50 protein-coding genes (2 of these 50 cut by a window edge) are annotated in these 57,671 nt (G+C 50.6%); 27 read left to right on the forward strand and 23 right to left on the reverse strand.

Annotated elements, in window-relative coordinates:
* From A7E78_RS03455 to A7E78_RS03465, 3 genes are all read right to left on the reverse strand, one after another.
* Positions 1–637 carry the 5' portion of a GTPase gene (locus A7E78_RS03455; protein WP_072282925.1) on the reverse strand. 710 nt of this gene lie to the left of the window's left edge, so the window shows 637 of its 1,347 coding nt (coding positions 1–637); it begins with the start codon at positions 635–637; its stop codon lies beyond the left edge, outside the window.
* Positions 637–2,133 (reverse strand): aldehyde dehydrogenase family protein, encoded by a 1,497-nt coding sequence (locus A7E78_RS03460; protein ID WP_072282926.1) that lies wholly within the window; start codon positions 2,131–2,133, stop codon positions 637–639. Before A7E78_RS03460 ends, A7E78_RS03455 begins: the two co-directional genes overlap by 1 nt.
* A gap of 140 nt (positions 2,134–2,273) precedes the next feature.
* Positions 2,274–2,741, reverse strand: coding sequence for a GtrA family protein (locus tag A7E78_RS03465; protein ID WP_072282927.1), 468 nt, complete (start codon positions 2,739–2,741; stop codon positions 2,274–2,276).
* A gap of 365 nt (positions 2,742–3,106) precedes the next feature.
* Between A7E78_RS03465 and A7E78_RS03470 the strand changes: the two genes are divergently transcribed.
* The 13 genes from A7E78_RS03470 (at position 3,107) to A7E78_RS03530 (ending at position 15,716) form a co-directional block, all read left to right on the forward strand.
* Positions 3,107–3,286: a Flp family type IVb pilin gene (locus A7E78_RS03470; protein WP_201258028.1), complete on the forward strand. Its 180-nt coding sequence runs from the start codon at positions 3,107–3,109 to the stop codon at positions 3,284–3,286.
* A 64-nt stretch (positions 3,287–3,350) separates the two neighbouring features.
* Positions 3,351–3,965 (forward strand): A24 family peptidase, encoded by a 615-nt coding sequence (locus A7E78_RS03475; protein WP_072282928.1) that lies wholly within the window; start codon positions 3,351–3,353, stop codon positions 3,963–3,965.
* A 135-nt stretch (positions 3,966–4,100) separates the two neighbouring features.
* Positions 4,101–4,907 carry a Flp pilus assembly protein CpaB gene (gene cpaB, locus A7E78_RS03480; protein WP_072282929.1) on the forward strand — a complete coding sequence of 269 codons (807 nt, stop codon included), beginning with the start codon at positions 4,101–4,103 and terminating at the stop codon, positions 4,905–4,907.
* A 45-nt stretch (positions 4,908–4,952) separates the two neighbouring features.
* Positions 4,953–6,470, forward strand: a complete 1,518-nt coding sequence (locus tag A7E78_RS03485) for a type II and III secretion system protein family protein (protein ID WP_072282930.1) — start codon at positions 4,953–4,955, stop codon at positions 6,468–6,470.
* A gap of 16 nt (positions 6,471–6,486) precedes the next feature.
* Positions 6,487–6,777, forward strand: a complete 291-nt coding sequence (locus tag A7E78_RS03490) for a hypothetical protein (RefSeq protein WP_072282931.1) — start codon at positions 6,487–6,489, stop codon at positions 6,775–6,777.
* A gap of 65 nt (positions 6,778–6,842) precedes the next feature.
* Entirely contained in the window at positions 6,843–7,301 is a 459-nt protein-coding gene (locus tag A7E78_RS03495) for a TadE/TadG family type IV pilus assembly protein (RefSeq protein WP_072282932.1), read from the forward strand.
* A 21-nt stretch (positions 7,302–7,322) separates the two neighbouring features.
* Entirely contained in the window at positions 7,323–8,582 is a 1,260-nt protein-coding gene (locus A7E78_RS03500) for a TadG family pilus assembly protein (protein WP_072282933.1), read from the forward strand.
* Positions 8,583–8,646: 64 nt separating this feature from the next.
* A complete protein-coding gene (locus A7E78_RS03505) occupies positions 8,647–9,825 on the forward strand; it encodes a CpaE/TadZ family protein (RefSeq protein ID WP_072282934.1) in 1,179 nt (392 codons plus the stop codon).
* Between the two features lie 10 nt (positions 9,826–9,835).
* On the forward strand, positions 9,836–11,191 hold the full coding sequence (locus tag A7E78_RS03510) for a CpaF family protein (RefSeq protein ID WP_072282935.1): 1,356 nt from the start codon (positions 9,836–9,838) through the stop codon (positions 11,189–11,191).
* Positions 11,192–11,202: 11 nt separating this feature from the next.
* On the forward strand, positions 11,203–12,180 hold the full coding sequence (locus A7E78_RS03515) for a type II secretion system F family protein (RefSeq protein WP_072282936.1): 978 nt from the start codon (positions 11,203–11,205) through the stop codon (positions 12,178–12,180).
* A 9-nt stretch (positions 12,181–12,189) separates the two neighbouring features.
* Complete coding sequence (locus A7E78_RS03520) at positions 12,190–13,170, forward strand: type II secretion system F family protein (RefSeq protein ID WP_083552629.1); 981 nt, start codon at positions 12,190–12,192, stop codon at positions 13,168–13,170.
* A gap of 60 nt (positions 13,171–13,230) precedes the next feature.
* Complete coding sequence (locus tag A7E78_RS03525; protein ID WP_072282937.1) at positions 13,231–14,181, forward strand: tetratricopeptide repeat protein; 951 nt, start codon at positions 13,231–13,233, stop codon at positions 14,179–14,181.
* Positions 14,178–15,716 (forward strand): hypothetical protein, encoded by a 1,539-nt coding sequence (locus tag A7E78_RS03530; RefSeq protein ID WP_072282938.1) that lies wholly within the window; start codon positions 14,178–14,180, stop codon positions 15,714–15,716. The genes A7E78_RS03525 and A7E78_RS03530 overlap by 4 nt, the downstream gene beginning before the upstream one ends.
* Here A7E78_RS03530 and A7E78_RS03535 read toward each other — a convergent pair.
* Positions 15,665–16,444, reverse strand: a complete 780-nt coding sequence (locus tag A7E78_RS03535; protein WP_072282939.1) for a dolichyl-phosphate beta-glucosyltransferase — start codon at positions 16,442–16,444, stop codon at positions 15,665–15,667. The two genes, A7E78_RS03530 and A7E78_RS03535, sit on opposite strands and share 52 nt — an antisense overlap.
* Positions 16,445–16,530: 86 nt before the next feature.
* Here A7E78_RS03535 and A7E78_RS03540 point away from each other — a divergent pair, with 86 nt between their 5' ends.
* The 6 genes from A7E78_RS03540 (at position 16,531) to A7E78_RS03565 (ending at position 22,637) form a co-directional block, all read left to right on the forward strand.
* Complete coding sequence (locus tag A7E78_RS03540; protein ID WP_072282940.1) at positions 16,531–16,965, forward strand: SH3 domain-containing protein; 435 nt, start codon at positions 16,531–16,533, stop codon at positions 16,963–16,965.
* 42 nt (positions 16,966–17,007) lie between these two features.
* Positions 17,008–18,729 (forward strand): glycosyltransferase family 39 protein, encoded by a 1,722-nt coding sequence (locus A7E78_RS03545; RefSeq protein WP_072282941.1) that lies wholly within the window; start codon positions 17,008–17,010, stop codon positions 18,727–18,729.
* Positions 18,730–18,745: 16 nt separating this feature from the next.
* Positions 18,746–19,681: a glycosyltransferase family 2 protein gene (locus A7E78_RS03550; protein ID WP_072282942.1), complete on the forward strand. Its 936-nt coding sequence runs from the start codon at positions 18,746–18,748 to the stop codon at positions 19,679–19,681.
* Positions 19,682–19,754: 73 nt separating this feature from the next.
* Positions 19,755–20,903, forward strand: a complete 1,149-nt coding sequence (locus A7E78_RS03555; protein ID WP_072282943.1) for a glycosyltransferase — start codon at positions 19,755–19,757, stop codon at positions 20,901–20,903.
* Positions 20,904–20,989: 86 nt separating this feature from the next.
* Positions 20,990–21,700, forward strand: coding sequence for a class I SAM-dependent methyltransferase (locus tag A7E78_RS03560; protein WP_158516062.1), 711 nt, complete (start codon positions 20,990–20,992; stop codon positions 21,698–21,700).
* A complete protein-coding gene (locus A7E78_RS03565) occupies positions 21,690–22,637 on the forward strand; it encodes a lysylphosphatidylglycerol synthase domain-containing protein (RefSeq protein WP_072282945.1) in 948 nt (315 codons plus the stop codon). Before A7E78_RS03560 ends, A7E78_RS03565 begins: the two co-directional genes overlap by 11 nt.
* Before the next feature lie 102 nt (positions 22,638–22,739).
* Here the strand turns inward: A7E78_RS03565 and A7E78_RS03570 are convergent, their stop codons facing one another.
* From A7E78_RS03570 to A7E78_RS03600, 8 genes are all read right to left on the reverse strand, one after another.
* Entirely contained in the window at positions 22,740–23,012 is a 273-nt protein-coding gene (locus tag A7E78_RS03570; RefSeq protein WP_145924836.1) for a hypothetical protein, read from the reverse strand.
* A gap of 38 nt (positions 23,013–23,050) precedes the next feature.
* Complete coding sequence (locus tag A7E78_RS03575) at positions 23,051–23,317, reverse strand: hypothetical protein (protein WP_072282947.1); 267 nt, start codon at positions 23,315–23,317, stop codon at positions 23,051–23,053.
* A gap of 48 nt (positions 23,318–23,365) precedes the next feature.
* Positions 23,366–23,599 carry a hypothetical protein gene (locus A7E78_RS03580; RefSeq protein WP_072282948.1) on the reverse strand — a complete coding sequence of 78 codons (234 nt, stop codon included), beginning with the start codon at positions 23,597–23,599 and terminating at the stop codon, positions 23,366–23,368.
* Between the two features lie 45 nt (positions 23,600–23,644).
* A complete protein-coding gene (locus A7E78_RS15005) occupies positions 23,645–23,788 on the reverse strand; it encodes a hypothetical protein (protein ID WP_158516063.1) in 144 nt (47 codons plus the stop codon).
* Between the two features lie 258 nt (positions 23,789–24,046).
* On the reverse strand, positions 24,047–24,322 hold the full coding sequence (locus tag A7E78_RS03585; protein WP_072282949.1) for a DUF4242 domain-containing protein: 276 nt from the start codon (positions 24,320–24,322) through the stop codon (positions 24,047–24,049).
* A gap of 267 nt (positions 24,323–24,589) precedes the next feature.
* The gene (locus A7E78_RS03590; protein ID WP_083552634.1) at positions 24,590–27,952 is read right to left on the reverse strand and encodes a UvrD-helicase domain-containing protein; all 3,363 of its coding nucleotides are present in this window, start codon (positions 27,950–27,952) and stop codon (positions 24,590–24,592) included.
* Complete coding sequence (locus tag A7E78_RS03595; protein WP_072282950.1) at positions 27,949–30,630, reverse strand: PD-(D/E)XK nuclease family protein; 2,682 nt, start codon at positions 30,628–30,630, stop codon at positions 27,949–27,951. Before A7E78_RS03595 ends, A7E78_RS03590 begins: the two co-directional genes overlap by 4 nt.
* A gap of 2 nt (positions 30,631–30,632) precedes the next feature.
* Positions 30,633–31,028 carry a VanZ family protein gene (locus A7E78_RS03600; RefSeq protein WP_083553187.1) on the reverse strand — a complete coding sequence of 132 codons (396 nt, stop codon included), beginning with the start codon at positions 31,026–31,028 and terminating at the stop codon, positions 30,633–30,635.
* A 245-nt stretch (positions 31,029–31,273) separates the two neighbouring features.
* On the opposite strand from A7E78_RS03600, the gene A7E78_RS03605 reads away from it, so the two are divergent.
* Positions 31,274–31,735 carry a periplasmic heavy metal sensor gene (locus A7E78_RS03605; protein WP_072282952.1) on the forward strand — a complete coding sequence of 154 codons (462 nt, stop codon included), beginning with the start codon at positions 31,274–31,276 and terminating at the stop codon, positions 31,733–31,735.
* A gap of 77 nt (positions 31,736–31,812) precedes the next feature.
* Here the strand turns inward: A7E78_RS03605 and A7E78_RS03610 are convergent, their stop codons facing one another.
* The 9 genes from A7E78_RS03610 to A7E78_RS03650 all read right to left on the reverse strand — a co-directional run bounded on the left by A7E78_RS03610 (position 31,813) and on the right by A7E78_RS03650 (position 45,543).
* Positions 31,813–34,116 (reverse strand): heavy metal translocating P-type ATPase, encoded by a 2,304-nt coding sequence (locus tag A7E78_RS03610; protein WP_072282953.1) that lies wholly within the window; start codon positions 34,114–34,116, stop codon positions 31,813–31,815.
* A 13-nt stretch (positions 34,117–34,129) separates the two neighbouring features.
* On the reverse strand, positions 34,130–34,648 hold the full coding sequence (locus A7E78_RS03615) for a hypothetical protein (protein WP_083552640.1): 519 nt from the start codon (positions 34,646–34,648) through the stop codon (positions 34,130–34,132).
* Positions 34,649–34,702: 54 nt separating this feature from the next.
* Entirely contained in the window at positions 34,703–37,927 is a 3,225-nt protein-coding gene (locus A7E78_RS03620) for an efflux RND transporter permease subunit (protein WP_072282954.1), read from the reverse strand.
* A 219-nt stretch (positions 37,928–38,146) separates the two neighbouring features.
* Complete coding sequence (locus tag A7E78_RS03625) at positions 38,147–39,622, reverse strand: efflux RND transporter periplasmic adaptor subunit (protein ID WP_072282955.1); 1,476 nt, start codon at positions 39,620–39,622, stop codon at positions 38,147–38,149.
* Between the two features lie 206 nt (positions 39,623–39,828).
* The gene (locus A7E78_RS03630; RefSeq protein WP_072282956.1) at positions 39,829–41,157 is read right to left on the reverse strand and encodes a TolC family protein; all 1,329 of its coding nucleotides are present in this window, start codon (positions 41,155–41,157) and stop codon (positions 39,829–39,831) included.
* Positions 41,158–42,010: 853 nt separating this feature from the next.
* A complete protein-coding gene (gene cysK / locus A7E78_RS03635; RefSeq protein WP_072282957.1) occupies positions 42,011–42,931 on the reverse strand; it encodes a cysteine synthase A in 921 nt (306 codons plus the stop codon).
* A gap of 192 nt (positions 42,932–43,123) precedes the next feature.
* Positions 43,124–44,413 (reverse strand): O-acetylhomoserine aminocarboxypropyltransferase/cysteine synthase family protein, encoded by a 1,290-nt coding sequence (locus A7E78_RS03640; protein ID WP_072282958.1) that lies wholly within the window; start codon positions 44,411–44,413, stop codon positions 43,124–43,126.
* Between the two features lie 85 nt (positions 44,414–44,498).
* On the reverse strand, positions 44,499–45,317 hold the full coding sequence (locus A7E78_RS03645) for a HesA/MoeB/ThiF family protein (RefSeq protein ID WP_083552645.1): 819 nt from the start codon (positions 45,315–45,317) through the stop codon (positions 44,499–44,501).
* Between the two features lies 1 nt (position 45,318).
* Positions 45,319–45,543, reverse strand: coding sequence for a MoaD/ThiS family protein (locus tag A7E78_RS03650; protein WP_072282959.1), 225 nt, complete (start codon positions 45,541–45,543; stop codon positions 45,319–45,321).
* Positions 45,544–45,878: 335 nt separating this feature from the next.
* On the opposite strand from A7E78_RS03650, the gene hydE reads away from it, so the two are divergent.
* The 7 genes from hydE (at position 45,879) to metF (ending at position 54,819) form a co-directional block, all read left to right on the forward strand.
* Positions 45,879–46,955: a [FeFe] hydrogenase H-cluster radical SAM maturase HydE gene (gene hydE, locus A7E78_RS03655; protein WP_418361399.1), complete on the forward strand. Its 1,077-nt coding sequence runs from the start codon at positions 45,879–45,881 to the stop codon at positions 46,953–46,955.
* A 229-nt stretch (positions 46,956–47,184) separates the two neighbouring features.
* A complete protein-coding gene (locus A7E78_RS03660) occupies positions 47,185–47,649 on the forward strand; it encodes an RrF2 family transcriptional regulator (protein ID WP_072282961.1) in 465 nt (154 codons plus the stop codon).
* 386 nt (positions 47,650–48,035) lie between these two features.
* Complete coding sequence (gene glgP, locus A7E78_RS03665; RefSeq protein ID WP_072282962.1) at positions 48,036–49,748, forward strand: alpha-glucan family phosphorylase; 1,713 nt, start codon at positions 48,036–48,038, stop codon at positions 49,746–49,748.
* Between the two features lie 208 nt (positions 49,749–49,956).
* Positions 49,957–50,964 (forward strand): extracellular solute-binding protein, encoded by a 1,008-nt coding sequence (locus A7E78_RS03670; RefSeq protein WP_072282963.1) that lies wholly within the window; start codon positions 49,957–49,959, stop codon positions 50,962–50,964.
* Positions 50,965–50,994: 30 nt separating this feature from the next.
* Positions 50,995–52,662 carry an ABC transporter permease gene (locus tag A7E78_RS03675; RefSeq protein WP_083552647.1) on the forward strand — a complete coding sequence of 556 codons (1,668 nt, stop codon included), beginning with the start codon at positions 50,995–50,997 and terminating at the stop codon, positions 52,660–52,662.
* Between the two features lie 61 nt (positions 52,663–52,723).
* Entirely contained in the window at positions 52,724–53,770 is a 1,047-nt protein-coding gene (locus A7E78_RS03680; RefSeq protein WP_072282964.1) for an ABC transporter ATP-binding protein, read from the forward strand.
* Positions 53,771–53,904: 134 nt separating this feature from the next.
* The gene (gene metF / locus A7E78_RS03685; protein WP_072282965.1) at positions 53,905–54,819 is read left to right on the forward strand and encodes a methylenetetrahydrofolate reductase [NAD(P)H]; all 915 of its coding nucleotides are present in this window, start codon (positions 53,905–53,907) and stop codon (positions 54,817–54,819) included.
* A 291-nt stretch (positions 54,820–55,110) separates the two neighbouring features.
* Here metF and A7E78_RS03690 read toward each other — a convergent pair whose 3' ends face one another.
* Both A7E78_RS03690 and A7E78_RS03695 read right to left on the reverse strand, forming a co-directional pair.
* Positions 55,111–57,516: a mechanosensitive ion channel family protein gene (locus A7E78_RS03690; RefSeq protein WP_158516064.1), complete on the reverse strand. Its 2,406-nt coding sequence runs from the start codon at positions 57,514–57,516 to the stop codon at positions 55,111–55,113.
* 33 nt (positions 57,517–57,549) lie between these two features.
* A protein-coding gene (locus A7E78_RS03695; RefSeq protein ID WP_072282967.1) for a mechanosensitive ion channel family protein crosses the window boundary here: on the reverse strand, positions 57,550–57,671 show its final stretch. It continues 1,003 nt past the right edge of the window; only the last 122 of its 1,125 coding nucleotides appear in the window; its start codon lies off the right edge, out of view — the gene reads right to left on this strand; it ends in the stop codon at positions 57,550–57,552.

The raw sequence follows: 57,671 nt of genomic DNA on the forward strand, positions 1-57,671 counted from the left end.
GATAATCGACTCCACAGTACACGCTAACCCCTAAATTCAATAGAGGTTCGAACTCTTCCCGCTCTTCAAGGGTCCAAAGTGATTCTTGAAGGTCCACTTCGGCAGAAATTCGCTGCACCGCCCTGCCCTCTAAATCGCCATACGCCATGGGATGCCGTACTACAACCGGCCGCTGGCCTTCAGCAATCAGAAGCTTGCATAAAAAACGTACCAGCGGACTTTTCCCGCAACCGGTACGTACGGCGCAAACAGACAAGACCGGCACACTAGCTGACAACATGGTTTGTTCAATAGACGGCAAGATAAACTGACTGCCAAGGGCTAATACGTCAGACGCGATGGTCATCAACTGCTGATGGGATATATCGCTGTAGGAAAATACCACTTCTACATCTTTAGTTGCCAAAAGCGATGGCAATTCCTTTTCATCGACGATGGGAATTCCCCGGGGATAGTTTGGCCCTGATAATTCGGGTGGATAGCACCGATTCTGCTGGAAAGGAATTTGGGCGGCCGTGAAGGCAACAACCTCGATCTCCGGTCGATGTCGATATAGAACGTTAAAATTATGGAAATCACGTCCACCAGCTCCAAGAATAACCACTTTACGGCGCTGGTGGACATCTACTGGGAACATTATGTTGACTCCTGAGAGATCTGGGCCTTTTGCAGGCGGCCACTAAAATCTCGATAGATCACCTTAATTCGGGAATAGAAGTCAATCCCACCCATCCTCCCGCCGGCCTCAGGGTGTCCCGAACCGGAATGCTTAAAGCCGCCGAAAGGCAGTTGGATTTCTGCGCCGATGGTGCTGGCATTTATATAAACCAGCCCACTATCCAGGTCACCTTCGGCGCGGGCGGCATGATTGACATTATTCGTGTAGATCGACGTAGACAAACCGTAACGGCTCTGGTTGACCAGTCTGATCCCTTCTTCATAGTCGGCACAGGACATGACCGCCACTACCGGGCCGAAAATTTCTTCCTCAACAATACGCATTCCGGGCCGGGCATTAGCGAAGACAGCCGGCTTCATAAAATAGCCTTCTTGCAGACTTCCCCCGTCTGCCCGCTCACCGCCACACATCAATTCAGCCCCCTCTTCCTGGCCTATTCGGATATATTCCATAACTTTATCCAAAGCTGGGGCATTGATCAGCGGCCCGACGTCGGTCTCTGGCAACAATCCGTCTCCTAAGCGCAGAGCATTGGCCGCATCAATCAGTCGGGTCAAGAACCGATCATAAATCGTTTGTTCCAGGATTATTCGGCTGGCTGCGGTGCAACGCTGGCCGGTGGTCCCGAAAGCCCCCCACAACACCCCGTGCAGGGCAAGATCCAGATCGGCATCCTTAAGAATGAGAATGGCATTTTTACCACCCATTTCCATCGCGATGGGTCGGTGCAAAACCGCCGCATGCTGGGCCAGTGTTTCACCTACGGCACAAGAACCGGTAAAAGAAATTCCATCTACATCGGGATGAGTCGCCAGATATTCCCCGACTTTCTTACCCTGCCCCATAACCAGGTTCAACACCCCTGGAGGCAGCCCGGCTTCTTCAAGAATCTCCACCAGAAGAGCCGCGCAATAGGGACTATCCGAAGAAGGTTTGAATACGGCCGTATTGCCGCAAATCAAAGAAGCGAAGATCTTCCAGACAGGGATGGCGACAGGAAAGTTCCAGGGGGTGATCAGCGCAAAAACCCCGTGAGGTACCCGTATCGACTTGCCATCCTTATGGGGCAGCTCGCAAGGCACAGTCTCCCCGACCAGCCTCCTACCTTCACCGGCCATATAATAGGCCATATCGATGGCTTCCTGAATATCACCCAGACCTTCAGAAGATACCTTTCCCATCTCCCTGGTCACGCTTTTACCTAATTCCGGTTTGGCTCGCTGTAACATTTCAGCGGCTTTATACAATATCTCAGCCCTTCTAGGAGCAGGAAAGTCCCGCCATGCGGGATAAGCCTCCCTTGCAGCTGCGACCGCCCTATCGACATCAATTTTGGCGGAAAGTGGATAACGGGTAACAATATCTGAGATACGCGCCGGATTTACACTTTGGGCAAATTCACCGCTGCTCGGCAAAACCCATTCACCGCCGATATAATTATTGATTCGGGTCATGATATACCTCCCGCTAAAGGATGGTTTGGCCGGTTGCATGAGAACTTTTGCAAAGCATACCAAAGCGAAAGGTCACCGCAATACAAAGATACGGAGGACGAATTGTTACCTGCTGCAAAACAGGTTGAAGCGAGGATAAATTATTGAGGGCTTGTCGGTACTTTGACCGTGGCTACAGCTGGGGACTGGGAGCGTGCAGAGGATTTAGCGTCGAATACCCAATATCGGTAACTAAAGAAATTCCAGACCAGACTGGCAAAAGTCGCAGCGATTTTAGCCAAGTTGACCCAGATCGCCGGTGACAAAGCCACAGGAGACGCGCCGGGAAGAGTCAAAAGATAAACTATCGTACAATTAATGAGGAGACCGATAGTGGTCAGTAGAAAAAAGAGTCCCACATGGGGCAACGTTGAGGGCCGGCGGTCACCGAAAGTCCAATATTTATTAAATAAATAGCTGTTCCCGCTGGCAACAGTGAAAGCCAGTGCATTGTAGGCGAACAGCTTCCATCCAACGGGATAACCATCCATCCACAACAAACCGTTAAGTACCCCGAAATCGATCAAGGTGTTTAACAATCCAACTATGGCGAACCGCATGAACTGCATTTAAAACAAAACCCTTCCCATCATACGCCCTGTCAACCGTTATATGATAACAGCCCATTGAGTTTTTCGCCAGTCGTTATATATACCTGATTACATTGAAAGGTTCCGCCTAATGTTTTCTCGCTAACTATTATTAAATTCCCTACTCGACTTGCTTGACACATTAAATATCCCCGTTACTCTTAAATCAAATGAGGGGTTTACCGAGTACCCAATGCATTACACGACGAACCCCATTTGATATTTTCCACGATCTTTCCAATTATAAAACTTAACGTTCATTACCGGGCAGATAAACCAACCATCCGCCGTATGGCTACCTGCAAAGTCCAAGGGCGGGAGATATCAACCAAAGGAGGCAAAGAATGAAAATGATGCTGCAAAAAGCCAAAGAATTATGGGTAAGCGAAGAAGGGGCTACGGCAACTGAATATGCCGTCATGCTCGCACTGATTATCATCGTATCGATTGTCGCCATTACCGTCCTTGGTAACAAGGTCAATAACACGTTCCAGAACATTGCTGATCGTCTGCCAAACGGCTAAATGTTTATTTGCTGAACTTTCTAGTTTTCCATGTGAATTATTTGAGACGAAGGAGGCAGCCAACATGACCTACCGTGGCAGCCAGGACATTCCAAGATATGCTACAGGAACCGTCGCCATGGGATTCGCTCTGTTTTTCATTTATCAGCAACGAGCGGACTGGGTCGTACTAGCTGCCTCCTCTTTTCTCTTCTTGATTTGCGCTAGCGACACTCTTTTTTCAAAGATTCCCAACCTCTTTAATTTAGTGTGGGTGCTTTTTGCCTTTGGCTACCACATTTACAACACAGGCCTGGCTGGTTTCAGCTTGGCCTTTTTGGGCTTATTCGCCGGGCTGGCTCTATTCCTTATCCCCTTTTTAATGGGCGGCATGGGAGCTGGAGACGTTAAAGCCCTAGCGGCACTGGGCGCCTTGTTGGGGCCTGCGACCATATTCCAGGTATTTATTTACACCGCCCTTTGGGGAGGTATCATGGGGCTGTTGCAATGCCTGTTTGTACCCCAGTTACGACAGGCTTGCATGGAGTGGATGCGCGCCCTTCGGTCAGGTCTTTTACCGGCTAATAGCATCACGGATATCCCGCGCCAAACACTTCGTTTTCCTTATGCGGCCGCGATTGCATTTGGTTATTACGCCTACATCAGTTGGGGCGGCCTGCTTAAACTGTTAGCGACATAACATTGTAAGTAATTCGCACCAGCCTGCTAAGGGTGTTGCGATCAACCATATAAGCAAATGGGTGAATTGCTGAAATTGTGGAGATCCAAAGATCTGATTCGGCACCCTTAAAAAATAAGCGTGGAGGAGGTTTTCATGAAAAAGTACGGAACCATTATCGCTTTAGGGCTGGCCATCCTGTTCGGCGTAGTGGCCGTGATTCTGGTTAACAAATGGTTGTCTGCCCAGAATCCGACAGTCACTGTAGAACGCAGCAGCGAGAGCGTCCCCATGGCCCAAATCGTGGTCGCGTCAAACGACTTGACTATTGGCTCGCGTCTGACCAGCGAGAATTTGTCCCTGGCCAAATGGCCAAGAACCAGTATTCCCAAAGGAGCCTTTGAAAAGATTGAGGATGTCGAGGGACGAGTCAATATCTCCAAGATGGTCGCAGGAACTCCTGTCCTCGGCGCTGAACTGGCCGCTCCAGGATCCGGAGCCGGTCTCGTAGCGGTTATCAAACCCGGCATGAGAGCCATGGCCATCAAGGTTAATGAAGTGACCGGCGTCGGCGGCTTCATCCTGCCCAATACCTTTGTCGATGTCATTTCCATACAGAAAAAGGGCAAGACAAGGACAGCAAAAACTCTGCTGCAAAAAATTGAGGTTCTGGCTATCGCCCAGGAAACCTTCATTGAAGAAGGCAAGCCTAAAGTAGTTCGCACCGTTACCCTTGAGCTAACACCTGATCAAGCACGCAAACTAGCGTTGCAGACCAATGAAGGCCCAATTCGGTTAGTGCTGCGAAATCCTTTGGATGAAGACATACCTAAACCGAAAGTGGTCCGCCGGGTTCGCCGGGTGCGTCCCCGGGTTTACACCCCACCCCCTCCGACCTTCGAGGTAGAGATTATCCGCGGGGAAAAAGCACCGGAAAAATATCAGTTCAAACAGCAACCTTAAGCTGCTGCCGTTACAGATCGCGGTTTAACCAATCAGGAGGTCACTATGAGAAAATTTCGTTTAATTGCTAAGCCGATGAGACTGGCAGCGGGATTGGCACTGTTGCTGTTTGCCGCCCCACTCTTCGCGGCAGAAATCGAGCATCTGACTCTCGATGTCAACGTCGGGGGCTCAGAACTGGTTAAAATAGCCGAACCGAGCCGCAGAATGAAAATACTGATTTCCAATCAGGACATCATTGGTGCCCGGCCACTTAAAGCCGACCTGATCAACGTCTATAATCTCGGGAAAAAAGTCGGATACTCGCGAGTTACCGTCTGGGACGATTATAAGCGGGAAGTCCGGGCCATCATAGACGTCAACGTCTCTCTCGACGTCACCCCGCTTAAACAGAAATTGCATCAGCTCTATCCGAACCAAGACATCAAGGTCTATTCCTCCGAATCAGGCATCGTCCTGTCCGGCAGCGTTTCAGGCCCCGAGGTAATGGAACAAACACTTCGCCTCGCAAGGACTTTTCTGCCACCCAAGGCCGAAGGGGATCGCAGCGAAGAAGATACTGGCAAGTCCGGTGACGGCATCACCAACTTGATGAGAGTGAGCGGCATTCAACAAGTCATGCTCGAGGTCAAGTTTGCCGAAGTCACCCGTTCTTCCAGTCGCGACCTGAGAGCCGCCTTCGGCTGGGACGGCCTCATTGGGGATGACATTGCCGTGGGTGGAATTGGGGGCCTGGCGACCAATTCGAACGGCACCCTGAGCGGCGCCACGCCTGGAAGCCTGCTCCTGAATTTCGCTAATTTTGGAGGTGATATCCCAGCTAACATCTTTGTCGAGATCGGCGATTTTTCAGCCGCCCTGCGCTTTCTGGAAGAAGAAGGCCTTGCCAGACTGCTCGCCGAACCTCGTTTGGTCACCCAGAGCGGTCAAGAAGCTAGCTTCCTGGCCGGTGGTGAATTCCCGATTCCTGTTCCAGATGATGACGGCATCACTATAGAATACAAGGAATTCGGTGTCGCCCTACGATTTACCCCGGTCGTCCTCAGCAACGGAAAGATCAGCCTGCGCGTGGCTCCAAGCGTCAGTGACATTGCCTCCAGTAGCACAATTCCAACAGGGACTATCACAGACTTTGTTGTGCCTAACCTGATCACCCGCAAACTAGAAAGCACGGTCCAGTTGTACGACGGGCAGACCCTGGCTCTAGCTGGCTTATTACAGGATTCCTTGCGAGAAAGTGTCAGCAAAATACCTGGGCTTGGAGACATCCCAATCATCGGTACCTTATTCCGCAGTACCAGCTACCAACAAGAGAGAACTGATTTGATGATCTCAGTGACGCCGCACCTGGTCACGGCAAACAAAGAAGGCACCATCAAGTACCCAGGTCAAGACATGAAGATCCCTAATCGTTACGAATTTTATCTGGAAGGCCGTCTGGAGGGACGCAGGTCTGGCGATATGGATACCCTGGGTGTGCATTCTTTCGGCCAAGAAGTCCCAGAGAGCGAACAAGGCGGACTTGAAGGATCCTTTGGACATGAACCTGTAACGGCCGAATAAAGATAAGGAGCGAGCTATGAAAACAATGATCCTTTTGCTGGCAAGTTCAATACTGCTGGTAGGCTGCGCCTCCTTTGAAGAGGCCTACTATGTCGATCGCGAATTCGGGAAACAAAGCCAGGAAACCTGGGATATGCAGGTAGCCTACCCCGATTACCGTTACGCAGCAGACCAGACCACCGGCGAGTTTAACAACCCGGAAGATCTTGAAGGCCTGCCTGCTGAAAATGTTATGGAAGTTTACACCGATACCTTTGCCGACAAACCGACCACAGGTAACGTCCTTAACTTTAATGTGACGGATTAAACAGCTTGACCGCTCAATAATTCAACGGTGGTATTAATTACCGAAACAGTGAGCGGGAGGTGCAAATGAAATTAAGATCCGAACAAGGTACAGCGGTTGTAGAGTTTGCAGTGATCTTACCGTTTCTACTGGTTGTTATTTTTGGCATCGTGGAATTCGGGTTTATTTTCTACAATAAAGCGATGCTCACCAATGCAAGTCGTGAGGGAGCTCGCAGGGCAATTGTTTACCAGGTTGACAGCGATGGCAACCGAATTGTCCCAGGCGCTGAAGTTGAGAACGCCGTAACAAGGCAACTCTACAGCGACTTTCCTACAAACAATGAACTGAGGCTGGTTACTTTTGGCACCGATGCCCTAACTATTGATCCAGATAGTTCAGATGGCGATATCGCTACAACGCAAGGGGCATATGTGACTGTACGAGTCGACTTTGACTACAACTTTCTTCTCATCCCCTCTTTTATCCCTGGTATTCCAGGCAATATAACACTGAGTGGGATAACTACAATGAGGGCAGAATAGTGTAAAGAAGGGAAATCGACTATGACTTCACATGGCAAGTTGTCACTTCTTAGACAAAATGAAAGAGGAGCAGTTATAGCCCTTATTGCTATTTTACTTGTGTTCTTTATCGGAATTGTTGCTATTGCTGTTGATGTTTATCACCTCTATGTCGTCCGTAACGAATTGCAAAATGGCGCAGATAGTGGAGCATTAGCTGGAGCTCGTGAACTATATCTGGACGATGGAACAGCAGTTGACCCTAATTCGAACACCATCGCTGCCAATACTGCAATTCAGAATGCTAGTGAAAAAATTCCTGTCGAAGTAGATTACAATGCTGGGGCAAACTCTGGTGATGTCCAACGGGGACATTGGAGTTTCTCTACTCGACAATTTACACCCAATGATTCATTAACGGCAATAGATATTGGCATATATACAGAGGCAGAATTAGACGCAAATTTAGATTATATAAATGCCATCAGAGTTGCAACTCGCAGGCAAGGCACCCCTGCTGCATCCTTTTTTGCACGAATCTTCGGCTATGAAGATTTTGCAGTTAGTGCAGAGGCCGTAGCATATCTTGGATATTCTGGATCACTCCTCCCCTCTGATGTTGACCAGCCAATTGCAATATGTGAAGAGTCTATCCTAAATGGCGATGGAGACTATGACTGCAATATGGGTAGAATGCTAAATAGTGGGAATGACCCGAATGCGGCCAACACAGGAGGATGGACAAATTTTTCTCAACCATGCGTAACAGCCAGCAAACCTACACTGGATCCTCTAATCTGTGCTGGAGGCAACCCAAACCAGGTAAATTATGGCCAAGGAATCGGTGCAACAGGTGGTGTCCAAGATGTTACTTTTAATTCTTTTGAGACTTGTTGGGAAAATGAAACCGACAAAAAACGTGTTTGGAATATGACTCTCCCCGTAATCGAATGCCCCGCCAATAATGTTAGTAATTGTCCAACGGTAGTAGGAGCTGTCAATGTTGATGTCGTATGGGTACAACGTGATAATCCCGATAAGGATTTCACTGACGCCCCTAGGGAAATGGAAGATTGGAGTTGTCCAGATGGAACACCTGGGTTTGATTGTTGGAAAAGTTTCGTAGACCATTTCAATCTTGCAAATGTTAGCGGCCCACCAATAACAGATCAAGACTATAAAGATATGTTCCAAAAAAAGGCCATCTTCTTTCTTCCCTCTTGTGAAAAAATAGCACCTGCTGGTGTCACTGGAGGAACTAATTATGGTGTTCTAGCAGAAATTCCAGTTTTAGTTGATTAGATGCCATAATGCTACAAATACAATTTTCAATTGGAAATGTATTTTAACTTTATAGAGGTACTGCATGGCCAACAATTTAATCATAGCTGTCGAATTGGCCGACAACCACCTTGCCACGGATGTCTTAAAGACCCTGGAAGCCATTCCTAACGTGGAGGCCGTTCAGTGGTTCGACTCCCTGGGCGAAAAAGGGGCTGTGGCCGTTAAAGATTGCCCGGAAATCATTATTATAGACGACCGTCCAGATATTCAGCAGTTAAACAATCACCTGGCGTTGCTTCGCGAGTCCTTTCCGGATGCTGCTTACTTCGTCGTCGCTTCAGATCAAAGCCCAAAACATATTATCGAAGTCATGAAGGCGGGTGTAGCGGAATATCTTGTCACTCCAATTGACAACAAAGTTCTGCACAACGCCGTTGAAGACATTCGCGCCAAACTGGCCAATGCCGGCAAAATTGCCCGCGGTTCGGTATACAGCTTTATCAGCAGCAAGGGTGGACTTGGGGCATCGGTACTCGCCGTTAACACCGCCTATGCCCTTGCACAAAAAAAAGAGTCCAACGTTGCCCTGCTGGATCTCAGCCTGCAATCCGGGGACGCTTCGGTAATGCTCGACATACTACCAGAAACATCGATCAGCGACCTGGTTAAAAACTTTCACCGCATGGATGCTTCTTTTCTATCAGCGGTCATGACCAAGGCATTTAAACAATTTGATTTTCTTGCCGCCCCAACCAGCCCAAACGAATGCCAGGGAATAAACGGTGAGCATATTTCAGCAATAATCGAATTAGGGAAAAAACTCTACGACCACTTGATTGTCGACTGCACGTCGATGCAAATCAACGAATGTTCTCTTGAAGCCTTTGATGCTTCTGAAAAGATATTCGTCGTTATTGACTTGTCGGTTCCGGCCATTCGCAACGCCGCCCGCTTATGCGAATTACTCGAAAAGCATCTGATCCCGTCAGACAAGATTGAAGTGATCGCCAACCGTTTTATCAAGGGCGGAACGCTGTCTTTAGCCGAAGTCGAAAAGACCCTGGAAAAGCGTGTGTCCTGGCTGTTCCCAAATGACTTCAAGAGTGTCATCAGTGCCATCAACAAGGGCATACCGCTTATCAAGTTCAGCCCGGGGTGTCCCTTGTCCAAGAATCTTGCAAGTTTCGCCGACAATTTGACCAAACATCAAACAAACGAAAAGTTCCGTGGCATCCGTGGAACCTTCGGGCGCGCAATTTAGGAGGTCTGTTATGGCATTTAAAAATTTATGGGAACGGGAAAAGCCCTCAGCCGAAGAGACCGACCAAAAGGCAGCCGCCAGCGGCGAAAGGGTAGCATTTTTCTACGACATCAAGCACAAAATCCATAATCGCTTTGTTGAAGAAGCCAATCTTTCGGCATTAGAGAATATGGATGCATCCGAAGTACGCGTCGAAATAGTCAAGATCATCGACTATTTCTTAAGCGAGGAAAAAGCCCTTCTTAACGAAGAAGAAAAAAAGGCCCTTGCTGAAGAGATTCTTGATGAGCTAACCGGTCTCGGCCCCATCGAACCATTTTTTAAAGATCCGACCATTTCCGATATCTTGGTCAATACCTACAAAAATATTTATGTCGAGCGTAAAGGTCTTCTGGAAAAGACCAATGCCCGGTTTATCGACAACGCCCATCTGATGAATATTATTGACCGAATTATATCGAGGGTTGGTCGTCGCATAGACGAATCGTCACCGATGGTCGATGCCCGACTGGCTGACGGCAGTCGTGTAAACGCCATCATTCCACCTTTGTCACTCGATGGTCCGATTCTCTCTATACGCCGTTTTTCCGTTGACCCTCTGAAGATGGATGATCTGATTAACTTTAAAACCCTGATACCGGACGTCGCCCTACTCCTTTCAGGCTGCGTGCAAGCCAAACTCAACATCATGATTTCCGGTGGTACCGGCGCCGGTAAAACAACTCTGCTGAACATCCTCTCCGGGTTTATCCCCGGAAAGGAACGAATCGTCACCATTGAAGATTCAGCGGAACTTCAATTGCAACAAGAGCATGTGGTAAGACTTGAAACCCGACCGGAAAGTATCGAAGGCACCGGCCTGGTGAGTCAGCGTGATCTGGTAAAAAACAGTCTGCGGATGCGCCCGGACCGAATCATCATCGGTGAGGTCCGCGGTTCCGAAGCTTTCGACATGCTGCAAGCCATGAATACCGGTCACGAAGGGTCTCTCACGACCATCCATGCGAACACCCCGAGAGATTCACTGACGCGATTAGAATCCATGATTCTCATGACAGGCATCGATCTACCGGAACATGCCATGCGCTTCATGGTTTCATCAGCCCTCGATCTGATTGTGCAAACCGCCCGCCTGACTGACGGTACCCGAAAGGTGACCTCTATCAGTGAGGTAGTCGGCATGGAAGGCGATATCATTACGCTGCAAGACATCTTCGTCTTCGAAAAATCTGGTATCGATAAGAATGGCAAGGTGCTGGGGCGATTCCGGGCAACCGGTATTCGGCCCAAGTTTGCCGACAAGCTTGAGGTTGCCGGCGTCAACCTGCCGGATGATTTGTTCTTTTCCGGCAAATCTTTTGAATGACGGGAGGCACCGTGGATGTATTGACATTACTACTACTGGCCGCTGTTTTTCTCTTCACCGTATCCCTGGTCGGCATGATTTTCCTGGCGTGGACCGAGAGTCGATTTGCCGAAAAACATGTCATCAAAAAACGACTCTACTACATCTCCGCCGGGGGTAAACATGGCCAGGAAAAACTTAAAAAATATCGGGAACGAGTTCTCAAAGACGTAGGAGCCTTTGAAAGCTTGGCTTTGAAAATGCCACGGGTCAGCAGTCTTGACCGCTTACTGCTCAAAGCCGGCATACCGTTGAATGCGACGACATTCATCATTGGTACCGTTGCCTTCGCCGCCATCGGAACTCTACTCGGCCTAAAACTGCTACCACAAGCCATTACCGCTTACGGCTTGGGAATACTCTTGCTGGTTTTACCCTTTCTCGCCCTCAAGGTAGCTGAAAGAAATTATTTCAACCGATTTCAAGAGCAGTTGCCTGAAGCACTTGACCTGCTGGCCAGAGCCCTGCGTTCCGGTCACGCCCTGACCAGTGGCTTGGAGATGGTAGCCACGGAAATGGACGACCCCATCAAGTCTGAAATCGGGGCGGCTGTCGACGAGATAAATCTCGGTCTGACCTTTCAGGAGGCCTTTGAAAACCTCTGTGCCCGAGTGCCAAGCACCGACTTGCGATTTTTCACTATCTCCGTCCTGATTCAACGGGAAACAGGCGGCAACATTGCCGAGATCCTTGACAACATCAGTCGGCTGATACGGGAACGCATCCAATTCGCCCGTCAGGTTAAGGCCCTGACGGCTGAAGGTCGATATTCCGCCGGTGTCCTGATCAGCTTACCCATCTTTCTCTTTATCTATATCTACTTCGCTAATTACACTTACCTATCGCTGCTTTGGAGTGAGGAGTTAGGCAAATATATGATGTTCGGAGCAGTCATAAGCCAGATTGTTGGATCTTACTTGATTAAGCGCATTGTAACCATTGACATATAAGGGGCCCTTATGAACCAGATAATGACATACTATTTCTGGATCGTTGACAACCTCACTTATTTCGGTTTGTTGCTGCTGGTATTCTGTGCGGTCGCATTGGCGGTTTACGGCATTTACTATTTGTTCCTTAAGCCGAATCCCACCGAGGAGCGCCTTGAACGTCTAGTGCCTCACGGCGATGCCGGCACACATGTCAAACCCAAATTACTGGATGACAACGATAGTGGTTTTGTAACCAGAGTTACCCAACCGATCAATGAATTAATTGCTCCCCGCAGCGGCGATATTGCCAAACGGTCACGGTTGCGCCTGATTCAGGCAGGTTACCGTTCGAAGCATTCATACCAATATTTCTTTACGGCCAAGGTGTTGCTGGCACTGCTCTTGCCGGTACTCTATCTTGCCGCAACGGCCTTCCATGCGTTTTCCCTGGTTCGAATCCTTCTTGTCGTGCTGCTGCTGGTCATCGGCTTTGGCCTTCCTGACAGTATCGTGGGTATTATTTCACGGTCGCGTCAAAAGCGTATCACCAAAGCGCTACCCGACGCCCTTGATTTAATGGTCATCTGTGTCGAAGCCGGACTTGGCCTCGATATGACCTTCAAACGCGTTGGCGATGAAATTCGCCCGATCTGCAGCGACCTGAGCGATGAATTTGCTTTGACCAATCTTGAAGTACGGGCTGGAAAAAATCGAGCGGATTGCTTTAAAAACATGTCGCTCCGAACAGGAGTACCTGAAATTAACAACTTAATGACTATTCTGGTTCAAACCAACCGATTCGGAACGAGTCTGGCCAAGGCCCTGCGGGTGCATTCGGATGCCATGCGCATCAAAAGACGTCAAATTGCGGAAGAAGTCGCAGCCAAATCGACCGTTAAACTTATTTTCCCTTTGGTTTGTTTTATTTTCCCCGCTATCTTTGTCGTACTGATCGGGCCTGGCGTTATACGAATTATTAAAGTACTATTCCCTGCCATGGGCGGATAATTGCACCCCCTGGCCAAATTTTCATGCAAATATTTTGTGGCAATGCCAAGGAGAAATCAAATGAAACTATTCCATCCATTTTTTAATGGCCAGACTTCTTGCGCCAATCTTGCCCTGCTTATTCTGTTGTCCCTGCTTGTGTCGGGTTGCACATCTAAGACGCAGTATGTTTCCCCCTCGAAGCTCACCATTGAAGAAGCGTCTGCGGACAATGACCCATCCAAGAAAATTGCTAACCTTTCTTATGAGCAATTGATCCAGAAGGCTGACTATTACAAAAAAAATGGCAACAAACAACTGGCGACCCTGCATTTCGAAAAAGCGCTTTCAAAAAAACCAAAATCCATGGCGGCAGCAATTGGTTTGAGTCATATGCTGCTTCTTGAAGGCAAAATCGAAGAAGCGCAACAATTGCTGGAATCCGCTTTAGAAAACGAGAATAATAATGTAGCTGCGTTGACCTTAATGGGCAATATCTCTCGGAATCGAGGAGACCTGGATAGATCTTTGGAATTCCTCAATGAAGCCTATCAGCACGCCCCCCAAAACCCGGAAGTTCTCACCGAATTGGCGATCACCAACGACCACATGGGCCAGGAGAGGCTGACCTATGCTGAACCCCTTTATAAAAAAGTTGTCTCTTTAAAACCCCGCTCTTCCGCTGCCCATAATAATCTTGGGTTTAATTATCTATTGCAGGGACGTCACCAGGATGCGGCAAAAACCTTTACCAAAGCCTTGGCTCTGGATCCCGGCAACAAACGTGCAAAAAATAATTTAGGGGCTGCCTATCTCCTGAATAATCAGACCGAAGAGGCACTCAAACTGTTTCAAGATACTGTTGGTCAGGCCGCAGCCTATAATAATCTCGGTTATATTCTGATGACCCGGGGGGATTGGGAAAAAGCGGAGAAGGCTTTCAAAAAGGCCTTGCAACTGAACCCATCCTTTTATGTCCGAGCTCAGGAAAACCTCGAGCAACTTGACCACTTGCACAGCAGCAGACAGTGATTCGGATCTCTTTCAACCCTGGAATCTCTTTTTATCAAATGAAATCAAAACAACAATCACTCGCCATACTGCCTGACATCCCAGGTTTGTACGGCTTCATTGTATTTGTCACCCTGTTTCTTTTTGATGGCGGTAAGTCCTTGCTGGACGGGGATACTTTTTGGCACGTCAAGGCCGGCATGACCATGCTTGACCAGGGAAGTATTTTAACCCAGGACATTTTTTCCCATACTGTCAGCGGAATTCCGTGGACGGCCCATGAATGGCTAGCGGAAGTCATTATGGCTGCGCTGCACCGATTCGGCGGTTTACAAGGTGTGGCGTTATTCTTTTTTTTCATTGCAGCTCTGAGTTTTTGGATTTTATTTCGCATTGCCCGCCACTTAACCCGCGACTGGCTTGCGTTACTATGGGTGTCAACAGCCTTCGCCTTTTCAATGACTCATCTGTTGGCAAGACCGCATATTTTCAGTTGGCTGTTCGGTGTTTGTACCCTTGGCTTGCTGGTGAAAGGAGGCAGGGCAAAATATTTCCTCCCCCTGCTCATTGCTCTATGGGCCAACCTGCATGGCGGATTTATTCTCGGGCTGGTGCTACAAGGCATATTTATAGCCGGAGCTATACTGGATAAGGTTTGTCTAGCTGGTTTATCTCAATGGCGGAACATCCTACACTCCCAAAAACATGCCTTGATTATACTGTTCCTTAGCATTGTGACCTCAGGACTTAACCCTTTTGGCTATCACCTGTTAATCTTTCCTTTTCTGGTAACCAAAACGATCTTCACCACCGGTATCGGCGAATGGCTGGCTCCGGACATGCAGAGGGAAATTTTCTTCCGGTACTACCTGATCGCCGTCATTTTTCTTGTCTCATTACCGCGTTTGCAAATCAATTGGACCAATCGCTTACTGCTCGTTTTCTGGATCAATGCCTCACTGGCGCACGGCAGGTATATCAGCATGGCTTCGGTTTATTTGGTTCCCCTGCTGGCACAAATCGGCAACCAAATAGTAGATCGTCTGCCATTGAAGGATCGAAAGGCATCCGGGAACGAACTTCGCCTTTCCCCCTATTCCGGATTAATCGCTACAGTCGGATTATTCTTGATATTGTTTTGTAGCAGCATTTACCAGTCGCCGCTGCGACCCTTAATGGCTGCAGTCATTCCGGTTAAATCTGAATATCATCCAGTCGCCGCTGTGAACTATCTCAATTCAGCGCCTCTGGCAGGAAAGATGTTCAATAAATATGGTTGGGGTGGGTACCTGATCTACGCCCTTGACCCCTCCCAACCGGTATTTATCGATGGCCGTGCAGATATGTACGGAGAAGAACTATTTAAGGAATACAGGAAGGTCGTCGCTATCGACAAGGATATCGACACGATTCTTGAAAAACATGACGTGAGTTGGGTACTCTACCCCAGCGATACGCCATTGGTAAGATACTTGCTCGCCGGTAATCGCTGGAAGCAAATTTATCAGGACGAAGAAGCTTCTGTCCTATTGCGCAATCCAATTCTACGACCATAATAACCAAGCAAAGCATAGCTGCGAATAATCACCAGGTCTTTAAACATCTGAAGTGAATGATATATCGGGTGTACCTTGCTTTGGGTGTCATTCGTCCACAAGACACCGACTTCTTTAACTTTAAAGTCTCTCTTTTTTGCTATATACAACATTTCAACATCGAAGCTGAATCCGTCTATATAACAGTCTTTAAATATATCGAGAGCAATAGCTGCTTTAAAACACTTGAACCCGCACTGAGTATCATTAATTTCAGAAACAGCTAATAGTTTTACAATTTTGTTAAAAGTTTTTCCCATAAGCACCCGGTAAACCGGCTGCCGCTTAAGTATGCGGGTGTCTTTTCTAGCCCTCGATCCTATGGCAATATCGCAACCATCGTCTATGGCTTTAAGGAGTTTCCGAACCTCCCGGAACGGAGTTGAGAGGTCCGCATCACAATAGAGGACATAATCTTTTTTCGCCGCTAGCACACCGGTTCTTACAGCATGCCCTTTCCCCATATTGTGTCTGTAACTTATCAAGCGTACTTTTTTATTGATAGCTGTAAATTTTTTAACTATTTTTGCAGTATCATCGTTGCTTCCGTCGTCAACAATAATTATTTCAAAATCAAGAAACCTTCTCTCAACTTCTCTCAAAAGTTTTGGCAGGCTATGAATAATTCTGTTTTGTTCGTTATAAGCAGGGACAATAACGGATAAGCAGTGGCTAGTCTTTCTTGACATGCAATCCTCCCTTCAATTGAAAACGAGATAATCACATGTATAGTTTAACTAAAGATTGAACTTATTCTACTGAGGCGAGAAAAAATATGAAATACTTCCTCTTGATGACATTTCTTTTATTTAACATTTCTTTATGTCAAGCTGAGATTGTCTACGTAAAAATCCATACGGGCACATTGTGGTCTCAGCCTGGTGGGCAATATGCCTTTGAGACTTTAAAGGTACCTCGCCACTACCCTCTTTCGGTCCTTGAAAGTAGCTCTGGGTATCTAAAAGTCAGGGATTACGCTGGACAGACTGGTTGGGTAACGACCGACCAAGTAGGACCGCAAAAGGGAATTGTTGTGGAAATAGCCAGTGTCAACATACGGAAAGGGCCTGGGAAAAACTACCCTGTCCTATTTAAAGCATATAAGGGCGTGACTTTTAGAGTTCTTGAAGAGAAGGAGGGATGGCTTCATGTCAGGCATGAAAATGGGGACAAGGGATGGGTGATTAAATCCTCTACTTGGGGACTATAAGGGTCAACCATTTAATTTTATATTAGTGGATGCGATTTTAGAATGAAAAGTTTTTACAAGCAAACAACTGAAAACATTATACGCCGTATAAATTCATTTTTTTTGCTATTAATTATTTTAGAAATAGTTTTAAAGTTTTTATTGGTGACAAGACATAAAATAGGTTGGGATGAATTCTATTTCCTATCAATTGTACATTCTTTTAAAAGAAATGAACTTATCCAACCTTTTCAAAGTTTTCATGTCCACCTTTTAGGATGGATACCAGGATTTGCTGAAAACGAGGTCGTTCAGGTCATAGCTGCACGATGCTTTCTCCTCCTGCTCCTTATTGCCTCCGGTATATTTCTCTACCTGATTTCTCGGGAGTTTTTAAATAAAAGCGGGGCTCTGTTTTCTGTTTTTTGCTGGCTTTCTTTTTCCAATATTATCAACCATGGTGCCAGTTTAAGAGCCGACTCCTTTTGCACCTTCTTTTTCCTGTTGGCGGCCTTTGCCTTGTTGCGGGTAAACAGGGGGCGATTATGGGCAGCCATTGCCGGTATCGCTATGGGTTTATCCGTTCTGGTCTCTATCAAAGCTGTCATTCATCTTGCGTCGCTTTTCGCATTGCTAGGCTTTTTACTTTTTATTTCTCATCAAAAAAAACTGTGTCTTAAAAAAATAGCCCTTTTTTCTGCCCTTGTAGCTTTAACTTTTGGCCTTGGTTTTATCCTTCATCGCCAAACATTAGTTCAAACAACGTTGTTGGCAGAACAAGACTTCATCAGCCGAACCTCGTCGCAAGCCAGAGTTTTTGATGAATTTTTCCCAAAGGTAGGATACTTTTCCGATTCCCTAAGAAAAAACCTGATTACATGGTGGCTGCTGGGGGTCGGAGTCTTTTACTCAATTTTTGACCTGAAAAAGGGGACAAACAAAAGAGTTGTTGTTCTTCTTGCCTTCCTGGTGCCTATTTTTACCCTTCCCTTTTATCGCAACGCATTCCCTTACTACTACTTTTTCATAATCGCTCCGGCAATTCTATTTTGCGGATTCCTGCCGCATAGAATTCTGCAGGATTTTCAAAAGACAGGTTCCAAAGCCCTATTGCTCCCCCTTGCCATTATTTGTCTGCCAATCGCAGGCAGCGCCGCATTTCACTACTATAAAGCCTTCAACAAACCAAACAAGCCGCAAGAGGAAATCCTAAGCGTCGTCCACAAAATGTTTCCCGCCCCTGTTCCCTACATAGACGGATGTTCTGCTGTTTCATCTTTCCCGAAAGTGGGATTTTTTATGAGCAATTGGGGCTTTGAAAACTATTTTGCTGCTGGAAAGCCCCTTTTCCGAAATATCCTACAGGAACAGCAACCACAATTCATTTTAGCGGATACACCTCATCTGGATTTCAGACTTCCCCGAAATCATATATTTTTTGAAATAAACCATGATTTTTTTGAAAAGGACAAACACGTATTAGTAAATAACTTTGTAAGATACTGGGGAATGATATGGTTGCCGGGGAAGGTTTTACAGAACCTGACTGCAGGTAAGCAGCAATCTTTTGAAATACTAATCCCAGGACCTTATGTTGTCGATAGTAGCCATCCTGTTGTCATCGACAACAAAAATTTAAAGCCTGGTGAGAAAGCAATACTAACGCCTGGCAATCATCTAATTGAAGCCAAAGAAAACAATCAGAAAATCGTTTTGCGTTGGGATAAAATAGAATATATACCGACAACCCCTCCTCCCGAGATATCCACCTTTTATGGATTTTAATTTAGAGGGTTCCTAAATGAAACTTATAATCCAAATCCCTTGTTTCAATGAAGCCGATACCTTACCTCTGACCTTGGCTAACTTGCCTCGTCATTTAGACGGGATTGAAACGGTTGAATGGTTGGTAATTGATGATGGAAGTGTAGATAATACAGCTCAAATAGCCGAACAATGTGGTGTAGACCACGTTATCAAGCATATTAGAAACCAGGGATTGGCCAAAACATTCATGACAGGAGTAGATGCATGTCTTAAGCTCCAAGCAGATATAATTGTCAATACGGATGCCGACAATCAATATAATGCTGATGACATTCCGAAACTGATTTATCCAATTCTTGATGGAAGTGCCGATTTTGTAATAGGTTCAAGACCAATTTCCTCTATCAAACATTTTTCGTCACTAAAAAAGATCTTGCAAAAGTTTGGAAGTTGGTCTGTCAGAGTTGCAAGTAAAACGGATATAGTAGATGCCCCCAGCGGATTCAGGGCAATCAGTCGTGAGGCCGCTTTACGTCTGAATGTTTTCAATGAATATACCTATACCCTTGAAACTATCATTCAGGCCGGTCAGAAAAACATGTCCATCTTATCCGTTCCAATTCGTGTCAACGGCGTAACACGCCCTTCCCGCCTTATAAAAAGCATTCCATTTTATATTTACAAGTCTCTTCTAACAATCTCTAGAATTTTTGTTGTATACAGACCATTTCGGTTCTTCATGATAATCGGTGTTTTTCTCTTTACGTTAGGTTTTCTACTAGGGATACGATTCCTCCTATTTTATTTCGGCGGTGAAGGGTCCGGACATATTCAATCAGTGATCTTATCTGGGATTTTATTAGTCATTGGATTCCAAACTATTTTGGTTGGAATAATTGCTGACCTACTTTCAGTCAACAGGAAAATCCTTGAAGATATACAGTTAAGAATTAAACTTGGTGGGCTTTAATCTTGAAATTTTTCAAGTACTTATTCTTTAAATCGAATATTTTTGAATACTTTTAAATTTATTAGGTAAAGTCATGAGAGTCGTAGCTTGGGGAACCTATGATAAAGGAAAGCCAAGAGTCAGGATACTACTAGATGGTTTAAGGCAAAATGGCATTGAAATAGTCGAATGTCACGCGGATATATGGAATGGAGTCGAAGACAAGGCTTGTATGAGAAAAAGCTGGAAATTGGTTCCGGTTTTATTAAGGTGGATTTTTTCATACCCAAAGCTAGTTATAAATTACCTTTTATTGCCTAAACATGATGCTGTTTTTGTTGGGTATATGGGGCACCTGGATGCAATCGTATTATGGCCATTTGCCAAATTAAGGGGAGTTCCAGTTATTTGGGATGCCTTTCTTTCAATCTACAACACCATAGTAGAGGATCGCGGCTTAACAAGACGCCTGAATCCACTTTCATTTATTGTATGTATTCTTGAATTCCTTGCCTGTTGTGCAAGCAATTTAATTCTTTTAGACACCAATTCCCACATAGATTATTTTTGTAAAAAATATCCTCTTCCACCCGAGAAATTCCTGAGGGTTTTCGTTGGTGTTGAAAATAATTATTTCTCTGAATTGACAAGCCCTTACAAGGCACCCCAACCAAACGAGCCATTAAAAATTTTATTTTATGGGCAATTCATACCCCTGCACGGAATTGAACACATAATTTCAACAGCAAGGTTGCTGGAAGAGCAAAATATTGAATTTACTATAATTGGAAATGGACAGGAAAAAGAAAAAATCGATAATATGCTTACCAATTATCCACTTCCAAAACTGAAATGGATTCTTTGGGTGCCTTACAAAAATCTTTCCGAGTGGATTGGTGATGCAGACATATGCCTTGGAATCTTTGGAAATTCACAAAAAGCGTCTCAAGTAATCCCAAACAAAGTATTTCAAGTGCTTGCTTGTGGCAAACCGCTCATCACCCGAGATTCACCGGCAATTCGGGAACTTCTGACGCCCGAAATGCCAGGCATTAGGCTTGTCCCACCAGCTGACCCCAATAGAATGGCTGAAGCCATACTTGACATGAGAGAAGAACTTATATCCATTCCTCCTGAAGTTCTTCACCAAAACTTGATAAAAACACTAATCCCCAAAGCCATTGGAAAGACCCTGAAGCCAACCTTAGTCGCATTGGTAAAAAGCCCAAAAGGAACCTTTTGATGCAAAACGACTCTTTGTATGGTGTATGCGCACCAGAAATCGGATGGGTTCCAGCACCGCGGTATTTACTCAGACGTGAGAGGATCTTGGAAATCATAAAACTTCTTCCACGTGGGGATATTTTAGAGATAGGCTGCGGTGCAGGGGCTATGTTGGTTGACCTTTCAAACGCTGGCTTTAACTGCACAGCCCTAGAGACATCGGTCCCTGCTAATCAAATCGCAAAAGAATTAAACAAGCACCATCAAAGCACAAGTATCCATTTAGAGCCATCTGATAATTGGGCTGAAAGATTTGATTACATATTTGCCTTTGAAGTTCTCGAACACAACAAGGACGATAAAGGAATTCTTGAACATTGGCGTGAATGGCTAAAACCAAATGGAACAATGGTCCTATCTGTACCAGCCAAACCTGAATTATGGAATGCACGTGACGTATGGGCTGGTCATTACCGCCGCTATGATAGAAGCAGTATTACTTCAGTATTAAAAGAAGCCGGCTTTATGATTGAACACCTTGAAAGTTATGGTTTCCCCCTATTCAATTTGCTAGAAAGTATTGGAGCAATTTCCCATGGCAAATTTTTTTCAAGACAAAAAGAACTCCCCATAGGAGATAAATTTTCTACCGCTAAAAGTGGCATAGATAGATCATTTGAGGTCCGAATTTTTCCTCTACAAGCAAGCCGTCTAGGGAAGTCTCTTATGAAGTTTTTCTTTTTCCTACAAACCTTATTCCTCAAGTATGATATAGGAAATGGGTATATAGTTACGGTCACAAAAAATGAACGCTAAAAAGATTATATCCTTCTTCGGAATTTTTTTATCGGTTATTTCCTGTATATATTTTATATATTATTTTAAAATCAATTTCTCTGAGATTCCAAGAATAGAAGTTTATTCTAATGCTTATTTATATTTCAGCTCTGCGTTATTTTTATCTTTTTTACCAATTTTACTAGGTGGACTTAGCTGGCATCTACTCCTTGGTTACACGAAAATTACTATTCCAATAAAAACCTCTCTCTTTATTTTTGCAACCTCACAATTTGCGAAATACCTACCAGGTAATTTTACTCATCATATTGGAAGAGTGGCTATTGCCAGTTCCTATGGTTTAAAAATATCACGCGTATTATATACAATGGTTCTGGAATTTTATCTAACTTTGATTTCTAGTTTTATCTTGTCTATTATTTCTTTGAGAATAATTGATAATCCATCACTTTCAATCATACCGCTTTACATACCAAAATTTGTAAAACTTATTATTTTATCTTCTATTATTTTTATTTCAATATTCTCTTGCATATGGATATTTCGGGGAAAACTAGCTCTACCGTTTAAAAGCATGCCAGAAATTCAAACTCTCTCAACTCATAAAAAGGTTTTATATTTAAAAAACATATTATTATACATTTTGAGCTTCTTCTCAATTGGTATTGTCATAAATATTTTGGCTGTTGGTATTTTTAACGCACCCCAAATAAATGTTTGTTTCTTAACTAGTATCTTTTCCATAGCCTGGCTTTCTGGCTTTGTTACACCAGGCGCTCCAGCTGGATTCGGAGTGCGTGAGACTGTTCTGGTTACTTTGCTTGAACCATTTTATGGTCCTGGAATTGCGATAGGCGTCAGTGCATTCCTGAGAATAATAACAACCTCTAGTGATGGGTTGTCTTTTTCCATCGCTCTTGCATGCAAAAAATCGGGTTTGATACTTAAAAGTTAAATCAACCAGTCAAAACAAAATAAGCCTCCCTTCTAAAGAATAGGGAGGCTTATTCAAAGCAAGGTCATACTATGACTTTACCCCAAACAGGTCTGAACAGTATTAGTCAATCACCGTCACACCGGGCTCATCACGGGGAATCCCGATGCCCAGACAAAGCTTGGAAATATTATCAGTTTCTATTCGCGCACCGCATTCATCACGCAACTCGCGGAATGTTTGGCAATCCAGCATCTTCTCGTCGGGCAGCTGAAAAACCGGGTAGCCTGCAGAACCTGCACAGAAGGATTCATTATTGTGCAGTTCGTTTACTGTTTCCAGGCCTCTTTCCCGCGCTTTTTCCGCATCGTCAATTATCAATCTGAGAATCATCATTTCCTCCGCATTTTATTCAAACCACAATAATCGTTAAATTAATCATCCAGCGAGATATGATCTCCGGGATTCTTCAGTTCCGCGATCTCGGGGTAAAACTCTTCTAAGCCTTTCAAAAACTTTTCCTTGTTCTTGAAAGCTGCTTTGATTTCGTGATCCCACGGAATTTCAACGGCATATTGACAATGAGTGCAGGTGTCAATCGCCTTATCACCAACAGGAACAGCTTGATATATGGTGTAGAAATCGCAATTCTTACATTTTTGCCGATGCAAAATCGGCTTAACTTCTCGTTTGTTGATCATTGCATTAATGCCTTGTGGAAAGAGAAAACTACTTGTACTTCTGGCACATTAAAACCGGACATGATCTCCGCGGTTTTTCAAACCAGCTAATGCCGGGAAATGACCTTCTAACGCTCGGATATCTTTTTCGCCGTCGCTAATCAAAGTTTCAGCCTTAGTGTCCCAGACAATCTCCGTAGAATCCTGGCAGTGGGTACAAGTTTTCACTGCCGTATCACCGTTCACCTGTAAATCAAAAACGGTCCAATAATCACAGGCCTTACATTTGTTTCTGAAAATCATTGTTGCCACCTCTCCTTAAATTTAATGCCCAAAAAACCCGCGTTATCATTGCACCCGGATTCGCTGGATAAACTTTTTGGCAGATGCTGTAACGACATGTACCAATCGAAACAGGTAATCGTCAAGATCCCGATGAACAATATAATTCGTCAACTGCTCGCCGTCAATGGCCCAGGCCATTCTATGCATCTCAAACCTTCTATTCGGCTTCCGCAAAAAAATCCTGCCCGGTCAAGGGCAGGATCACAGATGCGTACAGCGCCATGTAGAACCTCTAGATATTTCTGGTCTTAACCTTGATGCATTCGTGAAAACTCACAGGATGGCTAAGCAAAATTTTTGCCCTACAAGGTTTGGTGTTTTTTCAGGGGTGAAGGCATACATCTCGTATATCGAGGCCCTAAAAACACATTGTAACTCCGTAGAGCGAACTTTTTTGCGACGCCATCAACCTTCAGCGGTAATCGGACTGATGACGGTCTTAACTTCGGCAACGCTGTTCGCAGGGAAGCCACCCTGCTGAGCATGCTCTACAACCATCTCTGCATTAGGGGCAATATAGATACAATAAATCTTGTCAGCGGTCACATAGCTTTCAACCCATTGAATCTGAGGGCCGAGGCCTTCCAAAACACCACAGGACTTTTGGGAAATAGCCTTGAAATCTTCAGCTGTCAGGTCCCCAGCTCCGGGAATTTCGCGTTCAATTACGTATTTAGGCATTATGGTACCCCTTTCTAGACTCTGGATAAAATTTACTGCTCGAATGAATTACAGTACGGGGATAATGGTTCCAGCGCATCAAAAAAACCCATATCAAGTCGTCACAGAACCTTAAAACAGTGTTTCACCTACAGTGACGTATATCAGGTAAAAAATCAAGAATCTTTCACAGCCACAGCATGTATACGAGCCATTCTGTCTTATTTTATAGCAGACCGTCTCAGCCCCCCTACTCCCCTATTTCTGCAAGTGTAGGCCAAAACAGTCTTAAGGTGAAAGTTCGTACCATCCGTCGATCAAAGGAAAATAAAGAGCCGTGCGAACCTTTCGACCCGGTTCGAATTCTTCAAACAACCGCCGGTATATAGCGAGCTGCCCCCGGTAATGTTCGCCCTCATTGGACAAAAAGGCTTGACTATCCTTATTTTCTGGCACACTGGTCTTATAGTCGATAATCCACCGTACCCCCTGCACATCAATAAAGGTGCGATCAATGACGGCATGCACCAAGAGCCCGTCCACCATCCCGGACAGAGCCAATTCGCATTCGGCCTGTTCGTGTTGGCCGAGCAACCAGCGTCCCCTTTCGCCCTGCAAAGTCTGTTGCAATGCCAGTAGAACCTTGTCAACGGCATTATCCAACCGGGATGCGGCAATGCCCAACTGGGCCAGATGAATGCGCCACAGAGCCCGTTCGGTGCTGAGTCGATCCATCGGCCAGGCTTCCAACCCGTCGCGAGCAACGGACTCAAGACATTGATGGATAACTGTCCCGATATGACGGCCTTCCTCCGTTGCAGGCCCCAGACTGGTTTCTTCTGAACGTCGAGCTACCGATGAGGGCTGCAAGACATCCACTACTGTCCCGACGTAACTATTTGACAGTTCAGGCAGTTGCCAGTCACCAGGCAACCGCCGTAACAGACGGTTATTTTGTCGACCATCCGTCGACACGGCACTCTGGCGTTCTAGCCCGATAAACTCATCGGCCACAGCCGGCCATAATTTGGCAAGGAAGGACCCGCTCTCGGGACGGCACTCATGCTCACCTACCGGTCTGGCGTAACCCATTAGGTGCAGGCGTTTTTTAGCGCGGGTGGCGGCCACATACAGAACTCGGGCAAGTTCCATATCGTTCTTCTGCTTTTCGATGCGACCGATCGCATCGTAAATAGCATCGCGAGCCCCACTCTCTAAGGGGGCCAGAGGGGCCAGCAGTAAACCGGTGTCAGGCAGGTCGAGCCAACGCATGAGCGCCGCATCTTCGGCACGGGGACGACGGCCCAGACCCGGCAGAATCACCATATCGAACTCAAGCCCCTTGGCCTTGTGGATGGTCATGACCTGCAGAGATTCGTCAGCCAGAGGGTCGGCAGCGGCATACAGTTTGGCGAGTTTTTCAGCCAAAGATTCAAAAGGCAACAGGTCGCCGCCTTGATCGAGTTCTTCCAGCAGTCCCAGTACAGCATCGGCATCGACCAAACCGGCTGCATCCAAACACCCCGGACCACCAAGAGCCAGCCACGCGCCTTCAACCAGAACCCGCAGCGAGACCCTGCCCCGTTGTGCCATGGATTGATGTAACACGGCTTGTACCCGCTCCAGGCGTTTGCGCCCATCGCTGGAAAGTGCCAGGTGCCTCTGCGGTTGTCGCAACAGTTCCGCCATAGTGCTATCCTGAGCTTCGCCGCTGAGGATATGCAAATCCTCCAGGCTCAAGCCGCACCATGGGGCACGCAGTACGGCCAGGTGAGCGATTCTATCTCCAGGATGAAGCAAAGCCCGCGTCAGGGCCAGCAAATCCCTCGCTACGGGTCGTTCGGCGAGGGAATCGATCTCCTGAGCGCGGAACCGTAGTCCTGCTGTGCGAAAGGCCGCCAAGATTTCCTTGAGATGCGTCCGCGCACGAACGAGAACGGCAACACTGCCCTGCGGGTTCTCTTGTTGTGCCTGACGTACCAACTTAACTACCTGTGCAGCCTCTATACGGTCATCACGGCCAACGGTTGGATGAAGGGTAACGGCGGGACGATCCAACGGTGCACGGGCAGCCACCGAAGGTGCATAGGTGACTCCTCCCAGGGCCTCGTCCTCAGAGTCTGGAAAAAGACTGGGAAACATACGGTTTACCCAATCAACGATCCCAGCCTGAGAACGAAAATTGGTCTTCAGATAGAGAGGATCAAGACGCAGATGATCGATCCCCTGCTGACGAGCCTGAAGATACAATCCAACTTCAGCCTCGCGAAAGCGATAGATGGATTGCATGGGGTCGCCAACCAGAAACAGGCTGCGACCGTCACCCTGCTGCCAGCCGGCGATGAGCTTCTTCAACAGCAGAAACTGTCCCCAGGAGGTATCCTGAAATTCATCTACGAGGATATGGCGAATGCGGCTGTCAAGGTGCAGCAGGAGGTCGGTCGGCGCATCGACATCCCCAAGGGCCTGCCCGGCCGACAGGGCGACTTGAACAAAATCGCATTGGCCGCGTTCCTTGAAGGCCAGCCAAAGTTCGCCTACAGCCCGTGGCAACAGAGTTACCAAGGCCTGTAAAACCTGCCACTGTTCCGGTTCATAAACCACCGGCGGCAAGGTGCGTATCTCGTCGAACAGGGCGACAACAGCCGACCGCTCTGCAAAATCCTCCAACAGCAAGCCCATGGCTTCTTTCATGGATGCATGGGGTTCTTTTTTTCCGGGGAGGAAGCCGCAGTTCTTATCGAGGCGCTTGCGCAGAGTTCCGCTGCGAGTCAACAGCAGATCGGCCAGGCCGCGCCAGGTCTGGATTTCATCCGCTATCGGCTTTGGAAAAGAGGTCAAATCAACCAAACAGCTGATGCTATTGTCGATCCCCTGGCTATGCAGGTTGCCTCCCGCAAAAGCCCCCATGCGCACCAGGGCGCTTCGCTCCTCTGGAGTCAACAGGCTATGCAAACGATGGAGCGCTCCTTCCACCAACGAGCGCAATCCCCCTTCAAGAATCTGTCGTTGCTCATCGGCCCGGTGACCGTAAAGGTGGCGCAACCATTGATCCCGCCGGGCCAACATACCGACCAGCAGCTCCCGTAGCCTCTCCATGCGATTATCCAGATGGGACAGCAGCTGGCAGGCGGCCGAACCGCAAGGGTCCTTATGATCAGCCAAAGCCAGTACACGCTCGGCTGCAAGTCGGTAGAGCTCGTTGGCGTCTTCAACGATGGCGGCCTGGGCACCAAAACGGGACAACCAGGGCATACGACGTACCAGAGAGGCGCAGAAACTGTCGATGGTTTGTACCGTCAGTCGCACCGGGTTTTCCAACAGCCGCCAATCGTGTCGAGCATCGTTTTCCAGGACGGTCCGAGCCAGACGCCAGGTGGTTCGGGCGTGATCGGCATCCGGCTCCGGTTCTTGGGCCGACTCCAGGGAACGCACCAGGCGGTCCCGCATTTCACCGGCAGCTTTGCGAGTAAAAGTAATGGCCAGCACTTCCTCTGGTTGTTCGGCTACACCGAGCAAAGCAAGAATCCGTTGGATCAGCAATTCGGTTTTACCGCTCCCCGCAGGTGCCTGAACGATAAAAGACCCCGATGGATCTAAAGCCTGGCGGCGGGCCTGAATATCCGGGGGGTCTGTGATGGTCAACTTCATAACTGTTCCTCCCCCCCTTGCTGTCCGTTTTGGTCAACAATCCGGCAAAGAGCTTGCAAATCACAACGATCGCAGGCCTGCCGGTCATTGATCGGATCGACCTGTGCTTGCCCGCCGGCAAAACCGTCACCGAGTTGATGCAGGGTCTGGCGCCAGCTTCTCAGCAGATCATCCCAGTGGCCGATGTCAGTCCCTTCGAGTTTTGGATGACCGCTGGCACTGGCCACACCTGGCAATAATTCATCGTCTCGACCAAGTCCGACAAAAGAACAATCCCCACGCCGAACTTTGGCAAAGGCAACAGCAGCCAGTTCAGAGTCACGACGATCCATAGTATAGAGGGGCAACTGGGGCTCTACCGGTCGATCTCCGAGCCAATCTCCGACAGCAGCCATCCCTGTTTTGTAGTCGATGATAACCTGAGAGCCGTCCGCCAGGCGATCTATGCGGTCGATACGCGTCTGCAAGGTTAAAGGACCGAAGGTCTCTCGATGCCAGGCCTCCATGATGTCTACGCTGAAAGGGGGTCGTTGTGCCTCGAGATCCAGCCACTCCCCAAGCAGCCCCAGCAATCGTTGCTTTTCCAGTTGTCGCTGGCTGTTCGACAAGGCTATCTGCCGCTCGGCATCCAACTCATCCAGCGCTTGTTCGACGCAGGACAAGGAGCGTTGGCTCCAATCATCGGTGTCAAGGGCGGTCAAGCCCTGCCAGTCTCCTGTTTTTTGCCAAAACAGTTCCAGAACACGATGCACCAACGAGCCCCGATCAAGGCCGTCAAGACCGAAACCGGGAGTGGCAAGCCCTCTCGCACCAAGCCGATGGCGCGCAAAAGCCTTAAAAGGACACAAAGCCTGATCCTTCAGAATCGCCGTCCCTCCGGAGATTCTACTTCCCTCAGCAATCGACGGTCCTTGTGCATCACACAAGACTTCCAAGGACGGGGAAACAGCCTGAATCAGCAACGCCGGCCGTTGGCTGCCGGACAGCGGTAGTTCAATCATCGGTAAGTGCTGAACCAAGGGACTCGGCAATCGCTCGCGACCGTCCATGCGCAGAGGCCAGCTGACCACAACCTCCGGCGCCGCAGCCAATAGCCTCCCGGCGATTTTCTGGGCAAAATCAAGTTCTCTCTCGGCATCCGCATGTGGCATCTTTAAACGACGCTGCAAAGAAGGCGGAATAAATGCGTTGGGACGAGCCGAAGCGGGCAAGGATTCATCGTGGAAACCCAAAAGCCATAAGGCATCGAACTGCTGCCCGGATGCTTCAAGAGCGCCTAGCACCTGCACCCGCCCTGCCGAACCTTCCGGCTGAAAAATTTTGTCGGCGGCCAACCGTCGCAACAGGGCCAGCGCTTCACCACGACTCATGGGCTTGGAAACAGTATCCAGACAGGCGATACCAGCCAACAGCTCCTTCCAGGCTGTGAATACCTGGAATTCACGGCTGGTCAGGCTGCGATCCCGAGACCATTGGCAACTATCGAGGACTTCGGCGAAGTGCCTTGCCCAGTCTCCGGGTAGACGCTTAGCAGTATCCGCCAGAGCATTTTGGATGATTTCGAGTTGGCTGGCAAAGATATCGGCGCGGCCCAGTTTTTTCTTGACCCCCCTTTCGGCAAAACGCAGGACGTTTTTCAGAGGCAGTTCCATCAACCGCAGATTGCGCAATTCCCGATCCAGGATTGCACGGGCGTTCTGTTCTCCGGAATACCCCCAGACAAAGGGCGAGCGGAGCAAATAGCTGATACTGTCCAGAGTTACTATACGCCCCAGACCCAACAGCTCAAAAGCGGCGACCACCATGCCTTCTTTTAGTAAGGGAGTCCCCAAAGAAAGGTTGAAAGCTTTCTCTGCGCCAGCTCCGGGCAGCAATGCTGCCGGACTTAACTCTTCGCGAAATATCCGCTGTAGTCGCTGCTGATAAGCGGCCATATCGACGGCGATGATGCCGATTCTCTCAACGTTGCTTTCCAGTTGATGGCGCACCCATTGAGCGCAACTTCGCACCTCTTCATCAGGATCGGCATAACCGACCCTTCCTTGAGATTGTGGTTGACAAGCCGGAGGCATCCAATGGTGAACGGTCACACCTCGCTTCTGCAGCGTCAAGCACAAGTTCGCAATCGTTGGCGTAAGATCGTCAAAGCCGGCAAGCCACAAATCTCCCGGCAACGGCAACACCGCATCCTCCAGTGCCTGAATCAATCGGACCGAAAGCAGCCCCGGGTCATCCCATCCCCCCTCGCGGCACAACTGCTGCCAGCGATGCTGCCAGCGCAAAAAAGCCCGATGATCTTCTCCCCCCTCCTCCGGCTTGAAAGCTGTGCCATACTCGCATAGCAATTGATGGGCCTGGGAGGCAGCACGGGCGGCATCAGTCACCCGCATGAGACCGTCCCTCTCATTGCCCCGCTCCACCTCTTCAACAGCCCTTTCCCACAAGAGCAAAGCCTGAGTCGGCCCAAGGATTTTGCTGTCGAGACCCAAAAGGCCGGCCATTTTCCGTTGCCAGTTGAGATGAAAAACAATACTCGGCGATGTCCACGCAGAACGCCCTTGTTCCTGCTGACGGCGATCATATGCCTGTACCAGGTAACGGGCGAGACGCTGGTTGACAGTCAGCACCAGGGCACCTTTTTCGGCAGCTGCCAAGATGTCCATCACGTCAGTTTCCATGTTCAACGCTTCTCCTTACCACCATTGAACTTACGACAATAAAGCAACCATATCGGGATATAGATCACAAGACCTCCCAAAGCATTAGCCAGAATGTCTGCGAGATCGCCGCTTCGACCACGGGTAAGCAGGGCCTGGGCACCCTCCATAAGGGCGCCATAACCCACGACAATAAACAGCGCGTAGCGCCATGCATCCAGTCTAGAGGGTGTCATCGGCAAAAAGGCCCAGCCACCGAGAATCATGAGAAACGCATAAGCGAAGGCATGTTGCGCCTTGTCCCAGGAAAGAATCCCGGATTGAGGTACAGGCGGGTTAGGCATCACCGAAAGCCCTAAAATTACCAAAGCGGCAAAGATAAACAGCAACAGGCGAAACCGGCCATCAAACTGAATCATAAATTTTTCCGAATTACTGGGGAATTGACGACCACGTTTGAACAGGTGTGATGTGGGAGCCCAAAAACAGGGTTCCATATTAAGGGTCATTCAATGTACAATGAAAACCGTTCTTTTGTACAGCAGCTTGGCACAACGCAGTTCGGCAGCGTTTTGGGACTTCTTTTTCATCGCCGATCATGCCCGGCCTGCATAACCATGAAATCATGATTCCTCAAACTAATTATCCCAGGAGAACTGACGCCATGATCAGAACATTGCAAACCTTCGCTGTTACTACTCTCCTCGTCTTTGCCCTGCTGGCAGGCACGGCCCAGAGCCGCCCCTGCGCCGTGAACGGCAAGGGACCTGGACCATACAAAACGGCCCAACTGACCGCAGAAGAGCAAAAAACCGTACAAGAAATTAATGCCAAATACCAGGCTTCTATGGTTGAAAAGAAAGCCAAACTTCACGCCAAGCGGGCCGAATTGAAAGCCACCATGGCCGCGGAAAAATTCGATGCTGCCAAGGCCAGGGAACTGAGCAAAGAAACCGCTGCCCTGCACAGCGAACTTATGGAACTCCAAATGGTTCAGTGCATCGAAATGCGGGAAAAGGGCCTGGCATCCTGCGCCACCTGCCGGCCTGGCGCACAACACAGGGGATGCCCCCTCGGCCAGGGTAAGCAGCCCGTGGGGCCAGCGCCCTGTCCAAAAGCTCCCTGAACCTCACCACCCAAGTGACCATTGAAAACGGCATGCCGATTACCATCGCGCATGCCGTTTTTTTATTGCAGGGTTTGTCAGCCGAGTCGGACCTTACGCAACCGCAGGGCATTGCTGATCACCGATACCGAGCTGAAACTCATTGCGGCCGCGGCAAGCATGGGGCTTAGAAGCAGGCCGAAGAAGGGATAGAGCACCCCTGCCGCGATGGGTACGCCCAAAGCGTTGTAGCAAAAAGCGAAAAAAAGGTTCTGGCGGATATTGCGCATCGTTGCCTGGCTCAAGGAACGAGCACGGACAATGCCACGCAGGTCGCCCTTGACCAGGGTCACCCCCGCACTTTCCATAGCCACATCGGTGCCGGTACCCATGGCGATACCGACCTGGGCCTGGGCCAGGGCCGGCGCATCATTGATGCCGTCGCCAGCCATGGCGACGAAACGTCCCTGCTCCTGTAACTCCTTGACCTTGGCCGCCTTGTCCTGGGGCAGCACCCCGGCACGTACTTCGTCGATATTCAGTTGATCTGCAACCGCCTTGGCGGTAGTAAGGTTGTCACCGGTAAGCATCACGATATGAATGCCGCTTCGATGCAGCTGCTCAATTGCTTCAGGCGTGGTTTTTTTGATGGGATCGGCCACGGCCAGCAATCCGGCCGCCTTTCCATTTACGGCCACGAACATGGCGGTTTGCCCCTTCCCGCGCAACAGTTCGGCCTTCTCCAGCAGCGGTTCCGGGTCGATGCCCTGTTCTTTCAACAGCGTTTCGGTGCCCAAAACCACTTTAACATCGTCAACCCTCCCCAGAACCCCTTTCCCGGTGAGAGACTCAAAGTCTGTTGCCGCCGTCAAGGCGATATCCCGCTCTTTGGCCCCCTGCACAATGGCCGCTGCCAGGGGGTGCTCGCTACCCATTTCCAGGCTAGCGGCCAGTCGCAGCACCTCATCTTCCGACAGACGTTCAGGCTCAACGGCGACCAGTTTCGGCTTGCCCTCTGTCAGGGTACCGGTCTTGTCCACCACCAAGGTATCGACCTGACGCAGATGCTCTACCGCCTCGGCGTTTTTGAAGAGTACTCCCAGAGAAGCGCCCCGGCCGGTGGCCACCATAATGGACATGGGAGTAGCCAATCCCAGAGCGCAGGGGCAGGCGATGATCAGCACCGCCACGGCGTTAATCAGGGCGTGGGCCATGCGCGGCTCTGGGCCTAGCAAAGCCCAGACGAAGAAGGCGACCAATGCGACGCTCACAACTGCCGGCACGAAATATCCGGCCACCCTATCGGCCAGGTTCTGAATCGGCGCACGGCTACGCTGGGCTTCAGCCACCATCTGCACGATCTGGCTCAACAGGGTATCGGCCCCCACCCGTTCGGCCTGCATGATGAGAGAGCCGGTCTGATTGACTGTCGCGCCTGTGACCGGATCGCCAGATCCTTTAGCCACCGGCAGGGGTTCACCGGTAATCATCGATTCATCGATACTGCTGATCCCTTCAAGGACCACGCCGTCTACGGGAACCTTTTCGCCAGGCCGTATCCGTAACCGATCACCAACCAGAACCTCCTCGAGGGCCACGTCGACCTCGCTGCCGTCTTCAGCAAGACGTCGAGCGGTCTTGGCTGCCAGCCCCAGAAGCGCGCGGATCGCCTTTCCGGTCTGGCTGCGGGCTCGTCCCTCCAGGACCTGGCCCAGCAAAACCAGGGTGGTAATCACGGCGGCGGCTTCGAAATAGACCGCCACCTCCCCTTCGGCACCACGGAATGATGCCGGAAAAAACCCAGGCCACAGGGTGGCTACTACACTGTAAAGGTAGGCTACCCCGACCCCAAGCCCGATGAGGGTAAACATGTTGAGACTGCGATTGACCAGCGACTGCCAGTAGCGAACCAGAAACGGCCAGCCGCACCACAGGACGACCGGCGTGGCAAACAGCCACTCAAAAACATTGCGCATTCGCGGAGACGCGAGACTGGCGATCCCTTCGGCGAGTCCCGGCACCATTTTCCCCATCGCCAGAGTGAAGACCGGTACGGTCAGCAACAGGCTGGCCCAGAAACGCCGAGTCATGTTGCGAAGTTCGGGGTTATCCTCGTCCTCAAGGCTGATTTCTTTCGGCTCTAGATCCATGCCGCAGGCAGGACAACTACCCGGCCCTGTTTGCACCACCTCGGGATGCATGGGGCAGGTGTATTCGCGCAGGTCGGTGCCAGCATCTTTTTTAACCATTTTTTTCAATCGCTTATCCAGAGCTTGCTGAGGATTTGCTTTAAATTTTTCCAAGCAGTGCAAGGAGCAGAAATAATAGGTTTTACCTTCGTATTCGGCGTGCCCTGCAGCCTTTTCTGGAGTAACGACCATGCCGCAGACGGGATCTTTCATGGCAACCTCGCTGTTATTTAATTACATGATGCCCGTGATATTTATGCACTTTGCCTTCGGCCAGTTTGGCAGCAATGCGGAAATGCCAGATACCCAGTTGATCAAGCACGACGTCGGCACCGAAATGACCCTGCATGCCCATCAACCGAACGGGTGCCGCTTCTTTGCCATCGGGCGAGCCAATTTTAATCGCCACAGTGCCGCTCTCAACGGGCTTTCCGGTTTCAGCATCGCTCAACCTCACCATCAGATGATGGGTAGCCTTGGATCCGGCAGGCATCATTTTCAAATCAATGGGCATCAGGTGGCACATAGCCTTAACACCTTCCTGAACGTCCTCGCCCAAAATGACCATCATACCCTGGCCATGGGCCATACCGTCATCCATGCCGTTCATATCCTGCATTTGGCCGTGGTCCATGGATTCGGACATTTTGTGTTGCTCGTGGCCATCCATAGCCATTGCCGAAGTGACAAGCAGGGTAACACCTGCGATCAGGCTAATCAGCATTCCAAGTTTTCTTTGTTTCATAGTTTCCTCCGTAAGATGGTGTATTTACCTGTCGGGTAACCTACAGGGGTGAGGTTAATCTTCCAGTTCCCCAGGGGCGGTTGCCTCCAAGCTTGAATCCAAACTGCGGGCCCGCCAAATATAGAAAATAACGGGATAGACCAGCATTTCCAGTACCAGGGAAGTGACCGAACCGCCAACCATGGGGGCGGCGATGCGTTTCATCACGTCGGCCCCCGCTCCGGTGCTCCACATAATGGGAAAAAGGCCTGCGATGATGGTGATAACCGTCATCACCTTGGGCCGGATGCGCTTGACGGCACCGTGATGGATAGCTTGGGCCAGGTCACCGCGGGTGCGCATACGCCCTTTTTCCGTCCAGTTCTTGTGGGCAATATCAAGATACAGAAGCATTACCACCCCGGTTTCAGCGTCCAACCCGGCCAGAGCGATGAGGCCGACCCACACCCCGATGGACATGTTGTAGCCGAGCAGATAGAGCAGCCAGAAAGCGCCCACCAGCGAAAAAGGCACAGCCAGAAACACGATGCCTGTTTTAATCGCCGACTTGGTACTGAGGTAGATCAGCACAAAGATCACCACCACCGTCAGCGGAATGATCAGCAGCAGTCGTTCCCGGGTGGACTCGATGTACTCGTATTGACCGCTCCAGACGAGGTTGTAGCCTTCCGGCAGGGTGATATTCTCCGCCACGGCCTTGCGGGCGTTCTTCACGTAGGTGCCGACGTCGATCCCCTTGAGATCCACGAACACCCAGGCGGTGCGCCGGGCGTTCTCGCTTTTGATGGCGCCCGGGCCTTTTTGGATACGAATATCGGCAACCTGACCGATGGGGATATGTTTACCCTCTGCGATGGGGATCAAGACCCGTTTCAGGGCCGGCAGGTCGTTGCGGTAGTCCTGCAGGTAGCGGACGTTGACCGGGTAGCGCTCCAGACCCTCGACGGTCTGGGTCACGTTCATGCCCCCAATGGCACTCTGGATGATGTCCTGCACATCGCCGACGGTCAGGCCGTAGCGGGCCACTTGGTCGCGGTCGATGATGAAGTCAAGATAGTTGCCGCCCACCACCCGCTCGGAAAAGGCACTCAGGGTTCCCGGCAGGGTCCTCACCAGGGCCTCGACCTGTTCGCCTAGATCGCTCAGGGTCTGCAGGTCCGGTCCCATGATCTTGATGCCCACCGGCGTCTTAATCCCGGTGGAGAGCATGTCAATACGGGTCTTGATGGGCATGGTCCAGGCGTTGGTCAATCCCGGAAACTGGATCGCCGCGTTGAGCTCCTCAGTCAACTGCTCGACGCTGATCCGCTTCTCCTCCGGCCAGATCCAGCGCAAGGTTACCTTCAGCGGTTTGGTCCAGTCGGGCCATTCGCTGTAAAAGCGCTCCGTATAAATTTCGCGCCACTCGTCTTCCGGCTTGAGCAGAATGGTGGTTTCGATCATCGACAAAGGCGCCGGGTCGGTGGCCGTTTCGGCGCGTCCGACCTTGCCGAAGACCCGCTCGACCTCAGGAAACTGGCCAATGATGCGGTCGGTCTGTTGCAACAGTTCCCGGGCCTTGGTAATGGAGATCCCCGGCAGGGTGGTCGGCATATAGAGCAGGTCCCCCTCGTAGAGAGGGGGCATGAACTCAGTGCCCAAACGGGACAATGGATAAGCGGCGGAGATGACAAGCAGCAGAGCCACCAGCAGGGTCGTTTTGCGCCAACGCAGCACGAAATCGACCACAGGATGGTAGAGGCGGATCAGCAACCGGCTGATAGGATTGCGATCCTCATGATGGATTTTCCCGCGAATGAACCAGACCATCAACACCGGCACCAAGGTAACGGCCAGGATCGCCGCAGCCGCCATGGAATAGGTCTTGGTGAAAGCCAGCGGCTTGAAAAGCCGCCCCGCCTGCTCCTGCAGGGTGAATACGGGGGCGAAGGACACGGTGATGACCAGCAGGGCGAAAAAAATTGTCGGGCCGACCTCCTTGGCCGCCGTGACGATGGCCTGGGTGCGCGTCCTCCCTTCCCCGCCCTTTTCCAAGTGTTTGTGGGCGTTCTCCACCATGATGATGGCCGAGTCGACCATGGTGCCGATGGCGATGGCGATACCACCCAGACTCATGATGTTGACGTTGATCCCCTGGGCGAACATGATGATAAAAGCCATCAGAATCGCCACCGGCAGAGCAAGGATCACCACCGCAGCGCTCGGCAGGTGAAACAGGAAGAGGATAATCACCAAGGCGACGACTATGCTCTCCTCCAGAAGCTTCTCCTGCAAGTTGGAAACGGAGCGCTGAATCAGCCCGGAGCGGTCGTAAACCGGGACGATCTCCACCCCTTCGGGGAGCCCGGCCTTTAGTGACTGCAGCTTTTCTTTAACGTTGTCGATGGTTTTCAAGGCGTTCTCACCGGAACGCATGACGATGATCCCTCCCACCGTCTCGCCCTTGCCGTCGAGCTCCGCCAGACCACGGCGCAATTCCGGGCCGATGCGTACCTGGGCCAGGTCCCGCAACAGAATCGGCGTGCCCCGGCGGTCGGTGCCCACGACCACCTTTTCCAGATCGGCCAGCGACTGAAGGTAACCAGGGCTGCGCACCATGAATTCGGTCTCGGCCATCTCCACAAGACGGCCCCCGACGTCGTTGTTGCTGCGCTGAATAGCCTTTTTGATCTGCGGAATAGTGATATGGTAGGCAAGCAGCCGGTCGGGGTCGACCGCCACCTGATACTGCTTGACGTAGCCGCCGAGGCTGGCCACCTCGGATACGCCCTCCACGGCGGTCAACTCGTAACGCAGAAACCAGTCCTGAATGGAACGCAGTTGCTGCAGGTCGTGGCTGTCGCTTTGCAGGGCGTACTCGTAGACCCAGCCGACCCCGGTGGCATCGGGGCCAAGACTCGGCGTCACTCCCCGTGGCAATCGGCCGGACGCGTAGTTGAGGTATTCGAGGACCCGAGAGCGGGCCCAGTACAGGTCGGTGCCGTCCTCGAAGATGATGTAAACAAAGGAAAAGCCGAAGAAGGAGTAACCGCGCACCACCTTGGCGCCAGGCACGGCAAGCATCTGCGTGGTGAGCGGATAGGTGACCTGGTCCTCCACCACCTGCGGCGCCTGACCCGGATACTCGGTAAAAACGATGACCTGCACATCCGAAAGATCGGGGATGGCGTCGATAGGTATATTCTTCAGGGAATAAACCCCGCCGACCATCAGAAAAGCGGTCGCCAGAATCACCATGAATTTATTGCGAACGGACCATTCAATTATTTTTTCAAGCATGGCAAATCCTAATCTCGGTCCTCATCAAAAACCCCAAAAATTCACCACGAAGGACACCAAGAGCACCAAGAAAAAAGAACCTATTCCCCTGATTCCACAGCCTCAGTTTCCAACTGCTGATTGGATTTTGTAAAACCAAATTCGTTTGGTTGTAATTCATTCTTCGTGTCCTTCGTGCTCTTCGTAGTAAGAAACTGCCTTTTCTACTATGCCGATTATTTATTCGAACAGAGCTTCGAGATCTTCCTCCGACAAGTCATGCCCCTGGTGGTTATCAACCGGCGCTTGTTCAACCTCCTTCGGCTCCAGCATCTTCTGAATCGCTTCGCGCAGTCGGCTCTCCGAATCGAACAGGAATTGGGCACTGGTCACCACCTGTTCCCCTTCAAGCACCCCCTGAGTGATTTCGATAAATCCATCCTGATCCTGAACGCCGGTCTTCACTTCACGTGGTTCGAATTTACCATCGCCGAGAGCAACGAATACCCTCTGTTTTTCACCGGAATGGATCACCGCCTCGCCGGGTACGGCTAGCGCATCCTGAACCCTTTGAGCCCGAACACGGACATTGACATACATGTCGGGTTTGAGTTCAAAACCGGGATTGGAAAACTCAAGGCGGGCTTTAACGGTACGGGTTTTAGGCTCGACGTAAGGATAAATAGTGCTGATTTCAGCGCTGAGAATTTTGCCGCTGACAAAGGGCAACACGACCTCGGCCTTTTGCCCAACCTTGATCCAGGGCAGTTCGTATTCATAGATGTCGGCATAGACCCAGACCTTGGAGATATCGCCGATCCGGAACAGTTCCTGTCCGGCCTTGATGAACTGGCCGGGCATGGCCATCTTCATGGTGACTACCCCCTGGTAGGGCGCGTACAAAGTCAGGGTCTTGCGCACCTGGCCGGTTTTCTCCAACTGCCGGATCTGCCGGTCGCTGATATCCCAGTAGCGCAGACGCTGGCGTGAGGCCTCCAGCAAGCGGTCGCCACCGGCGGAAATTTCCGTAAAAGTACTGCCTTTAAGCGCCTCCCTGTTGCGCAATGCCAGCAGGTACTCCTGCTGTGCCGCCACGAGTTTGGGGCTGTATATCTCCAGCAATGCCTGCCCATTTTTCACCAACTGCCCTGTTTCGGCCACGTAGAGCTTTTCGATCCAGCCGTCGACCTTAGCGTTGATCGAAGTCACCTTCGGTTCATCGTAATCGACCGTGCCGACGGTACGAATGAGACGATACAGATCACGACGCTCCACCGTTGCGGTGCGCACCCCCATGTTCTGGGAGGTCACCGGATCGATGGCGATGGTGGCGCCGGAGGGAGCTTCGTCCTCGTAAACCGGCACCAGATCCATGCCCATGGGCGACTTACCGGGTTCGTCGCGGATGTAGGTGGGATCCATCGGCGCCACCCAGTACTTGATCTTGCGCTCCCCGGCATCGGCTGCAGAGGCGGCCGGGCCGCTGGTGCCAGCCTTGACCGGGGTCAGGTCCATTTGGCAAATCGGGCAAGTACCCGGCTCATCAGTGATGATCATCGGGTGCATGCCGCAGGTGTATTGCTGATGTACCTCCTGATCGTGGTTGACATGGTCGGTTGTTGGTTTTGCCCGGTGGAAGGAATACCAGATTCCGCCAACGGCCAGGGCCATGACAACAACGGTGCCTACAAGCAATCGTTTCCTTAATAATTTCATTTGTTTGATCCTGTCAGGATGCCTCTTTTAAATAACAAAACCCAGAAACCTGTTCTCACGCCCGCTCTTTCAGTCGCTCAAGCCGCAAAGACGCTAAGAAAAGCTTGTTATGATGTGTTTTGACTTTCTTTGCGCCTTTGAGGCTTTAGTGATCGGAGCGAACGAGCGTGATACAGTTTTTCACCTTTCAAGGTTGAGCACATTATTCATTTTACCTCTTCACCAGAACTCAAATCGATCCCCACCGTCGCCTCCAGCCTGGCGACGCTTCGCTCATGATCGGCCAAGGCGCGATGGTAGTCGACCTGATAGCGAAATAGAGTCATCAAACTGTCCAGTAAATTAAGAAAATCGACATCGCCGACCTGATAGGCCGCTAAACTCGCCTCGAAACTCTGTTCAGCCTGAGGGATAATGCCGGTCTGGTACAAATCCACCAGGTCGCGATTCTTTGTCATCTGTGCGTACTGATCGGTGATGGCAAAGGCCACCCGGTTAGAAAGTTCCTGATACTGCCGTTGTGCCAGGCGGATTCCAGAGTCGGCCTCGGCAACGGCAGCCTTCCTTTTCCCCTGCCAGAGAGGCAGATTGATGCTGACACCGGCACTGACAAAATCATCCCCTTCTACCGGGTCCCCTGGCACCTCCTCGCGCTGTCGATAGCCTGCAAAAATCTTGAAGTTCGGGTAATAATCGAGTTTGGCCAGCCTGCGCTGAGTCTTATAGCGATCGATTCCTGCCTGATAGGTTGTGAAAAGGGGCCGTTGGGTCAGAGCATGTCCCAACAACTGCTGCTGACTCGCCTGGACCATTGTCGGTTTCAGCACTTCCGGCGGTGCCAGCGGCGTTGAGGACGGACGGTTAAGCAGGCGATTGAACTCAGCCAGGGAACTGATTCGCTGTTGTTCGAGGTTAAAGAGTCTGTCCAGTAGCCTGGAGCGTTCCACCTGGGCCTTGAGCACATCCTGTTGGAGGCCTGTCCCTACGGCATAGCGGGTTTCCGTTAGCTGAATAAAGTCCCTCAAGATGTCGAGATTCAGCCGTGTGATGTCGATGGCCCGCTGCTGAAAATAAAGCAGAAACCAGGCATCCTTGACCTTTTGCACCAGTTGTCTTTTGGCTTCTTCGTACACTCCCTGTTGCCCTATTGCCTGGTATTCGGCCATCTCTCCTTGGGCGGCCAGTTTTCCGGGGAAGGGAAACATCTGAGACAGCTGGATCTCCTTGCCCGTCATGGGGGTTTCATCGCCGCCAAGGCTGTCGACAGGGTAATTCGACAGGACAAAGCTCAACTGCGGGTCCTCGAAACTGCGTGCTGGGCCTATCTTGTGCCGGGCCATCTGCCAGCGTGCTTCTGCGGCCTGCAAGTCGGGGTTGTTGTTCAAGGCCTCGTCAACATGTCGGGCCAAACGGGCCCTTGGGTTCGATCCTGGGTCAGTCGACTCCCCGGCAACAGCCTCTATCTGTTCCGGGACACCAATCAAAAGCAACAAAACGAACAGCAAACCAGCTAGAGAATCGGGGGCTTTAATCATATTCCTCCTCCTGCCTGTTCCGATTAGCATTCTTTCCGCTAATTATATCAACCAAACCCATTCACTGCCGGCAAGTGCCAAAAAACCTGGCCATGGCAGATTCACTTTATTAAAAGCAAGGCCTTGGGATGCAGGCAAAACAACTAGGGGCAATTTGGGGACAGATTGGTATTCAAGTCTAAAATTCGGCCAGCTCGGTTATTACCAGAACTACAGCCAGCCAATCTGGGTCGCCAAGACCGACAGACGCACCGGTCCCATGTCGCTCAATATCAGAGGAGGGGAAATCAGATCAGGAAGGAACACGTACGGAGAAATACGGGTGGTCCGGCCCCCGAAATAATAGAGTTCCGGACGAAAGAAGAAGGCAGGGGAAGGTTTTTTTGGGGTCGACTTGAAGTGACGGAAGAGACAATGAAATCCGCGGGGGATATATCATCGAACGGAGATTTGAAACCTGCAGTTAGCCGTTGCTGTTCAAATGACAGAACCTGAACATCGCATCGGTGCGTTAACTGCATGGTGCCATCTGGCGTTGCATGTCCATGGTCGGCAGGCTGGCAACAAGATGGGCGCTTTAGGTTGTCAGCCGTGTCGCAGCTGTGAACAATCGCCCCCCAAACACCAACGGGGGCGGATAAAGTCAGAAGCAACAGGTATGTCAACAGGCGCAACAGCATTTCTCACCAATTAAAAGGAAAAAGACTCAACTGCCCATCTCACTACTTGACTCTTTTGGTCAAGTTTAATTCAAGTACTACTGGCATGCAACATTTATAGTAAATTTTGTAACGAAGTCTCAGTTGATGCCACCCATCACATAATTCGGGAGCCATCAACCGAGTCTGGATCATTAACCGAACAACTCCGTCGACAGGTAGCGCTCCCCGGTATCGGGCAAAATGACAACGATCCGCTTGTCCTTCATCTCTTCCCGCTGGGCTAATTGCAGTGCGGCATGCACCGCAGCACCGGCAGAAATTCCGACCAGCAATCCTTCCGTTCGGGCCAGGTCGCGAGCGGTGGCAAAGGCCTGTTCCGCTTCGATCGTTACCACCTCGTCGATGATAGTCCGATTGAGCACTTCAGGTACAAACCCGGCGCCAATACCTTGCAATTTGTGTTGGCCGGGCACTCCGCCGGACAAAATAGCCGACTCTACAGGCTCCACTGCCACCATGCGAATCTGTGGATTACGCTCTTTCAGAGCTTCACCGATACCGGTAATAGTTCCACCGGTGCCGACTCCGGCCACAACAACATCTACCAGACCGTCAGTGTCGTTCCAGATCTCCTCGGCTGTGGTCCGGCGATGTACGGCCGGATTGGCCGGATTGCTGAACTGTTGAAGAATCACCGCATCGGGTGTCTTTGCGGCAAGTTCCATAGCCTCTTTAATAGCCCCTGTCATACCCTTGGTCCTGGGAGTCAACACGACCTTGGCACCATATTGCTTCAATAGATTCCGTCGCTCGACACTCATCGACTCGGGCATGGTCAGGATCAGCTTATAACCGCGGGCCGCTGCCACCAGCGCCAGTGCAAGGCCGGTATTTCCGCTAGTCGGCTCAATAATAACCGCCCCTTTTTTAAGCACGCCCCGGGATTCGGCATCCTCAATCATACTCAGGCCAATACGGTCCTTAACGCTGCCACCCGGGTTGAAATATTCCAGTTTGGCGAGGACTTCACCGTAGCCTTTGCTGTTGATGGTGCCGAGACGCACCAAAGGTGTTCCCCCGATGAGCTCGGTTACACTATCGTATATTTTCATAAACAACTCCCTGCAACTGCGTTTGAAACGGACAAATCAAAGTTGATGCTCTTGCAAAAAGGCATGAGATGTCTAAGCAAAAATTTCGGCATACAAGGCGTAGTGATTTTTCAGGGGCGACGGCATACAAACAGTATGTCAAATTCCTGAAAAAGCTCTGCAACGCTGTAAGGCGGACTTTTTGCGACGCCATCAAAGTTGTTTCAGCGCCTGATCAAGGTCGGCAATAATATCGTCCACATGCTCAAGCCCAACGGAAAGTCGAATAAAATCAGGTGTGACTCCACTCGCCAGTTGTTCCTCCGAAGAAAGCTGCTGATGGGTGGTAGAAGCCGGATGGATGACCAGCGACTTGGCATCGCCAATATTGGCAAGCAAGGAGTGAAGCTGCAGACTGTTGATAAAACGTTTACCTTCAGCAATGCCGCCATCCTTGATACCAAAACCGAGCAGCGCACTGTAGTGCCCATATTTAAAGGTCTTTTTCGCGATTTCATAAGACGGATGGTCGGGAAGTCCCGGATAATTCACCCATCCGACCTTGGGGTGGTTCTGTAGGAACTGTGCGACCTTAAGGGCGTTCTGGCTGTGTCGCTCCATGCGCAGAGGCAGTGTCTCCAGGCCCTGCAAAAACTGGAAGGCATTAAAGGGACTCAGTGCGGGGCCGACATCGCGCAACAACTGAACGCGGACCTTGATGATATAGGCGAGGTTACCGAGAGCTTCGAGAAAGTTGATGCCGTGGTAACTCGGATCGGGCTCCGACAGTTGTGGGAACTTTCCGTTGCCCCAATCAAAATCACCGCCGGAGACGATCACCCCGCCGATGGAGGTGCCGTGACCACCGATAAATTTAGTCGCGGAATGCACGACGATGTCGGCGCCATGAGCCAGGGGGTTAACCAGAAACGGCGAGGCAACAGTGTTATCGATCACCAGAGGCACTCCATTTTCATGGGCGATGGCCGCCACTGCAGCAATGTCCAGCGTGTCGAGCTTGGGGTTACCTAAAGTTTCGGCAAATACCGCTTTGGTCTTATCGTTAATGGCGCCGCGAAAATTTTCCGGATCGTCCGGATCAACGAAGCGCACTGTCACCCCCAACTGTGGCAGGGTGTAACGGAACAGGCTATAGGTGCCGCCATAAAGACTGGTCGAAGCCACGATCTCATCACCGGCATGGGCCAGGGTCAACAGCGCCAGGGAGATGGCCGACTGCCCTGAGGCCACCGCCAGGGCGGCTATCCCTCCTTCAAGGGCGGCAACACGCTTTTCCAACACATCGGTAGTCGGATTCATCAACCGGGTATAAATATTGCCAAATTCTTCCAGGCCGAAAAGCCGTGCGGCATGGTCGGCATCGTCGAATACGTAAGAGGTCGTTTGATAGATAGGAACAGCACGGGATTTGGTGGTCGGATCGACTTCCTGGCCGGCATGCAGAGCCAGAGTTTCGGCCCGATAGGTTGGTGAATCGCTCATGATATATAGTCCCCTTGGTTTAGTATGGCTGAATTATTTTGACAAAACGATTAATTATCTGACTCAACGGATCAACCTGTAGTCCTTAAAATGGGACGTCTTCCGTCTCCATAGCCAACAGATCAATATGCAATTTACGATTGCGCAACAGTTCCCCTTCGCCACTGATAATCTTGCAGACCTCGGCTACCTGGAAGCTGGCGGCTGCCCCCGGCGTAAAAGAAGGATTCCCGAGCTGTTTTTCCACACCAGGGGTTTCATCGGCATTACCGTAGAGCTTGCCGATAATCTCGTCGCCAGGGTACTGGGTGCTCACGTGACCGTACCAGCCGGCAATAGCCCCATGAACCAGAGGCACCTTCAATTCCCGACACACCACATCCAGTGCCTTTCGGGCCGCGACATTATCCACTGCATCAACCACCACATCGGCCCCGGCTACCAGATCGGCACCGTTATCGGCATCAAAGGCCTCCTGGATGGCCACCAGATTCAAAGCAGGATTGATGTCGTTAACCCTCGCCCTGGCCGTTTCGGCCTTCGACGCGCCCAACAGGCGTGGGGAGGACAGCAGTTGCCGATTAAGGTTATGTTCCTCGAATACATCGGGATCTATGGCGATAATCTTGCCGACCCCCAGCCGTGCCAACTGCTCAAGAATGTAACCACCGAGGCCACCACAGCCGATCACCGCCACAGAACTGCGAAAAAGCTTGTGTTGCTGTTCGGTGCTCAACATGTTGCGGTTGCGTTGATAACGCGCTGGAAGTAAGCCTGCTCCAAAGATAGCTTCCTCGACTTCCCCAAGACTCATGGAGAATTTTGCGGCAGCCTCAACCTGGAATTTCCAGGCGATCAGGTCCCCGCTTGCCTTGGCTGCAAAATACTCTTCCAATGTGCTCATCTCATCCTCCTCCCACCAGCGGAAATATGGACAGGGTGTCCCCGTCATGGAGTACCAGGTCCTTTTCGACGTGCCGGGAATTCAGCAAAATGGCTCCGAGTTGCTCCTCCGGCAGTTCTAGCTGTTCTATAATCTGAGCGATAGTCGTTTGCTCGGGATAACTGCACCGATCTTCTTTGAACCGGCCTTCCCGAAAAGTGGCAAATAATTTAACCGTTACCGTCATGACACCTCTCCTTCACCTTGCTCTGAAACTATACCTCTCTTTTTGTGCAACCATTGAGCACACGAATAAAACCACACTCTGCACGTATTTAGTATTTTTGTTTTTTAGTGTTTTTGTCAAGAATTATTTTTTTAGCTGCTTCCTGCACTAGAGCCTTTTCCACGACCAACGTTTTAAGAGTATTATCATACCGCAAATAATGCGGCCCCACACTATACGCACATAATTTTGTTTTTTTTGACCGGGATCAAGTTTTTTCTTGATCGTTTTGGTAGGGTTCTAAAACCTATTATTGAAATTACCGGCAGACAGAGGCTTTCCTGCCGAACTCGGCAATAACTGAAAACACAGGAAAGGATAAAATTATGGAGCGGAACAAAGTCCTCGAATGGCTGAAAACCGAAGACGAAGAGAAATTGCAGGAATTGTGGCAGGAAGCGGACCTGGTGCGGCAACAGCATGTCGGCAATGCGGTGCACTTGCGGGGATTACTGGAATTTTCCAACACCTGTTCTCGGGACTGTCACTATTGCGGACTACGGGCAGGCAATCGTAAAATCGAACGCTACCAAATGCCCGAAGAAGAGATAATAGCCTGCGTGCAAGAAGGAGCCGATTACAAATACGGCACCGTCGTACTGCAATCGGGAGAGGATTTATCACTGGATGTAGAGTGGATGGCTCAGTTAATTCGCCGAATTAAAAAAGAAACTCCCCTGGCCGTTACACTCAGTCTTGGCGAACGAAGTCGCGAGGAACTGGCCCTGTGGCGTGAGGCTGGTGCTGACCGTTACCTGCTACGGTTCGAAACCTCCAACGAGACCCTTTACCAGCGCATCCACCCTGCCCGCCCCGGTATCGACATCAACCGTATCGAGTTATTGAAAATCATCGGCGAGCTTGGCTATGAGGTTGGCAGCGGCGTCATGGTCGGGATCCCCGGCCAAACCTACGAAGATCTTGCGAACGACATAGAACTCTTTCGCACCCTCAATCTGGACATGATCGGAGTCGGCCCGTTCATCGCCCACCACGATACCATGCTCGGTCAGGCCGCCAAAAAAGAGGCGATCATATCGCCTAATCAGGTTCCCAACACCGAACTGATGACCTACAAGGCCATTGCCCTGACCCGCATAGCCTGTCCCCAGGCCAACATTCCAGCCACCTCGGCTTTGGCAACTCTCAATACACCGACGGGGCGCGAACTCGGTCTGTCCCGGGGTGCGAACATTGTAATGCCAAACCTGACGCCCAAAAAGTACCGGGCGTTATATGAAATATATCCGGCCAAAGCCTGTATTGATGAAACAGCTGCAGATTGCCGGGCTTGCATGCACGGTCGTATTCGTTCAATCGGCAGGGATGTAGGCACCGGTCGGGGTGACTCGGTAAACAAGCAGGCCAGCTGATAGATGTTTCGGCAATACCGTTTCTGAGGTTTTATGCTTCTCGCAATCAACAACGGGACCGCCCTTCGGCGGTCCCGTTGTTGATCTAACTATTTAAAACCCGAACTGTTTTCGGGATTATTTACCCATGGATGCATGTTAATCCCATGAAACAACTATTAAACAAGTCATTGAAACATCTTGTGTTTTATGGTATTTATCAAGTTCAAACAATCCAGAGGAGCCAGATGTGAGACTATCCACCAAAAGCCGTTACGGCCTGCGTGCCCTGTTCGATATGGCCTACAATGCCGGCAATCTACCGATTCAGGTTAAAGAAATATCCCGGCGGCAGAACATCTCCCCCCGCTACCTGGAGCAGATCTTTCAAAGCTTCAAAAAGGCCGGCATCCTGAAAAGCAAAAAAGGCCCTCAGGGCGGATATTTTCTGGCAAAGCGTCCTGAGGAAATTACCGTTCAGGATATTGTTCAGGCTGCCGAAGGTGATACTCTTCTGGTTAGTTGCACCTGTAAAGAAGAAGGCACACCAGTCTGCGATTTCAATGGTCAATGTGTTACGCAAACGGTTTGGCACGAAGCGACCGCCCTCCTGAACGAATATCTTTCCAGCCTGACTCTTAAAACTCTTTGCGAGCGGGGGCAGGCCATGGGCCTTAAGCGCGAATCCAACCATAAATTCATGTACTATATTTGAAAGCCTCTCGGCCTAATCGTGGGCCCATGGCCAAACCGCCTGATTGGCCCGTATTCCCACAACATTCGGCAAATGGCCTTACTGTTTATCCTTAAATTCTTGAATTCTGCCTCCAAACAGTCAATTTTCGTTTCAGTCCGTCAAACTTGACAGACTTCTCCTCCTTTTTACCATCCATCCTGCATGCGGCAGTCACCCTTGCAACAGAATGTTCTTTGGCCTGCGTCTTTAATCTTCCCTCCCGACCACAACCATTTTTCTGGAAATATATTTTGACCAGAGGATTCTTTCCGTTACTCTATAGTAACGTCTAGCAAAGCATGTTCTTATCGCCGGAGATTTCGGCATTTCTTACCCAACATTTAATTCTTGGAGGATTGTCCCCGATGAGCGACTGGAAACGTTTTCTTGCTGACCCGGTCATCGCCTATTTTTCCATGGAAATCGGCCTTAGCGCAGACATCCCAACCTACAGTGGCGGGCTTGGCATTCTCGCTGGCGACACCATCAAAGCTGCGGCCGACTTACAATTGCCCATGGTCGCTGTCACTCTGGCCAGCCGAAAAGGCTATTTTCACCAATCCATCGATAATCAGGGCTGGCAACAAGAATCGCCAAACGAATGGTCTCCGGAAGAGATTCTGGAGTTGATGCCGGTCAAAGCACTGATCTCTATCGAGAATCGCGACGTTAAAGTTCAAGCCTGGCTTAAACGGGTCAAAAGTCCTACTGGCGGCGAAGTTCCTGTGTTTTATCTCGATACGGATATTGAAGGCAATCAGGAACAGGATCGAACCATCACCGACCACCTCTATGGCGGAGACAACGAATACCGCCTCAAACAGGAGATCGTCCTAGGTATCGGCGGTGCCCGCATCCTTGCCGGGCTCGGATTTCGAATTCGCAAATATCATATGAACGAGGGCCACGCCAGCTTGCTGACCCTGGAACTGCTTAACCGCACCCGTCGCCCGGTGGAAGACACCTGGGACGAACGCAACTCCTGGGACCCGCGTAAAGTCCAACAGCAATGTGTCTTCACTACCCATACCCCGGTGACGGCCGGACATGACCGCTTCCCTTACGACCTGGTTCAGCGGATACTGGGAGACGATGTACCCCTCTTCCTGCTGAAGGAATTAGGCGGCAAGGACGAGCTCAACATGACCATGCTGGCATTGAATCTGAGTCGTTACGTCAACGGTGTGGCGAAAAAGCACGGCGAGGTCTCACAGGCCCTGTTCCCTGGTTTCGAGATTCACGCTATCACCAACGGTATTCATCCCTTCACATGGGCTTCGCCCCACATGGTCAAACTATTTTCCCGTTATTTCCCAAGTTGGGGCACCGAACCGGAATTGCTGGTCAGGGTCGATACCATTCCAGACCAGGAAATCTGGGAAGCCCATGCCGGGGCCAAAGCTATTTTATTTCAGTATGTGGCCGAAACGACAGGCATTCAGCTTGATCCGGAAATTCTTACCATCGGTTTTGCCCGCCGGGTTGCTACCTATAAACGAGGCAACCTTATTTTTTCCGATATAGAACGCCTGTTAAAGGTCGGCCGGAATAAAATTCAGTTGTTGTTTGCAGGCAAGGCTCATCCCCATGATCAACCGGGCAAAGAGATCATTCACACCATCATTGGCGAAATCGAAAAACTTCGTGGCCAGATCGAGGTTGTCTATCTGGAAAATTACGACATGCGATTAGCCAGTCTTCTAATCCCTGGCGTTGACCTCTGGCTTAACAATCCCATTCGTCCCCTTGAGGCTTCGGGAACCAGCGGTATGAAGGCCGCCCTCAACGGCGTTCCCAACTTTAGCGTATTGGACGGCTGGTGGATCGAAGGCCACATTGAAGGGATCACTGGTTGGTGCATCGGTCCACCGCCTCAAGGCAATTCGATCGATCAAAACCACACCGACGAAGATGTCCGCGACCTCTACGACAAATTGGAAAACATTATCTTGCCCCTCTACTACGAAAATCGGCCGGGCTGGATCCGAGTAATGAAAAATGCCATCGGAAAAAACGCCTACTATTTCAATACTCAATCAATGATGCGCCGCTACGTCAGCGAAGCTTACTTTCGTTAAAACCATGGAGGGCCGCCATTCAGGCGGCCCTTTTTCATGTCTGAATAGCCATTGTTGTTTTTAACTGCATCCTTTCACTACCTACCCCGCCCAAAACACATTCCTTAACAAAAGAACCTCCCCGCAGTATCAGTTTTTTCTTGACAACTTTACTCGACTTCTCGCATATTGAACGCGGTTTTCAATTTCACGTTCAAAAGGAGTCAGTATGAAATCGTTTGTCTGTCTGTTGACCGTCATGATGCTTGTTTTAACCACCTTGCCTGCTTTTTCTGCAGAAAAGAACGAGTTGGTTGTCTACTCGGCCCGAAAGGAGCACCTGATCAAGCCCCTGTTCGATGCCTACACCGATGCAACCGGGGTAAAAATCCGCTATATTACTGACAAAGCCGGACCTTTGCTGCAGCGCCTCAAGGCTGAAGGGGAACACACCCAGGCAGACCTGCTGATCACCGTAGATGCCGGCAACCTCTGGCATGCGGCCAATGAGGGGCTGCTCGAGCAGATCGATTCTTCCATCCTTAAAACCAATGTTCCCGAAGCCCTGCGCGATCCCCAGGGACGATGGTTCGGCCTATCCAAGAGATGCCGCACCATCGTCTACAGCACCGAACGGATCGATCCGGCCGAATTGACCACTTACGAGGCTCTGGGCGAAGAACAATGGAAAGGGCGCCTGCTGCTGCGCACAGCCAAAAAGGTCTACAATCAATCGCTGGTGGCGATGCTTATCGCTGAACATGGCGAAGCGAAAACCGAAAAGATCGTAAGATCCTGGGTGGCCAACCTGGCTGCTGCACCTTTTTCCAACGACACCAAAACCATGGAAGCGATCCTGGCCGGTCAGGGTGATGTCGCGGTGGTTAACACTTATTATTTCGGTCGCCTGCAAAAGAAAAATTCCGACTTAAAACTGGCATTGTTCTGGCCCAACCAAAAAACCAGCGGCGTGCACGTCAATGTTTCCGGTGCCGGTGTGGTTAAAGCCAGCAAAAACCAAGAGGCCGCCACCCGATTCCTCGAGTGGCTATCTTCGGCAGAGGCGCAGAACCTGTTTGCCGACGCCAATATGGAATACCCGGTCAACCCTGCGGTAAAAGCCAATGATCAGGTCGCGGCCTGGGGCGCCTTCAAGGGCAACGAAATGAATCTGGCCAAAGCCGGAGAGCTTCAGGCGGCAGCGATCAAGCTCATGGATCGGGCCGGTTATCGTTAAATAGAAAGCTCTTCAACTCGGGATAAACCCATGTCTTTAGCACCTTCCACCACGGCAGGGCCTCCCATCGCGGGGGCCCTGCGCCATCGTATTATGCGACTGAACGGTTGGCACTTTCTGGTGATAACCGTCGCCCTGCTGGTGCTGGCACCACTGGTGGTGGTAGGCGGCTCGTTTTTGCGGCCGCAACCGGAATTGTGGCAACATCTTTACCAGACCCTGCTGGTCGAGCTGCTCTGGAACACCCTGTGGCTGGTACTGGGAGTACCTGCCGGCACCTTGCTGCTCGGAGTCAGCCTGGCCTGGCTCACCGCGACCTGCGCCTTTCCCGGGCGCCGCTTTTTCTCCTGGGCCCTGTTGCTTCCCATGGCTATGCCGGCCTATGTCATGGCTTTCGTATTTCTCGGCTTGTTCGATTTTTCCGGGATAGTGCCGAGCCTGTTACGTTCCTGGTTCGGGCCGGCCATCCCGATTCCGGATATCCGTTCTGCCGCCGGAGTCATAACGGTTCTCTCCCTGTCCCTTTTCCCCTATGTTTATCTGCTGGCGCGCAACGCCTTTCTGACACAGGGAATACGAGCCCTCGAAGCGGCACAGTCCCTGGGCTGCAATCGCTGGCAGGGTTTTTTCAGGGTGGCCCTGCCCATGGCCCGGCCTTGGATCGCTGGTGGTGCCCTGCTGGTACTGATGGAAACCCTGGCCGATTTCGGCGCCGTCTCGGTCTTTAACTACGACACCTTAACCACCGCAATCTACAAGATGTGGTTCGGTTTTTTCTCCTTGGAGGGAGCAGCCCAGCTATCCTCCTTGCTGATCGTGATCGCCTTCGTTCTGCTGGTGGCTGAACAATGGCAACGGCGCCGCATGCGCTATACCCCCAGTGGTCGTACAGGCCATTCGGGAGAGCGCTTGCAGCTTACAGGATGGCGCGGCAGGCTGGCCTGCAGTTACTGTGGCCTGATATTACTGGTATCCTTCGGCTTGCCGGCGATGCAATTGCTGCTCTGGGCCTCAAGCAGCTTCGGCGAGGAATTCGACCGCCGCTATTTCGCTTGGCTCGGTCACTCGCTGTTGCTCGGCCTGCTCGGCGCCCTGTTGATCGCAGCGGTGGCTTTGATCCTGTCCTATGCCAGACGGCGTCAACCAGATCGTCTGACCAAGGTACTGGTGTGGATTTCGGGCCTCGGCTATGCCTTGCCAGGCAGCGTACTGGCAGTCGGCATCTACATCCCACTGGCCGGACTGGACAATATCCTGATCGATACATCGCGCCGCCTGTTCGGCACATCACCCGGAGCAATTTTCCGCGAATCGGTGGCCATCATGCTCCTGGCTTATCTGATTCGTTTCCTGGCCGTCGGCCACCAAGCGGTCGACAGCGCAATGCAGCGCATTCGTCCCAGTATCGACGAAGCCGCACGAATGCTCGGAACCGGAGGCCTTGCGCTGGTGCGCAAAATTCACCTGCCCATTGTCAGCAGCGGCCTGGCAACCGCGCTTACCCTGGCCTTTGTCGACATTATGAAGGAAATGCCCATCACCTTGATGACCCGGCCCTTTGGCTGGGATACCCTGGCCGTCAAGATATTTGAACTTACCTCAGAAGGTGAATGGGAAAGGGCCGCCATTCCTGCCCTGTTCCTGGTGGCGGCGGGACTGTTGCCAATTATGCTGCTGATTCGCAAAATGGATCGTTAATCTGGAACACCCAAACCTGCAAGAGACTTTGGATCAACGTTATTGCGAAGGACTTTTGACTATGGAACCCATGCTCAAACTTCATAACATCAGCCAGGCCTATGGACGGCAATCGGTGGTGCACCAACTTTCCATGGAATTGGAGGCCGGCCAGATCGGCTGCCTGCTGGGAGAAAGCGGATGCGGTAAAACCAGCGTACTGCGCACCATCGCCGGTTTCGAACCCCTGCTGGAGGGCGAGATTCACATCGCCGGACAACTGGCCAGCCGTGCCGACTGGACCCTGGCGGCAGATCAGCGCCGGGTGGGTATGGTATTTCAGGATTATGCCCTGTTCCCCCATCTGAGCATCTTCGACAATATCGCCTTTGGCCTGAAGGGCACGCCGAAAAAACCTGTCGCCGAACGAGTATCCAACCTGCTCGAAACCATGGGCCTGGCGAATGTTCAGGAACGATTTCCCCACGAGCTTTCCGGAGGCCAACAACAACGAGTAGCCCTGGCAAGAGCTCTGGCGCCTCAGCCACAGTTGCTTTTGCTGGACGAACCCTTTTCCAACCTCGATGTCACCTTGCGCGAGCACCTCTCGCTGGAAGTGCGCGATATCCTAAAAGCTCAAGGCACCACCGCTTTGATGGTCACCCACAACCAGCATGAAGCCTTTGCCATGGCCGATCTGGTCGGGGTGATGAGATCTGGAGAAATTCAGCAGTGGGATACGGCTTTCAACCTGTATCACCATCCGGCTAATCCTTATGTAGCTGATTTTGTCGGCGAGGGGGTGCTTCTTCCGGGCATCGTCGGCACCGACTGCCACGTAGAAACGGAATTGGGCATACTGTATGGTCAGTGTTGCATCGAACTGCCGACTGGCACACCGGTCAATGTCCTGATCCGTCCCGAGGATATTCTCTACGACGCGGCATTGGAACCGAATGCCGAAGTTGTTCAGCGCAACTTCCGCGGACCGAACATTCTCTATACCCTGGGTATGGCAAATAACACCCGACTGCAGATGTTGATGCCCAGTACCTGCGACCACCATCCGGGAACCCGAATCGGTATCCGTGCGGAAGTCCAGCATCTGGTTCTATTTCCTGCGCGTTAACTTTTCGCAGCGTCTTCAATTCATACTCGAAGGCTATTCGTTGGTCATTATCCAATGTTGCGATGAAACGGTTGACGCCTTTTAAATCAGTCGATAAAATGCCTGCCATCTCTTATCCGTAGCAAAGGACGGTCATGCATATACTCGATATTTTTGCCGCCAACCCCACCACCTTTTCTTTTGAGTTCTTTCCACCCAAAACGGATAAGGCAGCGAACCGCCTCTACGAGACAATCCGCCAGTTGGAACCCCTGAAGCCGCATTTCACTTCGGTGACCTACGGCGCCGGCGGCACAACTCGCGAGAGGACCCACGAGCTGGTAATGCGGATCCATGAACAAACCCAACTCGACCCCATTCCTCATCTGACCTGTGTTGGCAGTCCGGCAGAAGAAATCGAACAGATCCTTACCTGTTATGCCAAGGCCGGAGTGAGCAATATTCTTGCCTTGGCCGGTGATCCGCCCCCCGATAAACCGAACTACGATCGCTCGCAGGACGCTTTTCCACAGGCCGCTGATCTGGTGCGCTACATTCGCCAGTTCAATGAGCGAGGGCTGCATCCCGACCCACGAGGGTTCGGGATCGGAGTAGCGGGTTTTCCGGAAGGACATCCCGGGACCCCTAATCGCCTGTTGGAAATGGATTACCTCAAGGCCAAGGTCGACGAAGGGGCCGACTACATCTGCACCCAGCTGTTTTTCGACAATCGCGACTTTTACGACTTCCGGGAGCGCTGCCTGCTCGCCGGCATCACCGTACCCATCATCGCCGGCGTGATGCCCATCGCCTCGGTCGAGGGCATGAAGCGCATGGCCGACCTGGCCGGGGGCACCCGTTTTCCAGCTGCCCTGCTGCGCTCGGTGCAACGTTGCCAGGACGATCCCGAAGCCGTGCGTAATATCGGCATTCACTGGGCCACCGAACAGTGCCGTGACCTACTGGATAATCAGGTGCGAGGCATTCACTTCTACACCCTTAACAACTCCGATGCCACCAAGCTGATCTTCCTTCGCCTCGGCCTTAAAACCCAGCAAAAAACTGCCTGACAAAATGTTTATCAAGCGGTGTCAACGTTTCGGCCATATTAGGGAAGCCCGCCTGGTTAGCCAAGTCTACTGGAAGCCCTTCCTACCGGTGCTTTTTCGACTATCTCACCAGCTTTAGATAATCTCTCAACCACCGCAACCAACTTGAGAAAAATATAAGACGGCCCAACCTGCGGGATGCAGGTTGGGCCCGTTCCATATCGTTTATCCTTCCAGGCACGAATTGAAATTATGACCCTATTTTTTCGGTTTCGTTCCTTTATCGCACTCCTACTAAGGCTTTGTAAAATATCAGTCGTGGGGGAGAACTTCCTCTTGACTCCTTTTACCCACTAGAATCTTTTCGTCCACGCTACGCAGGTGCAGGTCCCGCTGCGGGAATGGAATCTGTACTCCTTCTTCGCGAAATCTCCGATCAACATATTGTCCCAGCTCACTCCTGACCTGCAGGCGCTTAGTGACATCCCCCATCCAGGCGCGCAACTCGAAATCAAGGGAGCTATCGCCGAATCCGACGAAAATCGGACTCGGGGGAGGATCATCAAGAACATCGGGATGTTTTTGGGCGGCCTCCTGAAGAACTTCAAGAACCAGCGGCACATCGCTGCCATAGGCGACCCCTACCGGGACGACGGCCCGAGCCACAGAACTGCTTAGGGTCCAGTTAGTTACGGTTTCGGAGATCAATTGAGAGTTGGGAACAATGACTTCCGCCCGATCCCAGGTTTCCATGATGGTTGATCGCAGACCGATCTTCTTGATCGTCCCCCATTCGCCGGCAAGAACGACGACATCTCCTACCTTGACCGGCCGCTCGAAGAGAAGGATTAGGCCGCTTATGAAGTTATTGACGATGTTCTGCAAGCCGAAGCCGATACCTATGCCGAAGGCCCCGGCCACCACAGCAAAGGCTTTGAGGTCCATTCCCGCGAGGCTAATTGCTATCAAAAATCCGATCAGGACCAGAACGTAGTGAAGAAGTTTTTTGATGGAGTCCCTGACCCCGCGATCAAGCTTTTTGCCTGGAAAAAACTGCGTTTCCAGTAGAGCCTGAAGAAACCAGGAAACTACAAGCGAAAGATACAAGGCGATAACGACCAACAGGCCCATTTTCACGGTCAGGGCGGTTTCTCCTAAACTGACCTCCCACCCCAATAAGGCTTCCCACCCCTGGCCCGGCGAATCGTAGAGGCCCCATACTGCAAGAAGGTAGAAAAAGACATAGATCACGACCAAGGTGCTGAAAAGCCCCTTTAGGTGATCGGCAAGCTTATCGCCATAACGGCGAAAAAATTTAAAATGGCGAAGAAACTCAAGGCTATTAAGGTAATCGATGCTGCCCCTTCCCAGGCGAACACCCATGGCTGTCAAAAGACCTAAAAAAACAGTTTGGATGGAGGAATCCATCAATCGCGACGACAGAGTGCTGTAACCGGCAAATTGAGAAACAAAAGAAACGGAAAGGATTACCACCCCCATCCTGAGTGCCAAGGTAAAACCACCCAACCTCCCCTCCTTGGCGCGCTGATTAATGGAAGCGAGTACCAGCAGCAAGGGGATACCGGCCAGTGACAAAAGAGCCAGATAAAGACGATAGACCGGTTGGGGCAACGAGACAATTTGCAGTCCCAGGGAGAGGATTGCAATAAAGGCCAATAAGCAGACCATGAATATCTTGCGGGGATTTCTTAACAAACTGGCCGTCAGTATAGCTGCAGAGGAGACCGCCAGCCCCCATAAGAAAAGGCGCCACAAAGAGGGCGGATTGCTATATAGGGGACCGAAAGTAGCGACGGCCACGAAAATCCCCGTAGCCAAAGGGTGGCGCAAGATAAATTGCCACTCTTCAGCGACCTCAGCCCTTGCCCGGTGCCTATGAATAAACACCGCTAAGGCCAAAGCCAAAACAACCTGTAGGACAAAAACCCAGCCCTGCTCCTGAAAGAAACCGGGGTTGAACGATAGTTCTGAGGCCACCCGGGTTCTCGCTGTGTCCCATAGTTCAGCGTTAAATTGCTGGTAATATAGCCCAGAAGCAAAGGAGTGGGCGGTTTTCTTAAACGTTTGCTGACGCAGTTCACTAAGGGTTGATTCAACCCGATTGAGAATCTCAAAGTTATTTTTCTGTACATCCGTCGCATCCTTTTGCATGGATACCAGAGGCGGAGAGGCTTCGCTGACACTTTCCAGAACTTGTTTGGTGATGGATTGAGCGTCCTTAAATGCCTGCTTAGAAACCTGTTGTTGCGCCCCGCTTAATTCCACTTCCCATTTTTCCCAGAAGGATCTTTTCGCCTTCCATTCCTGACTAAGGCCGTCCAGATCCCCTAGCCGGGCCGACAAAACCTCCAACAGTTTTTGGAGTGCGTTTTTTTGTTCCGTTAATCGGTAACGTTCGTCCTGAAGACTTTCAAAGCTCCAGGTCGTCAAGTCACCCAGTTTTGCAATTTGTTGTTCCAGCTCTTCCTGGTTTTGACCGATAGTTTCGAGCTGAGCCGCAAATGATTTCGTATCCGCAATAGCCGTGATTCGGATTTGTATGGCGCTTGCTTGATCTTCCAATTCGGCAAGTCTGGGGATAAGCTCAGCCAGGCCGGGGAAAGGGACCTTGTCTGGCGGTGGGACGACTTGTTCTTGAGCGACAAGAGGAGAAACAAGTCCCAGCAACAGTAATAAGCAGCACAATAGATATTTCACAACACCTCCCAGGTACATAGATAAACTTTCGCCTTACTCTTTCGTAACGTGGGTCGTGCCAAACGCACAACTCCCATCTTCTCTTGCTCTTGCCACTGTTTTAAGCTCAGCTCGCACTTTCGGCAAGCTTTCAGGAAAATTCTTTTGCAGAAAGG

Origin of the sequence: Syntrophotalea acetylenivorans, assembly GCF_001887775.1 — a bacterium.
Taxonomy (GTDB): domain Bacteria; phylum Desulfobacterota; class Desulfuromonadia; order Desulfuromonadales; family Syntrophotaleaceae; genus Syntrophotalea_A; species Syntrophotalea_A acetylenivorans.

What these genes read in the sequence shown, in the direction of transcription:
- A7E78_RS03615 (WP_083552640.1), bottom strand. Translation starts at nt 34,648, where the DNA reads ATGAAACAAAGAAAACTTGGAATGCTGATTAGCCTGATCGCAGGTGTT.
- A7E78_RS03575 (WP_072282947.1), bottom strand. Translation starts at nt 23,317, where the DNA reads ATGATCAACAAACGAGAAGTTAAGCCGATTTTGCATCGGCAAAAATGT.
- A7E78_RS03610 (WP_072282953.1), bottom strand. Translation starts at nt 34,116, where the DNA reads ATGAAAGATCCCGTCTGCGGCATGGTCGTTACTCCAGAAAAGGCTGCA.
- A7E78_RS03470 (WP_201258028.1), top strand. Translation starts at nt 3,107, where the DNA reads ATGAAAATGATGCTGCAAAAAGCCAAAGAATTATGGGTAAGCGAAGAA.
- metF (WP_072282965.1), top strand. Translation starts at nt 53,905, where the DNA reads ATGCATATACTCGATATTTTTGCCGCCAACCCCACCACCTTTTCTTTT.
- A7E78_RS03580 (WP_072282948.1), bottom strand. Translation starts at nt 23,599, where the DNA reads ATGATTTTCAGAAACAAATGTAAGGCCTGTGATTATTGGACCGTTTTT.
- A7E78_RS03620 (WP_072282954.1), bottom strand. Translation starts at nt 37,927, where the DNA reads ATGCTTGAAAAAATAATTGAATGGTCCGTTCGCAATAAATTCATGGTG.
- A7E78_RS03625 (WP_072282955.1), bottom strand. Translation starts at nt 39,622, where the DNA reads ATGAAATTATTAAGGAAACGATTGCTTGTAGGCACCGTTGTTGTCATG.
- A7E78_RS03590 (WP_083552634.1), bottom strand. Translation starts at nt 27,952, where the DNA reads ATGAAGTTGACCATCACAGACCCCCCGGATATTCAGGCCCGCCGCCAG.
- A7E78_RS03545 (WP_072282941.1), top strand. Translation starts at nt 17,008, where the DNA reads ATGAAAAGTTTTTACAAGCAAACAACTGAAAACATTATACGCCGTATA.
- A7E78_RS03600 (WP_083553187.1), bottom strand. Translation starts at nt 31,028, where the DNA reads ATGATTCAGTTTGATGGCCGGTTTCGCCTGTTGCTGTTTATCTTTGCC.
- A7E78_RS03540 (WP_072282940.1), top strand. Translation starts at nt 16,531, where the DNA reads ATGAAATACTTCCTCTTGATGACATTTCTTTTATTTAACATTTCTTTA.
- A7E78_RS03595 (WP_072282950.1), bottom strand. Translation starts at nt 30,630, where the DNA reads ATGGAAACTGACGTGATGGACATCTTGGCAGCTGCCGAAAAAGGTGCC.
- A7E78_RS15005 (WP_158516063.1), bottom strand. Translation starts at nt 23,788, where the DNA reads ATGCATAGAATGGCCTGGGCCATTGACGGCGAGCAGTTGACGAATTAT.
- A7E78_RS03565 (WP_072282945.1), top strand. Translation starts at nt 21,690, where the DNA reads ATGAACGCTAAAAAGATTATATCCTTCTTCGGAATTTTTTTATCGGTT.
- A7E78_RS03680 (WP_072282964.1), top strand. Translation starts at nt 52,724, where the DNA reads ATGGAACCCATGCTCAAACTTCATAACATCAGCCAGGCCTATGGACGG.
- A7E78_RS03670 (WP_072282963.1), top strand. Translation starts at nt 49,957, where the DNA reads ATGAAATCGTTTGTCTGTCTGTTGACCGTCATGATGCTTGTTTTAACC.
- A7E78_RS03535 (WP_072282939.1), bottom strand. Translation starts at nt 16,444, where the DNA reads ATGTCAAGAAAGACTAGCCACTGCTTATCCGTTATTGTCCCTGCTTAT.
- glgP (WP_072282962.1), top strand. Translation starts at nt 48,036, where the DNA reads ATGAGCGACTGGAAACGTTTTCTTGCTGACCCGGTCATCGCCTATTTT.
- A7E78_RS03495 (WP_072282932.1), top strand. Translation starts at nt 6,843, where the DNA reads ATGAAATTAAGATCCGAACAAGGTACAGCGGTTGTAGAGTTTGCAGTG.
- A7E78_RS03570 (WP_145924836.1), bottom strand. Translation starts at nt 23,012, where the DNA reads ATGATGATTCTCAGATTGATAATTGACGATGCGGAAAAAGCGCGGGAA.
- A7E78_RS03605 (WP_072282952.1), top strand. Translation starts at nt 31,274, where the DNA reads ATGATCAGAACATTGCAAACCTTCGCTGTTACTACTCTCCTCGTCTTT.
- A7E78_RS03490 (WP_072282931.1), top strand. Translation starts at nt 6,487, where the DNA reads ATGAAAACAATGATCCTTTTGCTGGCAAGTTCAATACTGCTGGTAGGC.
- A7E78_RS03475 (WP_072282928.1), top strand. Translation starts at nt 3,351, where the DNA reads ATGACCTACCGTGGCAGCCAGGACATTCCAAGATATGCTACAGGAACC.
- cysK (WP_072282957.1), bottom strand. Translation starts at nt 42,931, where the DNA reads ATGAAAATATACGATAGTGTAACCGAGCTCATCGGGGGAACACCTTTG.
- A7E78_RS03550 (WP_072282942.1), top strand. Translation starts at nt 18,746, where the DNA reads ATGAAACTTATAATCCAAATCCCTTGTTTCAATGAAGCCGATACCTTA.
- A7E78_RS03585 (WP_072282949.1), bottom strand. Translation starts at nt 24,322, where the DNA reads ATGCCTAAATACGTAATTGAACGCGAAATTCCCGGAGCTGGGGACCTG.
- A7E78_RS03630 (WP_072282956.1), bottom strand. Translation starts at nt 41,157, where the DNA reads ATGATTAAAGCCCCCGATTCTCTAGCTGGTTTGCTGTTCGTTTTGTTG.
- A7E78_RS03525 (WP_072282937.1), top strand. Translation starts at nt 13,231, where the DNA reads ATGAAACTATTCCATCCATTTTTTAATGGCCAGACTTCTTGCGCCAAT.
- A7E78_RS03510 (WP_072282935.1), top strand. Translation starts at nt 9,836, where the DNA reads ATGGCATTTAAAAATTTATGGGAACGGGAAAAGCCCTCAGCCGAAGAG.
- A7E78_RS03500 (WP_072282933.1), top strand. Translation starts at nt 7,323, where the DNA reads ATGACTTCACATGGCAAGTTGTCACTTCTTAGACAAAATGAAAGAGGA.
- A7E78_RS03640 (WP_072282958.1), bottom strand. Translation starts at nt 44,413, where the DNA reads ATGAGCGATTCACCAACCTATCGGGCCGAAACTCTGGCTCTGCATGCC.
- A7E78_RS03520 (WP_083552629.1), top strand. Translation starts at nt 12,190, where the DNA reads ATGAACCAGATAATGACATACTATTTCTGGATCGTTGACAACCTCACT.
- A7E78_RS03555 (WP_072282943.1), top strand. Translation starts at nt 19,755, where the DNA reads ATGAGAGTCGTAGCTTGGGGAACCTATGATAAAGGAAAGCCAAGAGTC.
- A7E78_RS03485 (WP_072282930.1), top strand. Translation starts at nt 4,953, where the DNA reads ATGAGAAAATTTCGTTTAATTGCTAAGCCGATGAGACTGGCAGCGGGA.
- A7E78_RS03465 (WP_072282927.1), bottom strand. Translation starts at nt 2,741, where the DNA reads ATGCAGTTCATGCGGTTCGCCATAGTTGGATTGTTAAACACCTTGATC.
- A7E78_RS03460 (WP_072282926.1), bottom strand. Translation starts at nt 2,133, where the DNA reads ATGACCCGAATCAATAATTATATCGGCGGTGAATGGGTTTTGCCGAGC.
- A7E78_RS03675 (WP_083552647.1), top strand. Translation starts at nt 50,995, where the DNA reads ATGTCTTTAGCACCTTCCACCACGGCAGGGCCTCCCATCGCGGGGGCC.
- A7E78_RS03650 (WP_072282959.1), bottom strand. Translation starts at nt 45,543, where the DNA reads ATGACGGTAACGGTTAAATTATTTGCCACTTTTCGGGAAGGCCGGTTC.
- A7E78_RS03505 (WP_072282934.1), top strand. Translation starts at nt 8,647, where the DNA reads ATGGCCAACAATTTAATCATAGCTGTCGAATTGGCCGACAACCACCTT.
- cpaB (WP_072282929.1), top strand. Translation starts at nt 4,101, where the DNA reads ATGAAAAAGTACGGAACCATTATCGCTTTAGGGCTGGCCATCCTGTTC.
- A7E78_RS03645 (WP_083552645.1), bottom strand. Translation starts at nt 45,317, where the DNA reads ATGAGCACATTGGAAGAGTATTTTGCAGCCAAGGCAAGCGGGGACCTG.